General features: G+C 70.1%; 48 protein-coding genes (2 of these 48 running past the window's edge). 26 read left to right on the forward strand and 22 right to left on the reverse strand.

Annotated features, from left to right (window positions below):
* Positions 1–84: the start of a hypothetical protein gene (locus tag CW359_RS10415; protein WP_105969528.1), read on the reverse strand. It extends 1,641 nt beyond the left edge of the window; the window shows 84 of its 1,725 coding nt (coding positions 1–84); it begins with the start codon at positions 82–84; its stop codon lies off the left edge, out of view.
* Between the two features lie 110 nt (positions 85–194).
* Positions 195–818 carry a hypothetical protein gene (locus CW359_RS10420; protein ID WP_105969529.1) on the reverse strand — a complete coding sequence of 208 codons (624 nt, stop codon included), beginning with the start codon at positions 816–818 and terminating at the stop codon, positions 195–197.
* A gap of 166 nt (positions 819–984) precedes the next feature.
* Here CW359_RS10420 and CW359_RS10425 point away from each other — a divergent pair, with 166 nt between their 5' ends.
* Entirely contained in the window at positions 985–4,197 is a 3,213-nt protein-coding gene (locus tag CW359_RS10425; RefSeq protein WP_105969530.1) for a glycoside hydrolase, read from the forward strand.
* Between the two features lie 50 nt (positions 4,198–4,247).
* Here the strand turns inward: CW359_RS10425 and CW359_RS10430 are convergent, their stop codons facing one another.
* The 5 genes from CW359_RS10430 to CW359_RS10450 are packed head-to-tail and all read right to left on the reverse strand — an operon-like array spanning position 4,248 to position 11,568.
* Positions 4,248–6,398: a beta-L-arabinofuranosidase domain-containing protein gene (locus tag CW359_RS10430; protein WP_198655164.1), complete on the reverse strand. Its 2,151-nt coding sequence runs from the start codon at positions 6,396–6,398 to the stop codon at positions 4,248–4,250.
* 35 nt (positions 6,399–6,433) lie between these two features.
* Positions 6,434–8,419: a glycoside hydrolase family 127 protein gene (locus CW359_RS10435; protein WP_105969532.1), complete on the reverse strand. Its 1,986-nt coding sequence runs from the start codon at positions 8,417–8,419 to the stop codon at positions 6,434–6,436.
* A gap of 25 nt (positions 8,420–8,444) precedes the next feature.
* Positions 8,445–9,266 carry a carbohydrate ABC transporter permease gene (locus CW359_RS10440; RefSeq protein WP_105969533.1) on the reverse strand — a complete coding sequence of 274 codons (822 nt, stop codon included), beginning with the start codon at positions 9,264–9,266 and terminating at the stop codon, positions 8,445–8,447.
* 14 nt (positions 9,267–9,280) lie between these two features.
* On the reverse strand, positions 9,281–10,213 hold the full coding sequence (locus tag CW359_RS10445) for a carbohydrate ABC transporter permease (RefSeq protein ID WP_105969534.1): 933 nt from the start codon (positions 10,211–10,213) through the stop codon (positions 9,281–9,283).
* Between the two features lie 56 nt (positions 10,214–10,269).
* The gene (locus CW359_RS10450; RefSeq protein ID WP_105969535.1) at positions 10,270–11,568 is read right to left on the reverse strand and encodes an ABC transporter substrate-binding protein; all 1,299 of its coding nucleotides are present in this window, start codon (positions 11,566–11,568) and stop codon (positions 10,270–10,272) included.
* 217 nt (positions 11,569–11,785) lie between these two features.
* Between CW359_RS10450 and CW359_RS10455 the strand changes: the two genes are divergently transcribed.
* The 3 genes from CW359_RS10455 (at position 11,786) to CW359_RS10465 (ending at position 17,748) form a co-directional block, all read left to right on the forward strand.
* Complete coding sequence (locus CW359_RS10455; protein ID WP_105969536.1) at positions 11,786–12,814, forward strand: LacI family DNA-binding transcriptional regulator; 1,029 nt, start codon at positions 11,786–11,788, stop codon at positions 12,812–12,814.
* 109 nt (positions 12,815–12,923) lie between these two features.
* Entirely contained in the window at positions 12,924–16,208 is a 3,285-nt protein-coding gene (locus tag CW359_RS10460) for a discoidin domain-containing protein (protein WP_105969537.1), read from the forward strand.
* A gap of 34 nt (positions 16,209–16,242) precedes the next feature.
* The gene (locus CW359_RS10465; protein ID WP_105969538.1) at positions 16,243–17,748 is read left to right on the forward strand and encodes a family 43 glycosylhydrolase; all 1,506 of its coding nucleotides are present in this window, start codon (positions 16,243–16,245) and stop codon (positions 17,746–17,748) included.
* Here CW359_RS10465 and CW359_RS10470 read toward each other — a convergent pair.
* The 4 genes from CW359_RS10470 to CW359_RS10485 all read right to left on the reverse strand — a co-directional run bounded on the left by CW359_RS10470 (position 17,720) and on the right by CW359_RS10485 (position 22,257).
* Entirely contained in the window at positions 17,720–18,922 is a 1,203-nt protein-coding gene (locus CW359_RS10470) for a PP2C family protein-serine/threonine phosphatase (protein ID WP_198655165.1), read from the reverse strand. The two genes, CW359_RS10465 and CW359_RS10470, sit on opposite strands and share 29 nt — an antisense overlap.
* A gap of 107 nt (positions 18,923–19,029) precedes the next feature.
* On the reverse strand, positions 19,030–19,788 hold the full coding sequence (locus tag CW359_RS10475) for an IclR family transcriptional regulator (protein WP_105969539.1): 759 nt from the start codon (positions 19,786–19,788) through the stop codon (positions 19,030–19,032).
* A 134-nt stretch (positions 19,789–19,922) separates the two neighbouring features.
* Entirely contained in the window at positions 19,923–21,038 is a 1,116-nt protein-coding gene (locus CW359_RS10480; protein ID WP_105969540.1) for a hypothetical protein, read from the reverse strand.
* 139 nt (positions 21,039–21,177) lie between these two features.
* Positions 21,178–22,257: a LacI family DNA-binding transcriptional regulator gene (locus CW359_RS10485; RefSeq protein WP_408647470.1), complete on the reverse strand. Its 1,080-nt coding sequence runs from the start codon at positions 22,255–22,257 to the stop codon at positions 21,178–21,180.
* 210 nt (positions 22,258–22,467) lie between these two features.
* Here CW359_RS10485 and CW359_RS10490 point away from each other — a divergent pair, with 210 nt between their 5' ends.
* The 7 genes from CW359_RS10490 (at position 22,468) to CW359_RS10520 (ending at position 31,969) form a co-directional block, all read left to right on the forward strand.
* Positions 22,468–23,394 carry a carbohydrate ABC transporter permease gene (locus CW359_RS10490; protein WP_105969542.1) on the forward strand — a complete coding sequence of 309 codons (927 nt, stop codon included), beginning with the start codon at positions 22,468–22,470 and terminating at the stop codon, positions 23,392–23,394.
* A gap of 3 nt (positions 23,395–23,397) precedes the next feature.
* Entirely contained in the window at positions 23,398–24,345 is a 948-nt protein-coding gene (locus CW359_RS10495; protein ID WP_105969543.1) for a carbohydrate ABC transporter permease, read from the forward strand.
* Positions 24,346–24,446: 101 nt separating this feature from the next.
* Entirely contained in the window at positions 24,447–25,787 is a 1,341-nt protein-coding gene (locus CW359_RS10500) for an ABC transporter substrate-binding protein (protein ID WP_105969544.1), read from the forward strand.
* Between the two features lie 118 nt (positions 25,788–25,905).
* A complete protein-coding gene (locus CW359_RS10505) occupies positions 25,906–27,951 on the forward strand; it encodes a beta-galactosidase (RefSeq protein ID WP_105969545.1) in 2,046 nt (681 codons plus the stop codon).
* 142 nt (positions 27,952–28,093) lie between these two features.
* The gene (locus tag CW359_RS10510) at positions 28,094–30,145 is read left to right on the forward strand and encodes a glycoside hydrolase (protein WP_105969616.1); all 2,052 of its coding nucleotides are present in this window, start codon (positions 28,094–28,096) and stop codon (positions 30,143–30,145) included.
* A 122-nt stretch (positions 30,146–30,267) separates the two neighbouring features.
* A complete protein-coding gene (locus CW359_RS10515) occupies positions 30,268–30,645 on the forward strand; it encodes a DUF779 domain-containing protein (RefSeq protein ID WP_105969546.1) in 378 nt (125 codons plus the stop codon).
* 88 nt (positions 30,646–30,733) lie between these two features.
* A complete protein-coding gene (locus CW359_RS10520; RefSeq protein WP_105969547.1) occupies positions 30,734–31,969 on the forward strand; it encodes a phosphodiester glycosidase family protein in 1,236 nt (411 codons plus the stop codon).
* 21 nt (positions 31,970–31,990) lie between these two features.
* Here the strand turns inward: CW359_RS10520 and CW359_RS10525 are convergent, their stop codons facing one another.
* The 5 genes from CW359_RS10525 to CW359_RS10545 form a co-directional block, all read right to left on the reverse strand.
* A complete protein-coding gene (locus tag CW359_RS10525; RefSeq protein WP_105969548.1) occupies positions 31,991–32,854 on the reverse strand; it encodes a phosphatidylinositol-specific phospholipase C/glycerophosphodiester phosphodiesterase family protein in 864 nt (287 codons plus the stop codon).
* 238 nt (positions 32,855–33,092) lie between these two features.
* Complete coding sequence (locus CW359_RS10530) at positions 33,093–34,202, reverse strand: acyl-CoA dehydrogenase family protein (protein ID WP_105969549.1); 1,110 nt, start codon at positions 34,200–34,202, stop codon at positions 33,093–33,095.
* Positions 34,199–35,386, reverse strand: coding sequence for an acyl-CoA dehydrogenase family protein (locus CW359_RS10535; RefSeq protein ID WP_105969550.1), 1,188 nt, complete (start codon positions 35,384–35,386; stop codon positions 34,199–34,201). Before CW359_RS10535 ends, CW359_RS10530 begins: the two co-directional genes overlap by 4 nt.
* Positions 35,383–36,369, reverse strand: coding sequence for an NADPH:quinone oxidoreductase family protein (locus tag CW359_RS10540; protein WP_105969551.1), 987 nt, complete (start codon positions 36,367–36,369; stop codon positions 35,383–35,385). The genes CW359_RS10535 and CW359_RS10540 overlap by 4 nt, the downstream gene beginning before the upstream one ends.
* A gap of 118 nt (positions 36,370–36,487) precedes the next feature.
* Positions 36,488–37,090: a helix-turn-helix domain-containing protein gene (locus tag CW359_RS10545; protein ID WP_105969617.1), complete on the reverse strand. Its 603-nt coding sequence runs from the start codon at positions 37,088–37,090 to the stop codon at positions 36,488–36,490.
* Between the two features lie 314 nt (positions 37,091–37,404).
* On the opposite strand from CW359_RS10545, the gene CW359_RS10550 reads away from it, so the two are divergent.
* From CW359_RS10550 to CW359_RS10565, 4 genes are all read left to right on the forward strand, one after another.
* Positions 37,405–38,943, forward strand: coding sequence for an ATP-dependent DNA ligase (locus CW359_RS10550; RefSeq protein WP_105969552.1), 1,539 nt, complete (start codon positions 37,405–37,407; stop codon positions 38,941–38,943).
* Entirely contained in the window at positions 38,940–39,425 is a 486-nt protein-coding gene (locus tag CW359_RS10555) for an NUDIX hydrolase (RefSeq protein ID WP_105969553.1), read from the forward strand. Before CW359_RS10550 ends, CW359_RS10555 begins: the two co-directional genes overlap by 4 nt.
* Positions 39,426–39,512: 87 nt before the next feature.
* On the forward strand, positions 39,513–40,907 hold the full coding sequence (locus CW359_RS10560; protein WP_105969554.1) for an NADP-dependent succinic semialdehyde dehydrogenase: 1,395 nt from the start codon (positions 39,513–39,515) through the stop codon (positions 40,905–40,907).
* A gap of 25 nt (positions 40,908–40,932) precedes the next feature.
* Positions 40,933–41,172 carry a DUF6213 family protein gene (locus tag CW359_RS10565; RefSeq protein ID WP_105969555.1) on the forward strand — a complete coding sequence of 80 codons (240 nt, stop codon included), beginning with the start codon at positions 40,933–40,935 and terminating at the stop codon, positions 41,170–41,172.
* Positions 41,173–41,267: 95 nt separating this feature from the next.
* On the opposite strand, the gene CW359_RS10570 is transcribed toward CW359_RS10565, so the two are convergent.
* A complete protein-coding gene (locus tag CW359_RS10570; protein WP_105969556.1) occupies positions 41,268–42,494 on the reverse strand; it encodes an acyl-CoA dehydrogenase family protein in 1,227 nt (408 codons plus the stop codon).
* A gap of 172 nt (positions 42,495–42,666) precedes the next feature.
* Between CW359_RS10570 and CW359_RS10575 the strand changes: the two genes are divergently transcribed.
* Positions 42,667–43,311 (forward strand): TetR/AcrR family transcriptional regulator, encoded by a 645-nt coding sequence (locus CW359_RS10575; protein WP_105969557.1) that lies wholly within the window; start codon positions 42,667–42,669, stop codon positions 43,309–43,311.
* A 79-nt stretch (positions 43,312–43,390) separates the two neighbouring features.
* On the opposite strand, the gene def is transcribed toward CW359_RS10575, so the two are convergent.
* Complete coding sequence (def, locus tag CW359_RS10580; protein ID WP_198655166.1) at positions 43,391–43,945, reverse strand: peptide deformylase; 555 nt, start codon at positions 43,943–43,945, stop codon at positions 43,391–43,393.
* A gap of 147 nt (positions 43,946–44,092) precedes the next feature.
* On the opposite strand from def, the gene CW359_RS10585 reads away from it, so the two are divergent.
* The 7 genes from CW359_RS10585 (at position 44,093) to CW359_RS10615 (ending at position 51,906) form a co-directional block, all read left to right on the forward strand.
* Positions 44,093–45,331: a MurT ligase domain-containing protein gene (locus tag CW359_RS10585; RefSeq protein WP_105969559.1), complete on the forward strand. Its 1,239-nt coding sequence runs from the start codon at positions 44,093–44,095 to the stop codon at positions 45,329–45,331.
* A 37-nt stretch (positions 45,332–45,368) separates the two neighbouring features.
* The gene (locus CW359_RS10590) at positions 45,369–46,100 is read left to right on the forward strand and encodes a type 1 glutamine amidotransferase (RefSeq protein WP_105969560.1); all 732 of its coding nucleotides are present in this window, start codon (positions 45,369–45,371) and stop codon (positions 46,098–46,100) included.
* Positions 46,101–46,311: 211 nt separating this feature from the next.
* The gene (locus CW359_RS10595; RefSeq protein WP_105969561.1) at positions 46,312–47,337 is read left to right on the forward strand and encodes a 6-phosphofructokinase; all 1,026 of its coding nucleotides are present in this window, start codon (positions 46,312–46,314) and stop codon (positions 47,335–47,337) included.
* Between the two features lie 117 nt (positions 47,338–47,454).
* Positions 47,455–48,405, forward strand: a complete 951-nt coding sequence (locus tag CW359_RS10600) for a cytochrome c oxidase assembly protein (RefSeq protein WP_105969562.1) — start codon at positions 47,455–47,457, stop codon at positions 48,403–48,405.
* 180 nt (positions 48,406–48,585) lie between these two features.
* Positions 48,586–49,827 carry a PASTA domain-containing protein gene (locus CW359_RS10605; RefSeq protein WP_232838343.1) on the forward strand — a complete coding sequence of 414 codons (1,242 nt, stop codon included), beginning with the start codon at positions 48,586–48,588 and terminating at the stop codon, positions 49,825–49,827.
* Positions 49,828–49,901: 74 nt separating this feature from the next.
* Positions 49,902–51,722 (forward strand): serine/threonine-protein kinase, encoded by a 1,821-nt coding sequence (locus CW359_RS10610; protein ID WP_105969564.1) that lies wholly within the window; start codon positions 49,902–49,904, stop codon positions 51,720–51,722.
* Between the two features lie 13 nt (positions 51,723–51,735).
* Entirely contained in the window at positions 51,736–51,906 is a 171-nt protein-coding gene (locus CW359_RS10615) for a hypothetical protein (RefSeq protein ID WP_105969565.1), read from the forward strand.
* 39 nt (positions 51,907–51,945) lie between these two features.
* Here the strand turns inward: CW359_RS10615 and CW359_RS10620 are convergent, their stop codons facing one another.
* The 4 genes from CW359_RS10620 to CW359_RS10635 are packed head-to-tail and all read right to left on the reverse strand — an operon-like array spanning position 51,946 to position 56,092.
* A complete protein-coding gene (locus tag CW359_RS10620; RefSeq protein ID WP_105969566.1) occupies positions 51,946–53,160 on the reverse strand; it encodes a sensor histidine kinase in 1,215 nt (404 codons plus the stop codon).
* A complete protein-coding gene (locus CW359_RS10625) occupies positions 53,157–54,911 on the reverse strand; it encodes a sodium/solute symporter (protein ID WP_105969567.1) in 1,755 nt (584 codons plus the stop codon). Before CW359_RS10625 ends, CW359_RS10620 begins: the two co-directional genes overlap by 4 nt.
* A gap of 19 nt (positions 54,912–54,930) precedes the next feature.
* Positions 54,931–55,296 carry a hypothetical protein gene (locus CW359_RS10630; RefSeq protein WP_105969568.1) on the reverse strand — a complete coding sequence of 122 codons (366 nt, stop codon included), beginning with the start codon at positions 55,294–55,296 and terminating at the stop codon, positions 54,931–54,933.
* A gap of 16 nt (positions 55,297–55,312) precedes the next feature.
* Positions 55,313–56,092, reverse strand: a complete 780-nt coding sequence (locus tag CW359_RS10635) for a LytR/AlgR family response regulator transcription factor (RefSeq protein ID WP_105969569.1) — start codon at positions 56,090–56,092, stop codon at positions 55,313–55,315.
* A gap of 100 nt (positions 56,093–56,192) precedes the next feature.
* On the opposite strand from CW359_RS10635, the gene CW359_RS10640 reads away from it, so the two are divergent.
* From CW359_RS10640 to rocD, 3 genes are all read left to right on the forward strand, one after another.
* Entirely contained in the window at positions 56,193–56,687 is a 495-nt protein-coding gene (locus tag CW359_RS10640) for an Lrp/AsnC family transcriptional regulator (protein WP_105969570.1), read from the forward strand.
* A 144-nt stretch (positions 56,688–56,831) separates the two neighbouring features.
* A complete protein-coding gene (ddaH, locus tag CW359_RS10645; protein ID WP_105969571.1) occupies positions 56,832–57,644 on the forward strand; it encodes a dimethylargininase in 813 nt (270 codons plus the stop codon).
* Positions 57,641–57,671, forward strand: partial view of an ornithine--oxo-acid transaminase gene (rocD, locus tag CW359_RS10650; protein WP_105969572.1) — the 5' portion only. Its footprint extends 1,211 nt past the window's final position; 31 of the gene's 1,242 nt are visible here — the first part of the coding sequence; it begins with the start codon at positions 57,641–57,643; the stop codon falls past the right edge of the window. The genes ddaH and rocD overlap by 4 nt, the downstream gene beginning before the upstream one ends.

Genomic DNA, 57,671 nt, shown 5'->3' on the forward strand with positions numbered 1-57,671 from the left:
CACCGCGGTGAGCGTGCCAGTGGTCAGCAGCACCGCGAGCGCGGTGCCGCGCCACGAACTCCCTCTGCTGCGGCTCGTATTCATGGTCGGACCGTAGGTCGGCGGGGACCGTGCGATCAGGCGGTGCTCACAAGAACGCAGCCACCGGTGGCGCCTTTGTCACCAGGCACCAACCGTTCTCCACGACCGGCCGCCTACAGACCGTCGTTCTTCATGGCGGCGACGAGACGGACATGGCGGTCGGCCGCCGTGCCGGAGAACTCGTTCTCGTAGTTGAGGCCGTACGGCCAGAAGTGGCCGCCGCCGGTGGAGATCTTGGCGCTCGAACCGTCGAACTGCCGGACGAGGGCGGTGGCTTGGGCACCGGTCCAGGTGCCGCTGCCGCCCAGGGAGGACCAGCCCGAGCTGGTGCCCACGCCTATCGTGTGGGCGATCTCGTGCAGAGCGGTCCGCTCGGTCATGTAACTGCGGTTGCTGCCGAAGCGGATGGTGCCGTTGATGTTGCCGTCGGCGGTGGGTACGCCGGGCTCGTAGCGGACGGTGATGGTCTTGCCGAGGTCGCTGAGGTTGTTGTAGCGGTTCACGGCGGCGTTCATGGCCGTGGTGATGAGGTTGTATGCACTCTGCTGGTCCGCCGTGGGGTTGCTCGCGCGGACGAGGGTCCAGGTGATCGTGGCCGCCGCGGCCCGCTCGCCTGCCGCCGGGACGGACTGCGGGGACTGCGGTGCGGCCTGCGCGATGCCCGGACCTGCGAGCATCGCGGCTGCGAGGGCGGCCACAACCGCCGCGTTGTGCCAGGGGGTTCGCCGAGTACTCATGGGGGCTCCTGTGGGGTGGGAGTACCGAAGAGGAACGTGCACACCATCTTGACGTGTTCATTCCCGTAATCAAGCATGCCGTGAACGCGATTCTTTCTGTTGGGTTCTGTTCGTCTCCGTGGATTCACCTCTGTGGGTTCGCCTCCGTGTTGTGGAAGGGAGTGCCGTGTTCCCTCGGCATCGCCGTCGTCTGGTCCGGGCGCTGGCTCCAGCGGTTCCTCTGGTGCTCGGTGCGGGACTCGTGGTCGCACCGTCCGCGACGGGCGCGGACGCGAGCGCGGACCTGGCGGCGCAGAGCGCGGTCACGGTGCGGATCGATCCGTCCTACCAGCAGCAGGAGTTCGAGGGCTGGGGCACGAGCCTCGTCTGGTTCGCCAACGCGACGGGCGGCTATCCGGAGCCGGTGCGAAGAAAGCTCGTGGACATGCTGTTCGGCGACGACGGGCTCGCCCTCAACATCGCCCGCTACAACATCGGCGGCGGCAACGCCCCTGGCGTGCGCACCAATTACATGAAGGCCGGCGCGACCATGGACGGCTTCTGGAAGGCGCCCGCGGGCACCACCCAGAAGGACATGGACTGGTGGGACCCGGACAACCCGGACCACTGGAACTGGGACGCCGACGCGGGCCAGCGCTGGTGGGTGGACCAGATCAAGGACAAGGTCGACACCTGGGAGGCCTTCAGCAACTCGCCGCCCTGGTTCCAGACGGTCAGCGGGTACGTGTCCGGGGGCTTCGACTCGAACACGGACCAGATCCGCACGGACCGGGTCGACGACTTCGCGACCTATCTGGTGAAGGTCACCGAGGAGATGGAGCAGCGGCACGGGATCAGGTTCGACACGATCGATCCGCTGAACGAGCCCAACACCAACTACTGGGGTACCCAGTTGGGCGCCGACGGACAGCCCACGGGCGGCCGTCAGGAAGGCGCGCACGCGGGACCCGGGCTCCAGCAGAAGGTCGTCCTCGCGCTCGACAAGGCCCTCGCCGGAGCGAAGACCGACGCCACGATCTCCGCGATGGACGAGACCAACCCCGGTATCTTCACCACGAACTGGAACGCCTACAGCCCCGAGGCCAGGGCCGCCGTCGACCAGCTGAACGTGCACACCTACGGCACCGGTCAGCGCACCAGCGCCCGGGACATCGCCAAGGGCGCCGACCGGAAGCTCTGGATGAGCGAGGTCGAGGGCACCTGGGGCACGGGCACCGACTTCACGAGCATGGACTCCGGGCTCGGCATCGCCACCCGGATGGTCGACGACATGCGTGAACTGGAGCCCTCCGCCTGGGTGTTCTGGCAGCCCATCGAGGACTCGATCCCGCAGGCCGCCGCCGGCAAAAACTGGGGCAGCATCCATGTCCCGTTCAACTGCACGGCCACGGACACCCTGGAGACCTGCCCGATCAAGGCCAACACCAAGTTCCACACCATCCGCAACTTCACGCACTACATCCGCCCCGGCGACCACTTCGTGAAGACCGACGACACGTCCACCGTCGCCGCCGTGAAGGCGTCCGGCCGCGCGGCGACCGCGGTCCACGTGAACAGCGGTACGACCGCGCGTGCCGTGACCCTCGATCTCTCCCGCTTCGGCAAGGTCGGCCGCAAGGCCTCCGTCACGCCCGTGGTGACCAGCGCGGACGGCGCGCTCGTCCGGGGCACTCCGGTACGGGTGACGGACAGGTCGGCGACGCTCACGGTGCCCGCGAGGTCGGTCACGACCTTCCTGGTCGAGGGCGTCAGCGGCGTGGCGAAAGACGCGGCCCTGGTCCAGCCCGGCCACGTCTACCGCCTCCAGGGCACCCAGAGCGGCAAGTCGCTCACCCCGTCGGCCGACGGCACCGGCGTAGTCATCCGCACGACCGACGCCGACGACCCCCAACAGCTCTGGTCAGTACGGCAGTTGACGCCCGGCACCGAGAACCGTGAGCGCTACGCCCTCACCACCGCCACCACCGGCAAGCAGCTCGCCGTACGCGACAACGTGGCCGTGCTGGAGACCCCGGCGACCGCCGGCGCGACGCCCGACAGCGCGGCCCAGTGGGTCCTGTCGACCACCGGCGACGGCACGTGGACCTTCGTCAACGCCGCGACCGGCCGCCTGCTCGACGTCACCGGTCAGTCCTCGGCGGACGGCGCCAAGGTGTCGACGTACACGCCGACTTCGGCGGCGAACCAGCGCTGGTCGGTGCCCGACGAGACGGTCCTGCGCACCGAGTCCGCCAAGGTGTTCACCGTGCCGCGGCTGCGCCCCGAGCTGCCGACGACGGTGACGCCGGTGTTCCGGGACGGTGCCCGGGGCGCGCTGCCCGTCGTGTGGGACCTGCCGTCGGACCGGGCCTGGCACAAGCCCGGGACCGTAAGGGTGAAGGGTGCGGCGACCGACGCGCTCGGCCGCACGATCCCCGCGACGGCGGTCGTCACCGTCGACACGATCGCCTCGACCGTCGCCGGGCGGGCCAAGACATACGTGGGCGGGCGACCGGAGTTGCCCACCACGGTCGTCGGCATCGGCGCACACGGCGGCCGGACCGACCTCCCGGTGACCTGGGACCAGGCACCGGCCGGCGCGTACGACACGACCGGCACCGTCACTCTGCACGGCACCGCCCGGATCGTCGGCGGCGGCACGGCGGGTGCCACCGTACGCGTCCAGGTCACGGCACCGGTGACGGCCAACATCGCGCCCGACCCGGACGTCTCCGTCGCCGCGACCTTCACCGAGAGCGGCTACTCGGCGGAGCGGCTGCGCAACGGCGACCTGACGGAGAAGGCGTGGTCCAACTGGAAGCCGGGGAACACCAAGAACCCGTCCGACACCGTCACGTTCACGCTCCCGAAGGCCCGCGACCTGAGCAGGGTCGTCGCGTACTTCCACCGGGACGGGTCCAACGCGTCCTTCCCGGAGAGCCTCAAGGTGCAGGTGCGGGCGGCGGGCAGTGACACCTGGACCGACGCGAGCGGCTCCGTCCCGGTCGGCACGGAGGGCACGCCGGTGATCGACGTACCGCTGACAGCGGGGCCCGCGGCCGGGGTACGGGTGGTGATGACGGCGCGTTCGGGCGGCTACGTCACGATGAGCGAGGTCGAGGTGTACGCCAAGTCCCCTGGTGTGTCCGCCGATTCGGCCGCCGCGTCGATCGAGGTGGCGGGCGTACCGGTCACGTCCTTCGACCCCGCGCGGACCGACTACCGGGTGCCGACCCGCGATCCGGCCCGGGCCGAGGTCACCGCGACGGCCCGCGACCCGTACGCGGACGTCACGGTGGAGACGGTCCGCGAGCACGGCCGGACCCGGGCCGACGTCACGGTGACCAGTGAGGACGGGACGCGCACTACGACGTACCGGATCGCGCTCGTACGCCGCTGAGGGTGCCGGTTTAGGGGGAGCCGCCGTGGGGTGGCTCCCCCGTCCGGCCCTCAGCGCGGCAGATTCGCCCGGATCGAGGCGGCGACGACCGCGTCCCGCTCGGCCCGGGTGAACAGCCCCTGCGCCAGCCAGGTGTCGGCCAGGACCCGGACCGCGTCCAGGAAGGCCGCCTGGGTGGTGAAGGGGGCGCGGACCCAGAGCACGTCGAGGAAGGTCAGGCCGTCCGGGCGGGTGCGGTTCGGTACGCCGGAGGTGGCCGTGCCGAACACGACGACGGGTTCGGAGCGCTTGAAGTAGGCGTGGTAGCGGGCGGTGTCGGCGATGTGGAAGGGGGCCAGGGTGAGGCCGTGGGTGGTGAAGTGCAGCGGGCGGCCCTCGGGTCTGACGGTGGCGGCGAGATCGCCCTGAAGCGTGAAGTCCTTGTAGAAGGAGAAGGTGCGGAAGGTCGTGGTCTGGCTGCGGGCGACCAGCAGGACCGGTCCGTAGAACAGTGATTGGACGGTCGGGTCGTCAACTGCCCGTTCCACGCGCAGTCGGTACGGCGCGGAGACGGTGATCCGGTCGCCGGGCTGCCAGTTGCGGCTCAGGGTGAGATAGCTGCCGGGCACGGCGGTCACCGACTGCGCAACCCCGTTGACCGCGACGGCGAACCCGCCCGTGGCCCAGGAGGGCACCCGGAGCTTCACGTCAAGTGTCCCGCCGCCCTCGCGGAAGGTCAGGGTGCGCGTGCCCTCTGCCGGATAGTCGCTCGTCTGGTCGACGACGAGGCCGCGCTCCGGCCAGCGCAGGGTGGAGGCCAGGTAGAGGTTGACGTAGAGCGCGCTGCCGTTCGCGGAGCGGAAGTACACCGAGTCCTGGTACTTGGTGTGGTTCTCCATCCCGGTGCCGCCGCAGCAGGTCCCGGTGTTGTCGTACTCGCGTACTACCCCGGGCCCCATACCCACGAAGTACGTGACCTCCGGACTGGTCGTACTGCGGGCGTCCCGGCGGGAGGCCAGGATGTGGTTGGTCAGCCCCCGCTCGTAGTAGTCCATATGGACGGGGTCGGGGGCGTGGAAGAACAACTGCCTGCTGAGCTTCAGCATGTTGTACGTCGCACAGGTCTCGGCGTTGTTGGCGGCGAGGGTCGCCGCGATGGCGTTCCGCGCCCGGAAGATCTCACCCTGGCCCGTGCCGCCGAGGCTGTAGGTGCGTGGCCCCGCGACCATGCCCCAGAAGTTGCGCGCGGCGGTCGCGTACTTCGCGTCACCGGTGTGGTCGAACAGCCTCATGTAGCCGGTGAATTGGGGGATGTGCTGGTTGGCGTGCCGACCGTCGAGGATGTCGCTGTTCGCGGCGCAGGCGTCCAGCAGCGCGGTGTTGTCGAAGCAGCGGGCGGCGGCGAGGTGTTCCGCCCGGCCGGTGAGGGCGTACAGGTCGGCCAGCACCTCGTTCATGCCGCCGTACTCTCCGGCGATGTAGATCGACCACATGCGGTCCAGCTGCGCCTTGGGCAGCCGGCTCAGCCTGCTGTGCACCCAGTCGCCCATCTTCGAGGCGATGGTGAGGGCCTGCTGGTTCCCGCCCAGGGTGTGGGCGTCGAGGAGGCCGCGCAGGATCTTGTGGCAGGTGTAGTAGGGCGCCCAGATGGTGGGGTAGGTCGTGTAGCTCTCCAGCAGGATGAACTGGGTCTCCGGGTACGCGGCCAGGTAACCGGGGTGGCTGGGCCTGGGCGTTCCGTGGTCCGCCAGGGCCAGTTGGCATTCGCCGAGCGCGGTGACCAGGTAGTCGAGCTTGGTCTTCAGCGCGGCCTCGCGGGTGTCGGCGTACGCCTGCGCCACGAGGGTGAGGAAGTGGCCGCCGAAGTGGCCGCGCAGATTGCCGTCGGCGGTCTCCCAGCCGCCGGGCGGCTGTGCGCCCCGGGTGTCGAGCCCGGCGTTGGCACGGAAGACGGCCAGGATGCGGTCGGCCGGGTAGGCCCTGGCGTACTCCAGCATCAGGTCGCGCTTGCTGCGGAACACGCCCGCGCCAAGGGTGACTTGGTCGAGCGGGAAGGGGTGTACGACCCAGGCGGCGGGCGGGGCGGCGACGGCTGACGCGGGTAAGGCCTGGGACACGGGGGCTGCCGCGTGCGCCGCCGGTATCGCGTAGGTGAGCGGCGCGGCGGCCACGCTTCCGGCGGCGATCCCCAACAGGCGTCTGCGGCTGGGAGGTTGACTCATCTCGGGCTCCGATCGTGGGGTTCGGGGGGCCTGTTCTACGGTTCGCCGAGCTGTTCGCGGGCTTGTTCGCTGATCTGTGTCTCCGTCGTGGGCAGCCACACACGCATCGTCGAAGGGCCGCGGTTCGCCCAGGAGTTGTAGGGGACGAGGACGATTCCCGTGGGCTCGGCGGCGGAAACGGCGGCCCGGTCCAGTGGCCGGTACGGCCATCCGGCGTCGCGATCGGCAGCGGGCTGCTCGACGAGTTCGCCCGGCGCGATCACCGTGCCGTCCGGCCCGTCCTCGGGCTCGGCGGACGGATCCACCCGTACGACGTCCACGTCCCGCCCGTCGGAGAGGTCCACGGACTCGGCGCAGTAGACCAGCGGGCCGCGCTGGACGGCGACCGTGCCGCGTACGGCGTCGATGCGCGGGTCCGGTGCGATCCACCGTGGGGTCACGGGGAGTTCGAGCCGGATCTCGTCGCCGGGGACGAAGACCCGGGTGACCTCGGCGGTGCCCGGGGCGACCGTGCGGGCGGTGCCGTCCGGGTCGACCAGGTGGGCCGGGGCGCCCTCGGTCCACGCGGGGACGCGCAGGGACAGGGTCCAGGGGCGGTCCGGGGGCGAACGGTCGATCCGTACCGTCACGTTGCCGCCGGACGGGAAGTCGGTGCGGACGGTGAAGGCGATGCCGTGCCCGCCGGTGAGGCTGGTGGTGATCTCCGCGTCGGCGTACTGGTGGAGTTGGATGCCCTGGTCGTCGGCGGTGGCGAGGTGGGCGGGGAGCTGGGCCAGGGTGCGGGCCACGTTGGTCGGGCAGCAGGAGACCGCGAACCAGGGTGCGCGCAGGCTGGATTCGGCGCGTGGGCTGACCGCGTCGGGGGCGGGGACGGCGCCTCGGTGGCGCCGGTGGAGGGTGTTGGCGTAGAAGAAGGACCGGCCGTCCTCGGCGGGGGAGGTCGCGACCACGTTGAAGAGGGTCCGCTCGGCGAGGTCGGCGTAGCGCGGGTCGCCGGTGGCCAGGAGCAGCCGCCAGCTCAGCTGGACGGAGGCGACGCCGGCGCAGGTCTCCGAGTAGGCGCGGTCGGGCGGGAGGACGAAGTCGTCGCCGAAGGCCTCGTCGCGGTGGTGCGAGCCCATGCCGCCGGTGAGGTAGGTGCGCCGGGCGACTCCGGCCGCCCACTGCCGGATCACCGCCGCGAGGAGTTCCTCGTCGCCGGTCTCGACGGCCACGTCGACGGCGCCGGACGCGAGGTAGAGGGCGCGGACGGCGTGGCCGCGCAGTGTCGTGGCGTCGCGGACGGGAATGTCGTCCTGGTGGTAGACGCGGCCGAACTCGCCGTCGGCGAGGGTGCCTTGGCCTCGGCGGTCGATGAACAGGGCGGCCTGGTCGAGGTAGCGCTGTTCGCCGGTCAGCCGGGCCAGTTCCACGAGGGCCGGTTCGATCTCGGCGTGGCCGCAGACGCGCTCGATGCCGCCCCGGCCGAAGGTGGCGCAGATGTGGTCGGCGGCCCGGCGGGCGACCTTCGTCAGCTCGCCCTCGCAGCCCTTGGCGCGGGCCTGGGCGACGCCCGCCTGGATCAAGTGCCCGTAGCAGTACAGCTCGTGGCCCCATTCAAGGTCGCTGTAGCGGGGCTGCTGTCCGGGGTGGCCGAAGGCGGTGTTGAGATAGCCGTCCGGTTCCTGGGCGGAGGCGACGGCCTCGGTGAGGGCGGCGATGTCGTGGTCGAGCGTGCCGCTCGGGTCCGTACCGGACTGCCAGGACATCGCTTCGAGGAGCTTGTAGACCTCGGAGTCCGCGAACTCCCGTCCCCGCCGGTCGTGTTGGATACGGCCCTCGGCGACGGCCCGGAAGTTGCCGGTCCAGCCGACGCGTTCCATCCAGTCCCGGCAGTGGGCGAGGGTGGCGTTGGCGTTGGTCTCGCGGCGCCCGGCCCAGAACCCTCCGGTGATCCTGACCTCGTCGAGACCCAGGGGACGCAGTCGCCCCCGGCTCGGTGCCACCGGCAGCACGGTCGACAACTCTCGGTTATCGCTCACCAATTGATGCCTCTCATTCGGATCGTCAGCCTTTGAGCGCGCCCGACATGAAGCCCCGTACGTAGTGCCGTTGCAGCAGCAGGAAGAGCAGCAGACAGGGCACTGCGAGCACCACCACACCGGCCTCGGTGGCGCCGTAGTCGACGGCGCCCATGCTCTGCTGACGGAGGTTGGCGACGGCCAGCGGCAGGGGTGCCTTCTCGCTGTCGGAGATGAGGATCAGGGGCGCGATGAAGTCGTTCCAGGCGGCGAGGAACGCGAAGAGCCCCACGGTGATCAGCCCCGGCCGCACCGCCGGGAGCAGCACCCGGCGCAGGGCGCCCGCCGTTCCGCATCCGTCGACGAGCGCCGACTCCTCCAGTTCGCGGGGCACCGCCTCGAAGGAGATCCGCATCATGAAGGTGGCGAACGGCAGTTGGAACATGGTCAGGACGAGGCTCAGCCCGACGAGCGAGTTCTGCAGCTGCAGCCTGCCGAGCAGGACGTAGAGGGGGATGAGGAGGGTGGCGTAAGGGACCATGAGGATGGCCAGGGTCAGCAGGAACAGCAGGTTCTTTCCGGGGAAGTCGAAGCGGGCGAAGGCGTAGCCGCCCAGCAGGGACACCCCGAGGGTCAGGGCGACGGTGAGCACGGAGACGACGGTGCTGTTGAGGAAGTACTGCCACAGGCCCGCGTCGTAGTCGAGGAGAGTGCGGTAGTTGCCGAGGCCGTAGCCCGACTCCTGCGCGGTGCCGGGCTGTTCACTGACCGAGGCCCAGGCGTTCCACACCAGGGGGAAGAGGAAGATGACGGCCAGCCCTCCGGCGACGACGTAGTAGGGCGTACGGCCGAGGGCTCGGGTCAGCACGGGCGGGTCCCCTCTCATGACTCGTCGGCGCGGCGCAGACCGCGGAACTGGAGGGCGTTCAGCAGGAGCAGCACGGCGAGGACGAGCACCGAAAGGGCCGCCGCCGTACCGAGGTTCATCCGCTGGAAAGCCTCCCGGTAGATCAACTGGACGACGGTGACGGTGCTGTTGTCCGGTCCGCCCTTGGTGAGGACGAAGAACTGGTCGAAGGCGAGCAGCGATCCGGTGACGCAGAGCAGGAGCGTCAGCGCGAGGGACGGCCGCAGCAGCGGCAGGGTGATCGAGCGGAAGATCTGGCCCCGGCTCGCGCCGTCCATCCGGGCCGCCTCGAACACCTCGTGCGGGATGCGCTGGAGGCCCACGAGAAGGATCAGCATGTAGAACCCGGCGAACTTCCAGACGATCAGGAAGACGGTGGAGAGGAGGGCGGAGGTGGGGGTGCCGAGGAAGGAGACTGGGTCGTCGACAAGGCCCAGGTTTTCGAGGATGCGGCTGAGGGGTCCGGTGGTCGGGCTGTACAGCCCCCAGAAGAGCAGCGACGCGGAGGCGAGCCCGAGAGCGCTGGGCAGGAAGTAGACGGTACGGAAGAAGCCTGCCGCCGGCCGCGACTCCTGCACCAACAGGGCGAGGAGGAGGGCGAGTCCGAGGAGAACGGCCGTCACGATCACGGTGTAGAGGAGCGTGAACCGGACGGCCGGCCAGAAGAGGGTGGTGTCGATGGCGTCCGTGAAGTTCTCGGGGGCGTTGAGGCCGCGATCGCCCGCGAGAAGTGGCCAGTCACTGAGGGACATCTGCCCGACGAGGAGGAGGGGCAGCAGGAAGAAGACGGTGACGAAGACGGCGGTAGGGGCGGCATAGGCGAGGCCCTGGGCCTTGCGGCTGCGCATGGGGCTCCTTAACAGAGTCGGCCAACTGTGCCGCTGAAGGGCAGGGGCGCGGGGCTGCATCGATGTGCGGCTCCGCCGCGTGGGCGCGACCAGCCCCCACGCACCCGCAGACAACCTCACTCCGCCAGCGAAGCACTCACCGCGTCGTTGTCCTTGTCCACATTCGTCCCCTCGCCGAACACCGCATCCCGCATCAGACTCAGCCACGGCCCGTTCGGATCATTGAAGGTCTGCCCGAACTTCAACGCGTACGGCGTACGGCCGTCAGCCACAAGTTGGTTGATGGTGACCAGCCGAGGATCCGCATCCGAGTACTTGTTGGACGCAAGATCGGCCCGCGCCACCACATCCTTGTGCGCGGCGACAACATCGACCTGCGCCTTGTCCCCCAGAGTCCACGCGAGGAAGTTCCACGCCTGGTCGGCCGACTTACTGGTGGCGGAGATACCGATCGCGTCACCACCGACGAACGTCGACTTGCCGCCGTCGGGCCCGGGGATGGGCGCGATGCCGAGATCCAGGTCCTTCGGCATCAGCCCCAGCGTGGTCGACGGCATCGGCATGACCCCGACCTGCCCCTTCGGGAAGACTCCGGTCCAGGTCGCGCCGGTCTCGTCGCGAGCGCCGGGCGCGACGATGTCGTCGTCGACCCAGCCCCGGTAGGTGTCGTACACCTTCTTCGCGGTGGCGGAGGCGAGCAGGGACTCGGTGCCGTCCGCGTTCAGTACGTCGTCCCCGGCGGCCCAGATCGACGGCCACCAGGTGAAGACCCCGCAGCCGCCGCAATTCCCGCCGAAGAACGTGCCGTTGACACCGCCGCCGAGCGCGTCGACCGCGCGGGCCTGCTCGTCCCACTCGCCGAGGGTGGTGGGCGGCTTCTCGGGGTCGAGTTTGGCCTTGCGGTACAGGTCCTTGTTGTAGAAGAGGACCGAGAGGTCGAGGGTGTGCGGGACGACGTACTTGCGGTCCTCGTACGTGCCCGCCTTGATGTGCGACTGGGCGAGGCTGTCGGCGAAGGGAAGGGCGTCGATGCGTTCGGTGAGGTCGGCGAAGAGGCCGCTGGAGGTGTAGTTCGGGACGAACACCACGTCGGAGGCGAACAGGTCGGGCAGGTCCTTGGAGCCGGCCGCCGCGCCGACCTTGGCCTGGTAGTCGTCGGTGGGGACCACGGTCAGCTCGACCTTGTTCTTGTGGCTCGCGTTGTACGCCTTGACCAGGGCCTCGCTCTGCGGCCGGGTCGCCGCCCGCGTCCACATCGTCAGCGTGGCGCCGTCGTCGGTGCCCGTGGCACCGGCCGCTCCACCGCCGCCCCCTCCGCCGCCGCCGTCCGAGCCGCTGTCGCCGGATCCGCAGGCGGTGACCAGGCTGACGGCGGCGAGCAGCGCGACGGCGCCGGTGGCAACTCTGTGCCCCATAACGATCCCCCTCGTGTGGGTTCTGCGCCGGAAACAAACCGAAAAGGCTTTCTGAAAGCTAGGACTAGGCTGATGCCCCGTCAATCCCCTTGCACGGAAGGGAAGTCGGCGGCCGACGTGTCAGGTCCGCCGAAACCTGTGAAAGTGCGCGATGGACACCCGGGCCGAAACAACTCGCGTACGGTTTACGCACGCAAGGCGAGAGAAGGAGTTCCCCATGGCACAGGCGACCGGCCCCTCTCGTTCGCAGCCCGCCACGCTCAGCGATGTCGCCAGGCTGGCGGGCGTGTCCGTCGCCACCGCGTCCAAGGCGCTCAACGGCCGCAGCCAGGTGCGCGCCGAGACCCGGCAGCGGGTGGTCGACGCGGCCGAGCGGCTGTCGTTCCGCCCCAACCAGCTGGCCCGGGGTCTGCTCGCCGGGCGCACGGGCACGGTCGGGCTGCTCACCAGCGACCTGGAGGGCCGGTTCAGCATCCCGATCCTGATGGGCGCCGAGGACGCCTTCGGCGCGGGCGAGGTCGCGGTGTTCCTGTGCGACGCGCGCGGTGACGCGATCCGTGAACAGCACCATGTACGGGCGCTGTTGGGCCGTCGGGTCGACGGTCTGATCGTGGTGGGCAGCCGGACCGATCCGCGTCCGTCCCTGGGCCGTGAGCTGCCGGTCCCGGTGGTCTACGCGTACGCCCCGTCGGACGATCCGGAAGACCTCTCCATCGTCCCCGACAGCGTGGACGCCGGCCGGATCGCCGTGACGCACCTGCTGGCGTGCGGCCGGACCAGGATCGCGCACATCACCGGCGACCCCGGGTATCTCGCGGCGCGCGAGCGGTCCGAGGGCGCCCTGGCCGCGCTGGCCGACGCCGGTCTCACCCCGGTCGAGGAGCCCAGGTTCGGTGCCTGGTCGGAGGGTTGGGGGCGGGCGGCCACCGCGCTGCTGCTGGACCGGCACGCGGATGTCGACGCGGTGCTGTGCGGCAACGACCAGATCGCGCGCGGCGTCATGGACGTACTGCGCGAGCGCGGCCGACGGGTCCCGGAGGACGTGTCGGTCATGGGCTTCGACGACTGGAACGTCCTGACCTCCGGCTCCCGTCCGCCGCTCACCAGCGTCGACCTGAACCTGGAGCAGGTCGGCCGGGCCGCCGCGCACGCCCTGTTCTCGGCGATCGGCGGCGGTCGGCGCTCAGGTATCGAGGCGCTGCCCTGCCGGGTGGTGATCCGGGGCTCGACGGCTCCCCTGTCCTGAATCCCGCTGTCGCCGAACAGGGCTCTCTACGGCCACTCTTGACACTCCATCAGCCCGCTCCTACGTTGCGAAAACCTTTTAGGTCGTTTCAGCAAAGGGGAGCCAACCGATGCGAAGACGAATCGAAACCGCCTTACAGCGCCTCCTGATCGTCCTGGCGCTCGTGGCCTGTCCCGCCCTCACCGCGACCCCCGCCAGCGCCGCGCAGACCATCGGGTTCCCCACCTTCAGCGGACCCGCGATCCCGGCCCCGCCCGTCGCCCACACCACCGGCGACATGATGAAGTCCATCTACGACGCGGAGAGTTCGGGCACCGACTTCTGGATGGACCGGCTGCTCGCCCGCACCGGCGACGACCCGGCCGGACCCTGGCTGATGAGCCGGGGCCGCGCCCTGTTCATGAAGACCCACAACCCGGCGGTCCTCGGTTTCGGCGGCAACGTCGCCTACTGGGAGGGCGTCAACAACCAGAACGCCTACGCCGTCGCGATCACCCCGGGCACCTTCACCGAACAGGTCGCCCAGCGCCGCCAGACGCCCAGCCACTGGAACAGCGTCCACACCAGCGGCTCGGTCCAGGTCAGCCAGACCAAGTTCATCACCGAGAACAACGTGGCCGTCACCAACCTGTCGATCAAGAACAACGGCAGCAGCTCAACCACCCTGCAACTACGGGCGACTTCGCCGTACGCCACGACAGGCACCGGCAGTGAGCTGACCGGCCAGGTGAACGCGTACAACAACCTCACGACCCTCCGCCCCCGCCTCACCGGCGACGGTTTCGCGGTCTCCAGCGGCGGTCTCAACCGCTCGGTGACGGTCGCGGCCGGGGCCACGGTGACCGCGAAGGTCGTGATGGGCTTCGTCACCGACGAGATCCCGCAGTCGCTCACCGAGTACAACGCCTACGCGGGCTACTCGAACGCGACCGCCTTCGCGACCCACGTCAGGGCCTACAACCTGTGGTGGGCGCAGAACGTGCCCTACATCGACGTACCGGAACCGGCGATCAAGAAGAACATCTACTACCGCTGGTGGCTGATGCGCTTCAACAACCTGGACGCCGACATCCCCGGCCAGACCTTCCAGTTCCCGACGTCGACCGAGGGCGTCCTCGGCTACAACAACGCGATCGCGCTCACCCAGCCGATGCACATCGACGACCTGAAGTACCTGCGCAACCCGGCCTACGCGTACGGGGACTGGCTGAGCGTCGGCCAGACCTCGAAGGGCGGGCGGTTCCTCGACAACCCGGGTGACCCGGAGAACTGGTCCAACAGCTACACCCAGTACATCGCCGAGGCGGCCTGGAAGAGCTACCAGATCCACGGCGGCCAGCCGGGCATCGCCGCCAACCTGGCGCGCTACGCCGAGGGCGACGTCAAGGGCCAACTCTCCTACTACGACCACGACAACAACAAGCTCATCGAGTACGACTGGGGCGCGCTGACCGGCAACGACGCCGACGCGGTCTCCTTCCACTGGAAGCCCGGCAACATGGACCGCGCCGAGTCCGCCTACCAGTACAGCGGCGCGCTGGCCGCGGCCCAGGCCTACGACGCGATCGGCAACACGGCCAAGGCGACCGAGATGCGCACGCTCGCGACGCAGATCAAGGACGCCATCGTCAACGTCCTGTGGAACCCCAACCGGCAGTTGTTCGAGCACCGGTTGAAGTCGACGAACGAGTGGGTGCCCTGGAAGGAGATCAACAACTACTACCCGTTCGCGGTCGGCGCGATCCCCAACACCACTGCCTACAAGCAGGCGTTGAGGCTCTACGACGACCCGGCGCAATACCCGGTCTTCCCCTTCTACACGGCCAACCAGGTCGACAAGCAGGCGGCGGCCGACGCCGGTGAACCGGGTTCCAACAACTTCTCGACGATCAACTCGACGGTCCAGTTCCGGCTGTACTCCTCGGTGTTGCGCAACTATCCCAACTCGTGGATGAACGCGACCGACTACAAGAAGCTCCTGTACTGGAACACCTGGGCGCAGTACGTCGGCGGCAACACCCAGTGGCCGGACGCGAACGAGTTCTGGGCGGACTGGAACGGCAGCTCCATCAACTACCGGTCCTGGATCCACCACAACATCCTGGGCAGCAGCAACTGGACGGTGATCGAGGACGTAGCCGGACTCCGGCCGCGCAGTGACGCCAAGGTGGAGGTCTCCCCGATCGACATCGGCTGGAGCCACTTCACCGTCAACAACCTCCGCTACCGCAACGCCGATCTGTCGATCGTCTGGGACGACCCGGCCGACGGCGTGGTCCGCTACCCGGGTGTCCCGGAGGGCTACTCGATCTACGTCAACGGCAACCGGGCCGCCACCGTCAGCTCCCTGGTCCCCTTCACCTGGGACCCGGCGACCGGCGCTGTCACCACCAACGGCACGGTCACCTTCAACACGGCGGTCGCCGGACTGCAGGCACCCAACCAGGTCGTCCAGAGCAGCCCCCGGATGGTCGACATGCTGGCCAAGGCGGGCGTCGACCTCACGGCCGACCTGACCAACATCGCCTCCGGGGCGACGACTTCGGCCTCGTTCACCGGCTCAGGCAGTTCGGTCTCGGGCGCGGTCGACGGCTTCCCGACCAACGAGCCCTTCTGGGGCGCCGGCGGCTCCGCCAACAGCCAGGACTGGTACGAGCTGAACTTCGGCGCGGCCCGCACGCTGAACGAGGTGCGCCTGTACTTCAAGGACAGCCGCCCGGCGAGTACGACCTACCGGGCGCCGTCGGCGTACAACATCCAGTACTACGACGGCAGTTCATGGGTGAACGCGCCGAGCCAGACCAAGACCCCGACCGCTCCACGCGCCAACTACAACCTCGTGCAGTTCCCGGCGATCACCGCCCAGCGCATCCGCGTCCTGGCCACCAACGCCTCCGGCGCGAAAACGGGCCTCACCGAGGTCAAGGTGTTCAACCGGGGCGGGGTCCAGCCGCCGCAGCCACCGGCCAACCAGGCGACTTCGGCGACACCGTCCGCGTCCTACACCTCCGCCTGGGAGAGCGTCGCCGCGCTCAACGACGGCATCGAACCGCCCTCCTCCAACGACACGGTGAACCCGCGCTGGGGCACCTGGCCGGAGACGGGCCAGCAGTGGGCCGAGCTGACCTGGCCGACCGCGAAGACCCTCAACAAGGCCGACGTGTACTTCTTCGACGACGACCAGGGCATCGACATGCCGTCCGCCTGGAAACTCCAGTACTGGAACGGCAGCGCGTACGTGGACGTGCCGGGCGCGGGCGCGTACGGACTGGCCAAGAACCAGTACAACTCCGTGTCGTTCACGGCCACCAGCACCACCCGCCTACGGGTGCTCCTGACCAGCACCGGCAGCAGCTCCCTCGGACTTCTCGAAGTCAAGGCGTACAGCCCCTGAGGGACGAGATGGGATGAGAAGGGATGTGCCTGAAGTGACCCGTTCCAGATGTACGGCCGTACTGGTCTCCGTCCTAGCCATGGTGGTCGCCCTCCTGGTGGCATCGCCGCCCGCGTCCGCCGCCGTCTCGTTCGGTTCGACGGGCGTGAACCAGAACGGCGGCAACTGCCTGGACCTGCCAGGGAGTTCGACGACCAACGCCACTCAACTCCGCGCCTTCACATGCAGTTCGGGCGCCGCCAACCAGAACTTCGCCTACACCCCGGTCGCGGGGACCTCCGACACGTACACGATCACCACGCAGTCCGGTCAGTGCGTGGACGTCTTCGGGGCGTCCACGGCGGACAACGCCACGATCATCCAGTGGCCCTGCCACAGCGGGACGAACCAGCAGTGGCGGCTCGTCCCCGTCACGGTCTCCGGCACCGACAAGACCTTCAACCTGATCTCGGTCAGTTCCGGCAAGTGCGTGACGCCCAGCGGTGGTTCGTCGGCCTCGAACACCAACCTCGTACAACTCCCGTGCGCCACAGCCAACGGCAGGGTGTGGCGGCTGCCCGGATTCACCAGCGGAGGCGGCACAGGCACGCACACGTTCACCAACCCGCTGTCCCAGCACGGGCCCGACCCCTGGCTGACGTACTACAGCGGCTACTACTACCTCGCCACGACCACCTGGAACTCGACGGTCACCATGCGCAAGGCGAGCACCCTCGCCGGGCTCGCGACCGCCACCGACCAGGTGATCTTCAACCTCACCCGGCCCAACGGCGCGGGCACGATGTGGGCGCCGGAGTTCCACCTGCTCGACGGCCCCAACGGCAAGCGCTGGTACTTCTACTACACGGCCGGGCAGGAGCCGTACAACCTGGGAACGCAGCGCATCCATGTGCTGGAGAGCGCCGGCCTGGACCCGATGGGCCCCTACTCATTCAAGGCCGACCTGCTCGACCCGACCCAGGACAACACCTGGGAACTCGACCCGGGAATCCTCCAGTTGAACGGCCAGCTGTATCTCCTGGGCACGTTCTACAACGGCTCGCAGCCGATGTTCATCCGGCCGCTGTCCAATCCGTGGACGGCGAGCGGGACTCGGCGGATTCTGTCGACCCCGACCTACAGTTGGGAGACGGTCGGCGGTGCGGTCAACGAGGGTGCCGAGGTGCTTCAGCGCGGCGGCAAGACGTTCATCGTGTACTCGGCGAGCCACTGCTCCACGCCCGACTACAAGTTGGGGATGCTGACGTACAACGGGACCGGCGACCCGCTCAACTCCGCCTCCTGGGTCAAGTCACCGAACCCGGTGTTCCAGCGGTCCAACGCCAATGGTGTGTACGGGCCGGGCCACAACGGGTTCTTCAAGTCCCCCGACGGGACGGAGGACTGGATCGTCTACCACGCCAACAACTCCACCTCGGGCGGCTGCGACATGAACCGCACCACCAGGGCGCAGAAGTTCACCTGGAACGCCGACGGCACACCGAACTTCGGTACGCCGGTGGCGCTCGGCGTCACGCTGACCTCGCCGTCGGGCGAGTGACGGCCGACTCGTAGGCCGTCGTTCCACAGACCGGCGGTTCGGGGACCACCACTTCCCGGACCGTCGGTTTGCGGATGAGGAGCAGGGCCGCGTCGTCGTGGAGCCGTCCGCCCACGTGGTCCAGCAGTTCCTCGTGGAGCGCGTCGAGGGTGGCGGCGGGCTCGTCGGAGGCGTGGCGGGCCAGACCTTCGTCCAGGGGGTAGAAGGCGCGGCCCCGGTCGCGGGCCTCGGTGACGCCGTCGGTGTAGAGGAGGAGCTGGTCGCCGTCGCCGAAGGGCAGTACGTGCAGGTCGGGGGTGTGGCCGGTGAGGGCGCGCAGGCCGAGGGGCGGGGCCGGGTGCGTGGGCTCGACGGCCGTGACCTCGCCGGAGGCATGGACGAGCAGCGGAGGCGCGTGGCCGCAGTTGACCACCTCCAGCTGTCCCGTCCTCGGGTATCCGGCGACGACGGCGGTCACGAAGTCGTCCGGGCCGAGGTTGCGGGCGAGGCTCCGCTCGATGCGGTCGACGACGGCGAGGAGGTCGGGCTCGTCGTAGGCGGCCTCCCGGAACACACCGAGGACCAGGGCGGCGGTCCCGACGGCCGGGAGCCCCTTGCCGCGCACATCGCCGACGATCAGTCTCACCCCGTACGGCGTGGGTATCAGCGCGTACAGATCACCCCCTATCCGGGCCTCGGCCGCCGCCGCGCTGTAGCGGACGGCCACCTGGAAGGGTCCGACCGTCGCCGGGACGGGACTGAGCAGGGCGTGCTGGGCGGTCTCGGCGACCGAGCGGACCGCGTCGAGGACCCGCTCCCGGCGTCCGCGCAGGACGCTGGCCAGGCCGCTCGCCAGGGTGACGGCGGCCAGGGCGGAGAGTCCGGCGGCCAGCTCGCGGCCCGGTACGCCGTCCCAGGCGGCGAGGCTCGCGCCGAGCGCCCCGGCGAGGAGGCCGACGCAGAGGACACCGCGCGGCCCGTTGGTGGTGGCGGCCAGCGCGGGCCCGGCGGCGAGCAGCGGCAGCCAGTTGGTACCGGATCCGCCGACGAGATCGCCCAGGACGACACCCGCGACGATCAGCACGGGCAGGGCGGGCAGGATCGGCAGTGCGAACAGGATCGGCGGGGCGGCCGTGCGGTGCCTGAACGCCCGCTTCGGCCAGTGGTCGCCACTGTGGTGTCGGGCCTGACTCATGTTCCGTCCACAGTCCTCACCTGTGTACGGGGTGAGCCCCCGATATGCCTGTTTCATCCAGTAATCAGGAAACGCGATCAACCGGGTCGGCGGCAAGGATCGGATTTTCAGATAGTGAGCGAGAGGCTCCTGGTCACCCGGTCCGCGATCGGGATCAGCCGGGCCCGGACCTCCGGGACCCGGGAGAGCCGGTCCACCGGCATGGACACGCCGAGCGAGCCGAGCGTGTCGCCCCGGTAGACGGGGACGGCGACACAGACCGTCCCGAGTGCGTACTCCTCCAGGTCCGTGACGGCCGGGGCCACGGGTGAGGAGTCGATACGCCGGAGCAGTTCGGGCCGGCTGGTGATGGTCCTGGGGGTGAGGTCGGCGAGGTGGTGCCGGGAGAGGTACTCCTTCCGCGCCTCCTCGTCCATCTCCCGCAGGACGGACTTGCCGAGCGCGGTGGCGTGTCCGGCGTCCTCGAACCCCACCCACAGGTCGACGCGGGGCGCCCGGGGACCGTCGACGATCTCGGCGACCCGGATCTCGCCCTCCTCGTAGAAGGTGAGGTAGGCGGCGGTCGCCAGTTCGTCGCGCAGCGCGGCCAGCGTGGGCCGGACCCGGCTGAGCAGCGCCTGGCCCCGGCCGGTCGTCCGCAGGGTCTGGAACTTGTCGCCGAGGATGAACCCGCCGTCGTCGAGTTTCCGCAGGTAGCCGTCGTGGACGAGGGTCCGCAGCAAGTGGTAGGCGGTGGCCAGGGGCAGCCCGGTCTCCCGCGCCAGCTGCTTGGCCGGCGCCCCGTTCGCGTGCGCGCTCACCGCCTCCAGCAGCCGGAAGGCCCGCTGGACGGAGGTGATGAGCGTGGGGCCTTCGTGCGCTCCCATGGGACAAGGGTGCGCCCGGCGGGGAGGACGGGCAAGGCGTGCAGGGTTCGGGGGCGACAGCCCCCGGTGGGGGTCCTCCGGGGACCCCCTCCGAGGGAGGGCCGGGCAAGGACTGCGGGCGCGAAAGAGCGGTCTCAGCGAGTCGAACGCTGGATCAGCTCGTACAGGGCGGAGGTGTGCTCTCCGGTGATCAGGTTGTAGCTGCCGACGGACCAGAACTGTCCGGCGCGGCCGGTGGGCGCGAGAGCCTCGATGTCGTACGCCTGGGTCTGGCCGCCGGGGACGGCGTCACCCTGCACGGACGTCCAGACTCCGTGCCGCAGGCGCCAGTAGAGGGCGGTGCCCTCGTAGCCGTAGGGGTCGCCCGAGACCCAGACGGTGCCCTTGCCGTCGCCGGTGATGGCAGTGCCCCACAGCCCGTCGACCGGCCCCGTCACATCGCGCCAGGTGCGGCCGTTCCAGTGCAGCACCTTGGTCTGCTGCGGTTCGTCCTCGGAGTACGGGCCGAGGGCGGTGATCCAGACGCTGCGGGCGGACTCCTGGTACACCGCCGCGGCCGTGAAGTTGCTGCCGGCCGGCGCGGTGTCGGTCCACGAACGGCCGTCCCAGTGCAGGAGCACGGACCGGCTCGGCTGGCCGACGAGCGCGAACTGCCCGACCGCCCAGGCGTCATGGGCGGTCCGCGCGTCAATGGCGTTGATGCGGACACCGCTTGGAAGGGGTGTGCTCTGCCAGACGCCGTGGGCATAGGAGTTGATCGCGGTGTCGCTCACCAGCCAGGTCCTGCCGGGGGCGGTGGCGAGCTTCGCGAAGCCGTAGCCCTGCTCCGCGGGCAGAGGCTTCTCCGTCCACCGCTTGCCGTCGTAGTGGGCCAGGGTCTCGCCCTGCTGGTCCCAGCCGTACGCCCAGACGTCGTGCGCGGACTCCGCGTCCACGGCGTGCCACGTGCCGGTCTCCGGCACGTCGGGGGTGACCTGCTGCTGCCAGGTTCTGCCGTTCCAGCGCAGGATGACGCCCTGGCCGACGCCGTCGACGTACTGGGTTCCGACCGCCCAGGCGGCGTTCGGACCGACCGACGCGATGTCGGAGAGCCCGGAGTTGTCCGAGAGCGTCCCCGCCAGCGAGGTCCGCCAGGCCGGGGCGCCGGAAGTCCGGCCGTCCGCCGCCGAGACCGCGGCGGGGGCGACGGTCACGGTGGTCGCCGTGAGCGCCGCGACGAACGCGATCTTGAGGTACGTACCTGTCTTCATGAGTGCTCCCCCTCTGCCACGGGGGTGCCGCGCGGGTCCTGCAAGATCGCCCCCCGTAATCGTGTGGTCACTCATGAGACGGCTCACCCCACGGGATGGTTGTACCGGCCACACCGCCCGTTCCGAGCCACCGGCCCCCTCACCCCGAGCGCGGCGGAGCCGTACTCTCCCGTACCACCAACCGCGTCGGCACCAGCGTCGTCCCGTGCTCCGTCGCGTCCTGCCGCATCTGCCGCAGGACGCCCTCCACGCACAGCCGCCCCACCTCGGCGAAGTCCTGGTGCACTGTCGTCAGCGGGGGCAGGAACGAACCCGCCTCCGGGATGTCGTCGAAGCCGATCACGCTGACGTCCTCGGGGACCCTGCGTCCGCTCTCGTGCAGCGCTCGCAGCAGGCCCAGGGCCATCTGGTCGTTGGCCACGAACACCGCCGTGCAGTCGGGTAGCCGGGCGATGCGCAGGCCCGCGTGGTAGCCGGACTCCGCCGACCAGTCGCCGCGTACCAGCGCGGGCGCGGTCCGTCCCGACGCGTGGAGTTCCGCGCGCCAGGCGTCCGTGCGGCGCTGGGCCGCGTACGAGCCCTCGGGGCCCGCCAGGTGCCAGACCGTGCGGTGCCCGAGGTCCAGCAGGTGCCGTACGGCGGTGCGGGTGCCGCCCGCCTGGTCGGTGTCGACGACCGTGTAGCGGTCGCCCGCGTCGGAGTCGGCGACGACCACCTGGACGTGCGGCGGCATGGAGAGGGTCGACGCGTCGAGGAGGTGGACTTCGAGGATGACGATCACCGCGTCGACGGCCAGCTCGCCGAGCCGCGAGAAGGCGCCGCGCACCTCGTCCTGTGTCGGGACGGCGACCGGCAGCAGTGTGACCGAGTAGCCTTCGTGTGCCGCCGAGGTCGCGATGGCCTCCAGTGTGCGGACGTTTCCGGTGGTGGACAGGCCGAAGGTGATCACGCCGATCGTGCGGAACTCACCGCGCTTCAGCGCCCTGGCGGCGCTGTTGGGCCGGTAGCCAAGCTCCTTCATGGCCGCCAGGACCTGCTGCCGGGTCTCCTCGTTGACGCCCGGGAAGCCGTTCGACACCCGGGAGACGGTCTGCGAGGACACACCCGCGACCCGGGCGACGTCCGCCATGGAGGCGCTCTGTGTACGGCGGGCCGTCCGCTTCCTGGTGCGTGCGCGTGCCCGCGCCGGATCCGCCGAGGTGCCGTCAGCTGTGTCCACCCGTCAACCCTCGCCTTCCCGTCCACAGTTGCTCCGACGACCCTTGACCAGCGTCGGGGGAGCGGTGTAGACATGCCGCCATCAGATGTTTACGTAAACATAACAGCCGGTGCGCCTTTTGTGGGGTTCTCGCGGCAAGGGATGTTTACGTAAACATCGGGGCGGCGGCGGACCAGCGCCGGTTCCGAGACGGACGAGCGAGGCACGACAATGACGACCCTAGAACCGCCGGTGGCCGCTGAGCGCGCCCCGGCCCGAGCGGTGGCGAAGAGGGACCACCGCTCATGGACGGGATGGGGGTTCATAGGCCCGTTCGTGGCGGTGTTCGCCCTCGTCTTCCTGGCACCCATCGGATACTCGATCTACCTCAGCCTCTTCAGGGACCAGCTGATCGGCGGCAACAGCTTCGTCGGCCTGGACAACTACACGCAGGCGCTGAAGGACGACCAGTTCTGGGACTCCCTGACCCGGGTGTCGCTGTTCCTGGCGATACAGGTGCCGATCATGCTCGGCATCGCCCTGCTGATCGCCCTCGCGCTGGACAGCGGCCGGCTCTACGGCAAGGACTTCTTCCGGATCGCGATCTTCCTGCCGTACGCGGTGCCCGCCGTGGTCGCCACCCTGATGTGGGGCTTCATGTACGGCACCAAGTACGGGCTGGTGGGTGACATCAACAGCGCGTTCGGCGTCACGCTGCCGGACCCGCTCTCCAGCGACCTGGTGCTGGCCTCCATCGGCAACATCGTGACCTGGGAGTTCATCGGCTACAACATGCTGATCTTCTACTCCGCGCTCCGGGTCATCCCGCTCTCCCTCTACGAGGCCGCGGAGATCGACGGCGCCGGGCAGTTCCGGGTCGTCACCGCGATCAAGCTCCCGGCGATCCGCGGTGCCCTCGTCATCGCGACGATCTTCTCGATCATCGGCAGCTTCCAGCTCTTCAACGAGCCGGCCATCCTGCGGCCCCTGGCGCGCAACGCCATCACCACCGACTTCACCCCGAACTTCTACACGTACTCGCTGTCCTTCAACGGCCAGCAGCACAACTACTCCGCGGCGGTCGCCATCATCATGGGGCTGATCACCATGGTCATCGCCTACGTCGTGCAGCTCCGCGGCATGCGCAAGGGAGCCTGAACCATGAGCAGCTCCGTCACCACCACCTCCCCGGACGCAGCCGCGCCGGCCACCGGCGGCTCGAAGGGCGCGGCCCGGCTGCGCACCCGCAAGCAGCACACGCCGGGCCGTCCCAAGCGCAGCATCCTGCTCACCGCGCTGACCAGCCTGGTCCTGATCTACACGGTCGTGCCGCTGATCTGGCTGGTCATCAGCGCCACCAAGACCCAGACCGGGCTGGCCAATTCCTCCGGCGTCTGGTTCAGCAGCGACTTCGCCCTCTGGCAGAACATCCACGACACGTTCACGTACCACGACGGCATCTTCGTCCGCTGGCTCCTGAACACCCTGCTGTACGTCGTGCTGGGCGCCGGCGGTGCCACGCTGCTGGCGATCCTCGGCGGCTACGCGCTGGCGAAGTTCACCTTCCCCGGCAAGCGCGCGGTGTTCGCCGTGGTCATCGGCGCCGTCGCGGTGCCGGGTACGGCCCTGGCGGTGCCCACCTTCCTGATGTTCAGCAAGATGGGCCTGACCGACACCCCGTGGGCGGTGATCATCCCCTCGCTGGTGTCGCCGTTCGGTCTGTATCTGATGTGGGTCTTCGCGACCGAGGCCATCCCCACCGAACTGATGGAGGCGGCCCGCATCGACGGCGCGGGCGAGATCCGCACCTTCTTCCAGGTGGCCCTGCCGCTGCTGGCCCCCGGCACCGTGACCGTCCTGCTGTTCACCACGGTCGCGACCTGGAACAACTACTTCCTGCCGCTGATCATGCTCAAGGACCCGAACTGGTACCCGCTGACCCTGGGCCTGGACGCCTGGAACTCCCAGGCCCAGACGATCGGCGGCGATGTCGTCACCAACCTGGTGATCACCGGTTCGCTGCTCACCATCATTCCGCTGATCGCCGCGTTCCTGCTGCTGCAGAAGTACTGGCAGTCCGGCCTCGCCGCCGGAAGCGTCAAGGAATGACCCTCCCCAGACCCCACACCCCCCTCGGCTCCACCGCTTTTCACCCTCACACAGCAGTCACCCTCACCCTGTCCCACCCACGAAGAAGTGGAAGCATCGCAATGCGTAGAACCACTGGCCGCCTGGTGCGCGGCATAACCCTGCTCTCCGTCCTCGCCCTGGGCGCCACCGCCTGTGGTTCCAGCGACGACAGCTCCGACGACAGCAAGCCGGTCTCCGCCGGGGACATCACGGCCGCTCTGGAGAAGGGCGGCACGGTCAACGTCTGGGCCTGGGAGCCCACGCTCAAGTCGGTCGCCGCCAACTTCGAGAAGAAGTACCCCAAGGTCAAGATCAACCTGGTGGCCGAGCGCTCCGGCGACAAGCACTACACCGCCCTCTCGAACGCCATCGCGGCCAAGAAGGGCGTCCCGGACGTCGCTCAGGTCGAGTACTTCGCGCTGAGCCAGTACTCGCTCACCAAGGGCCTGTCCGACCTGGCCCCCTACGGTGCCGACAAGCTCAAGGCGCAGTACACGCCCGGCCCGTGGAACGCCGTGAGCGACGGCGACAAGGTCTACGGCCTGCCGATGGACTCGGGCCCGATGGCGATGTTCTACAACAAGAAGATCTTCGACAAGTACAAGATCGCCGTCCCGACCACGTGGGACGAGTACGTCACGGCGGCCGAGAAGCTGCACAAGGCCGACCCCAAGGTCTACATCGCCAACGACGCCGGTGACGCGGGCTTCACCACCAGCATGCTGTGGCAGGCCGGTTCGCGCCCCTACAAGGTCGACGGCACCAAGGTGTCGGTCAACTTCGAGGACGCGGGCGCCAAGAAGTACACGGACACCTGGCAGAAGCTCCTCGACAAGAAGCTCGTCTCGCCGATCAACGGCTGGACCGACGACTGGTACAAGGGCCTGGGCGACGGCACCATCGCCACCCTGACCACCGGCGCCTGGATGCCCGCCAACTTCGTCTCCGGTGTCCCGCAGGCCTCCGGCGACTGGCGCGCGGCCCCCATGCCGGCCTGGACGAAGGGCGACAAGGCGAGCGCGGAGAACGGCGGCAGCTCGCTGGCCCTGCCCGAGCTGGGCAAGAACAAGGAACTGGCCTACGCGTTCGTCGAGTACGCCAACTCCGGTGACGGCGTGCAGACCCGTGTCGACGAGGGTGCCTTCCCGGCGACCGTCAAGCAGCTGCAGGACCCGGCGTTCCTGAGCAAGAAGTTCGACTACTTCGGTGGCCAGGAGGCCAACTCGATCTTCGCCGACTCCGCCGCCAACGTCGCGAGCGACTGGTCGTACCTGCCCTTCCAGCAGTACGCCAACTCGATCTTCAACGACACCGTCGGCAAGGCCTACGTCTCCAGCGAGAAGCTGACCGCGGGTCTGAAGAGCTGGCAGGACGCCTCCATCAAGTACGGCAACGAGCAGGGCTTCACCGTCGAGCAGTAGCAGCCGAGCAGTGACAGCTGGGCAGTGACAGCCGAGGAGCGGCCGGAAGAGCGTCAACGCCGGCCGCTCCTCGTACCCCCCGAGTCGAACCGCTTCGCAGCGTCCCGGAAGGACCACCATGACCTCCGCCTCCCCGTCCCGTCTGCCGTACGGGCCGGACGGTGATTCCACGCCCCGTCTCGCGTACGGCGCCGACTACAACCCCGAGCAGTGGCCCCGGGAGGTGTGGGAGGAGGACGTACGGCTGATGCGCGAGGCCGGCGTCAACATCGTCTCGGTGGGGATCTTCTCCTGGGCCCGGATCCAGCCGGACGCGGACACCTGGGACTTCGGCTGGCTCGACGAGGTCATGGACCTGCTGCACGCGGGCGGGATCGGCGTCGACCTCGCCACCGCGACCGCGTCCCCGCCGCCGTGGCTGACCACCGCGCACCCGGAGATCCTCCCGGTGACCGCCACCGGTGAGACGGTCTGGCCGGGCGCCCGCCAGCACTGGCGTCCCACCTCCCCGGTCTTCCGCAGCCACGCCCTGGGCCTGGTACGGAAGATGGCGGAACGATACGCCGACCACCCGGCCCTGGTGGCCTGGCACATCTCCAACGAGCTGGGCTGCCACAACATCTACGACTTCTCGGACGACGCGGCCCGCGCCTTCCGCGACTGGCTGCGCGCCCGCTACACCACCCTGGACGCCCTCAACCACGCCTGGGGCACGGCCTTCTGGTCGCAGCGCTACAGCGACTGGGCGCAGATCCTGCCGCCCCGCCTGGCCGGCTCGCACCCGAACCCGACCCAGCAGCTGGACTTCAAGCGCTTCTCCTCGGACGCGCTGAAGGACTACCTGGTCGCCGAGCGGGAGGTGCTCCGCGAGTTCACCCCCGAGGTCCCCATCACCACCAACTTCATGGTGATGGGCGGCACGAAGGGTATGAACTACGCCGACTGGGCAAGTGAGATCGACTTCGTCTCGAACGACCACTACGTCCACCCGGGCCCGCAGTCCCGCGACGAGCTGTCCTTCTCCGCCAACCTGACCAGCGGTATCGCGGCAGGACGGCCGTGGTTCCTGATGGAGCACTCCACCAGCGCGGTCAACTGGCAGCACGTCAACGTGGCCAAGCGGCCGGGCGAGTTGGCCCGCGACTCGCTCCTGCACGTGGCGCACGGCGCCGACGCCGTCTGCTACTTCCAGTGGCGTCAGTCGGCGGCCGGCGCCGAGAAGTACCACTCCGCGATGGTGCCGCACGCCGGCGCCGACAGCGAGGTCTTCCGCGCGGTGACCGCCCTCGGCCAGACCCTCAAGGACCTGGCGCCGATCGCGGGCTCCGAGCGCGAACCGGCCCGCGTCGGCATCGTGTTCGACTGGGACTCCTGGTGGGCGAGCGAGCAGGACTCGCACCCGACGGCCCTGCTCGACTACCGCCAGGAGGGCCTCAACTGGTACTCGGCGCTCCTCTCCCTGGGCATCCGCGCGGACGTCGTCACCACCCGCACCGAGTTCAGCCGCTACGACGTGCTGATCACCCCGGTGCTGCACATGGTCCCGGCGACCCTCGCCAAGGAGCTGACGCGGTACGCGGAGACGGGCGGCCACCTGGTCACCACATATTTCTCCGGTGTCGTCGACGAGAACGACCACATCTGGCTCGGCGGCTACCCGGGCGCCCTGCGCGAACTGCTCGGCATCCGCGTCGAGGAGTTCGGCCCGCTGCTCGACGGTGAGTCGGTCGAGGTCGACGGCGGCGGTACGGGCACGGTGTGGACCGACCGCGTCGACGTGACCGACCCCGAGGTGGAGGTCCTCGCCCACTACCGCTCGGGCGCCTACACGGGCCGCCCGGCCGTCACCCGCCGTACGACGGGCGGCGGTTCGGCGTCGTACGTCTCCACGCGCCTCGGCACCGACGGGCTCGCGGCGCTGCTGCCGACGCTGCTCGCACCGGCGGGCGTGGACAGCGAGCTGCCCGAACCGGCCCGTGGGCGCGTCGAGTTGACCGTACGGCAGGGCGGCGGAAGCCGGTTCCTGTTCCTGGTCAACCGCAGCGAGGAGGAGGTACCGCTGCCCGGCCTCGACGGCGGGCGGCTGACCGGCGGCACGGAAGCCGACGGTGTCCTCGTCCTCGCGCCGAGGGAGGTCGCCGTACTCCGGCAGCCGGCCCGCTGAGCGTCACCCCGCAGTATCCCTACCCCTGAACTCCCCTGATCCAAGGGGCACACCGTCGTGCCCCGTGTCCGTACGCGTCCTCGCGTGCGGTGCGGGCACGGCGGTCCACCGCAGCTACCACCTACGAAGCTGGGAGCACACGTTGGCACGCCGTACCCGCACACGACACCTGCTGGGAGTCGTCGGCATCACCGCTCTGGCCACCTCGGCCGCCCTGATCACCCCGGCCGTGCCGGACGCTCAGGCGGCGGCCGAGGCCGCGGTCCCGTCCGTCACCGTCACCCCCGATCCCTCCTACAGCCAGGAGAAGTTCGAGGGCTGGGGCACCAGTCTGGTCTGGTTCGCGAACGCGACCGGCGACTATCCCCCGGCGATCCGCGAGAAGCTCGCGAAGCTGCTGTTCGGTGACGACGGGCTGGCGCTGAACATCGCCCGCTACAACATCGGCGGCGGCAACGCCCCCGACGTGAAGGACTACCTGCGGGCCGGCGGGGCCGTCGAGGGCTGGTGGAAGGCGCCCGCGGGCACCACCCGCACGGACACCGACTGGTGGAGCGCCGACGACGCGGCCGACTGGAACCCCAAGGCGGACAAGACCCAGCGCTGGTGGGTCGACCGCATCAAGAAGGACATCACCCACTGGGAGACGTTCAGCAACTCGCCGCCCTGGTTCATGACCGAGAGCGGCTATGTCTCCGGCGGATTCAACGCCAACACCGACCAGCTGAAGGCCAGTTCGGTCGACGACTTCGCCGCCTACATGGCCGGGGCGACCAAGCGGCTTGAGAAGGCCGAGGGCATCAAGGTCGACACCGTCGACCCGTTCAACGAGCCCAACACCGGCTACTGGTCGACCAGGTTGGGCGCGGACGGCCAGCCCGTCGGCGGCCGTCAGGAGGGCGCCCACATCGGCCCCGCGCTCCAGGAGAAGGTGCTGGCCGCGCTGGCCCCGGCGCTGGAGAAGGCCAAGGTCAAGGCCGAGATCTCGGCGATGGACGAGACCAACCCGTCGATCTTCGCGACGAACTGGAACTCCTACTCGCAGGCGTCCAAGGACCTCGTCGACCAGATGAACGTCCACACCTACGGCACCGGGCAGCGCACCACCGTGCGCGACCTCGCCAAGGCGGCCGACAAGCCGCTGTGGATGAGCGAGGTCGAAGGCGACTGGGGCGACGGGCAGAGCTTCACGGACATGCGTCCGGGTCTCGGGCTCGCCCAGCAGATCGTGAACGACCTGCGTGAACTGGAGCCGTCCGCCTGGGTGTTCTGGCAGCCGGTCGAGGACTACGACAACATGAAGCCGGGCGGCGAGTCCGCCAAGGGCGGCAACTGGGGCAGCATCCAGCTGTCGTTCAGCTGCAAGTCCACGGACACCCTCGCCTCGTGCCCGATCTACACGAACACCAAGTTCGACACCGCCCGCAACTTCACGCACTTCATCAAGCCGGGCGACAAGCTGATCAAGGTGGACGACACCTCCAGCGCCGCCGCCGTGACCAAGGACGGCAAGGGCGCCTCGCTCGTCCACGTCAACAGCACCACCGCGGCCCGTGAAGTCACCATCGACCTGGCCAAGTTCCGCTCGATCAAGGGCTACGCGACCGTCACGCCGACCGTGACCAGCGCCGACGGCAAGCTCAAGCAGCAGGCCCCGGTCAAGGTCGTCGACGGCAAGGCGACGTACACCGTCCCGGCGCAGTCCGTGACCTCCTTCGCCATCAAGGGCGTCTCGGGTGTCGCGAAGAACGCGGGCCTGTTCAGCAAGGGCCACTCCTACACGCTGACCGGCGTGCAGAGCGGCAAGGCCGTGACCGTCGCCGCCAACGGCAAGAGCCTGGTCATCGGCTCGGCCAACGGCTCGGTCGCCCAGCAGTGGCAGCTCGACGCCCGCCAGGGCGACAAGGGCGCCCGCCAGCGGTACGTGTTCGCCAACCCGGCCGAGGGCAAGCGCCTCGCCGTCCGCGACAACGTCCCGGTGGTCGAGCCCGACACGGGCAAGCGCGACCCGGCCACCGAATGGGTCATGTCGACCACCGGTGACGGCACCTGGACCCTGGTCAACTGGGCCACCGGGCGTCTCCTTGAGGTCGGCGGCCAGGCCACCAACGAGGGTGCCGCCGTCACCACCTGGCAGGCCAACTCCGGCTCGAACCAGCGCTGGCGCGTCACGGACGTGACCGTCAAGGACTGATCCGGCGGTACGCCCACGAGGGCCGCCTCTCCGCTCGGGGAGGCGGCCTTCCGCGTACCCGGGGCATCGAAGCCGTCCGGGGCGCAACCCTCTCGCAACGTCCCACGGCGTTCACTGACCCCGTGGACACGCCCGAGAGAGACCCGCACGCCGACCCGCGCGTCGAACTGACCCCGGCCGCCGAGGACCTGCTGCGCAAGCTGCACGACATGCACGGCCCGCTGATGTTCCACCAGTCCGGCGGCTGCTGCGACGGCAGCGCGCCCATGTGCTACCCCGAGGGCGAGTTCCGGACCGGCGGCTCGGACATCCTGCTGGCCGAACTGACGGTCGAGGGCGTCACCCGACCGGTCACATTCTGGATGTCGCGCAGCCAGCACGAGGTGTGGAGCCACACCCGCCTCATAGTCGATGTCGTACCCGGCCGGGGCAGCGGTTTCTCCCTGGAAGCACCCGAGGGAGTGCGTTTCCTGATCCGTTCCCGCGTAGTCGACGGATAGCTTCCGCGAGCCCCCCGCACGGCTCATCGTCGTCTGGTGCACTTCCCTGGCGTCCTGGGAAAGTTGACGAGACATCAGGGGGGTCTGAATGCGTGGCAGCGGACGGTTCAGAACAGGCAGAGCGGCACTCTCGACAGTCGCGGTACTGGGAACACTGGCCGGCGCGGCCCTGACAGGGGCGGCACCGGCCAGTGGCGCGACGAGCGCCGTCCAGATCGCACCGGGAGTGCGGTACACACAGTTCGACATCTCGGCGGCCAGGGGGCTCACCCACGCCCATCTGCTGAGCGTCGACCTCGGAAACGCACGGGTCCGGCTCAACCTCCTCCACCCGGGCGCGGTGGCGGCACGGTCCGCCGTGTCCAGACTGGCCGACGCCAAGGGCGCCGTAGCGGGCGTCAACGGCGACTTCTTCAACATCAGCGAGGTCCAGCATCCCGAGGTCGCGGCCACCGGCGCCGCCGTGGGCCCGGCCGTGGCGAGCGGTGTGGTCCTCAAGTCGGCGGTGCCGAACGGCCAGCGCTTCGGTCCTGCGATGCCGCCCGGCGTCACCACCAGGGCCATCCTCGGGGTAGGCACCGACCGGAGGGCCCGGCTCGACAACCTCGCCCTGTCGGGCAGCGTCGCCACGCCGACGGGACGGTACACCCTCGGCGGGCTCAACCAGTACGCGCTGCCGGTGGGCTCCATCGGCGCGTTCACCCCGGCGTGGGGCAGCGTCTCCCGGGCCCGGGCGGTGTGCGGGACGGACACGAACCGGGCGGCGCCGTGCAGTACGGACACATACGAGGTGATAGTCCGGCGCGGCAAGGTGGTTCGGATGACGAACTCCCCCGGCAAGGGCGTCATCCCCGCGGGCGCCACGGTCCTGGTGGGCCGTGAGACGGGTGCGCAGCAGCTGCGGAAGCTGTTCATCGGCGCGAAGGTCACCGTCAAGAGCCGAATGGTGGCGGCCACGAGCCGTATCCCGTACCGCTTCGCCCTCGGCGGCTACCCGGTGCTCAAGGGCGGCCGACCGCTGGCCGGCCTCGACACCGGCACCTCCGCCGTGCGCACCGCGGCGGGCATCGCGAACGGCGGACGCAAGCTGCTGCTGCTCGCGGTGGACGGCGCACCCCGGTACCGCAGCGGCCTGACGGTCGCCGAAGTCGCCGCCACCATGCGCCAGTTGGGCTCGGTGGACGCCTTCAACCTGGACGGCGGCGGCTCGACGACCCTGGTCGCCAGACCACCGGGGACGAGTAGGGCGACGGTACGCAACCATCCGACCGGTGGCGCCGAACGGCCGGTCCCGAACGCGATCGGAGTCTTCACGACGGGGTGAGGACTCCGCCTCCCGCAGGCGTTACGGCGTCCCGTGGGCATCGAGGAACGCTTCGAGCCCCGCCAGGTCGTCGGTGTTGAAGTAGTCGACACCGGCGGCCAGGAGTTCGCCCCACAGCGCGTCCCGGGCGGGCCCTGCGACATCCGGGGTGGCCCAGAATCGCACCTGCTGCCCGCGCCTGTGGGCGGCCGAGACGATGCCGTTGAGCTTGGCGCGCTCGGCGTCGGGGAACGAACCGACGCCGAGCCAGGTGAAGTTGAGCGTCCAGTTGTCGGAGATCAGCGGCACGAAGGAGGCCGGCGCCGAGGTGCCGAGGTCGGCGAGCCGCCCGTCGTAGAAGGCCCGCCGTACGCTCTGCGCCTCCATGGGCACCCGGGCGGCCCGGTCCCCGGAGATCACGGCGGTGACCGGCCCTGGGTGGACCCGGCCGTGGGCGTACGTCGTGAACAGGCCCCGGTAGCGGCGGAGATGGCGGTCGAGTTCCAGATAGGTCGACGAGCCCTCGGTCTTGATGTCGATGAGCAGCTGGAGCGGCCGGTGGTAACCCCGGTACACGGAACCGTGGTTGGCGCGGACGCGCGCGGCGAGGGTGTCGAGGTAGAGGGATTCGAGGGTGCGGGCCGGGTCGAGGTCCGCGGGGTCGTGGGCGACGAGGAGCTGGTCGCCGACGAGGTAGATGTCGGCCTCGACGCTGCCGAAGCGGTGGTCCAGGGCGTCGAGGAGGGGACGGGGGTGCTCGTAGTCGTTGTGGGCGTGGGCTCGCCACAACGGCCGCGGACCGTACGTCGGTTCGCCCGCGAGGGCCCGCGCGGCGGGCAGGGCGACGGTGCCCAGGACGGCGGCACCGAAGGCGGTGAGGGCTCTGCGACGGGTGGTGAGGGCCATGCGCTGCCTCCCTGGCTGGAGTTCATGTGGGGCTGACTCTGGAGCTGGGGTCGAGGTATGAAGCCTCCGCGAGTATGCGGGGAGGGCAAGGCCCAGCAGCAGGGCCTGGCGCGGGAGTTGGCCGGACTGCCGCTGGGTGTTCACCGCTGACTCTGCGTGTTCATTTCATCGGCGCCGGGCACACGAAAAGGCCCGCCCCGGTCGGGGGCGGGCCTTCGCGGCCTTGCGGCGGTGTACGTCAGGGAGCGCGCAGGTCGACCAGTTCGCCGAGGGCGGAGCGGTGGCCGCCCGCCGTCCCGTAGGCGATCGAGTCGGCCTTGGCGCGCTTCAGGCATAGGTGCACCGGGTGCTCCCACGTCATGCCGATGCCGGCGTGCAGCTGGAGCGCCTCCTCGGCGGCACGCACGGCGACGGGGGCGGCGTAGGACTGGGCGACGGCCACCGCGACATCGGTGTCCGCGCTGCCGGTGGCGAGGGCGTCGGCGGCGCCCCGGGCGGCGGCGCGCAGGCTGACGACCTCCAGCCAGAGCTGGGCGAGCCGGTGCTTGACGGCCTGGAAGCCGCCGACGGGCCGGTTGAACTGCTTGCGGTCCTTGAGATAGCGCACGGTCTCCGTCAACGCCCATTCGGCGAGCCCGAGTTGCTCGGAGGCGAGCAGCCCGGCCCCGGCCCGCAGCGCACGCCGTACGGCGGGTTCGGCGTCGCCCAGCAGCCGCGCCGACGCCCCGTCGAGGGTGACGGTGGCGACCGGCCGGGTGAGGTCGAAGGAGACCTGCGGGGTGACGGTGACGGCAGCCGCGCCGGTGTCGACCGCGTACAGCCCGCCGTCGTCGGCCGGTACCAGCAGCACATCGGCGACGGCCGCGTCCGCGATGCCGGTCAACTCGCCGTGCAGCAGGCCGCCTTCGTGGACGACGACCTTGTAGGCGCCGCCGGGAGCCACGTTCAGCGCGACGGCGAGGGCACCGACCGTGCGGCCGGAGGCGAGCGCGGTGAGCAGCTCACCGGCGGCGTCACCCGTACCGGCGAGCAGCGCCTCGGTGGCGACGACGGCACTCGTGAGGTAGGGCACGGGTGCGACGAAGCGCCCCAACTCCTCCAGCACGACGGCCACTTCACGATGCGAGGCACCTTGGCCGCCCTGTGCCTCGGGCACCAGCAGACCGGCGAGCCCCATGCCCTCGCCGAGGGACTTCCACAGGGAGAGGTCGTGCGGGGCGTCCGTCTCCATGCGGGTGATCACACCGGCCGGGTCGCAGTGGTCGGTGAGCAGATCCCGGACGGCGGCGCGCAGCGCCTCTTCGTCCTCCGAGTACAGCAGGTCGGGCTCGGTGCTCGTCGTGCTCATCGGGCGAGGTCCTTCCAGGCGACGTCCTTGTCGGTGCGCGGCTCGCTGGGCAGGCCCAGGACGCGTTCGGCGACGATGTTCAGCAGGACCTCGCTGGTCCCGCCCTCGATGCTGTTGCCCTTGGAGCGGAGGTAGCGGTAGCCGGCGTCCCGGCCGACGAAGTCCACCAGTTCGGGCCGGCGCATGGTCCAGTCCTCGTACAACAGGCCTTCCTCGCCGAGGAGTTCGACCTCCAGGCCGCTGATCTCCTGGTTGAGCCGGGCGAACGAGAGCTTCATCCCGGCGCCCTCGGGACCGGGCTGGCCCGCGACGAGCTGCTGCCGCAGCCGCTCCCCGGCGAGCCGGGCGACCTCGGCCTCGACCCACAGCTTGAGCAACCGCTGATGCAGATCATGAGTCCGCAGCTCCGGCCGCTCACGCCAGGTCTTGACGACCGGCCCGATCATGCCGCCCTCGCGGGGCAGCCGCATTCCGCCGATGGCGACGCGCTCGTTGTTGAGCGTGGTCTGCGCGACCCGCCAGCCGTCGCCGACCTCGCCGAGGCGGTGGGCGTCCGGGATGCGGACGTCGGTCAGGAACACCTCGTTGAACTCGGCCTCACCGGTGACCTGGCGCAACGGGCGTACGTCGACACCGGGGTCGGTCATGTCGCAGACGAAGTAGGTGATGCCCTTGTGCTTGGGCACGTCCGGGTCGGTGCGGGCGATGAGGATGGCCCAGCGGGCGAGATGGGCGCTGGAGGTCCACACCTTCTGCCCGTTGACGATCCAGTCGTCCCCCGACCGGACGGCTCGCGTACCCAGCGCGGCGAGGTCGGACCCGGCCCCCGGCTCGCTGAACAGCTGACACCAGACCTCCTCCCCCACCCACAACGGCCGCAGGAACCGCCGCTTCTGCTCCTCGGTGCCGAAGCCGAGGATGGTCGGGGCGGCCATGCCCAGCCCGATGCCGATGCGCCGGGGGTCGTTGTCGGGCGCCCCAGCAGCGGCCAACTCGGCGTCCACGACGGCCTGGAGAGAACGCGGCGCACCGACCCCGCCCAGCCCCTCCGGATAGTGCACCCAGGCGAGCCCGGCGTCGAACCGGGCCCGCAGGAAGTCGAGCCGATCGGTGCTGGCAGGAGGATGGGCGGCCAGCAACTCCTTGGTGAGCCGGACGAGTTCGGTGGCGTCGACGGCGGTCATGCGGCGGCTCCGTTCTCCGAGGACGACAGCGAGGGCAGTACGGCGACCCGGCCGGTGGTGACCCCGTCGGCGACGCGCTGCACGGCGGCGGCGGCCCCGCCCAGCGGTACGCGCTCGCTCACGAGGGGCTTGATCGCGCCCCGGGCGGCCAGTTCGGTGAGCTGCTCGTGGCAGTGCTGGACCAGCTTGGGGTTCTTGGTGTTGTACAGCCCCCAGTGCAGCCCGAGGATCGAGTAGTTCTTCACGAGGGCGTGGTTGAGCGCGGGACTGGGAATGGCCCCACTGGCGAACCCGACGACCACGATCCGCCCCTCGAAGGCGACGACCTTGGTGGACTGGGTGTAGGCGGCCCCGCCGACGGGGTCGTAGACGACGTCGACGCCACGCCCGCCGGTGGCCTCCTTGACGGCGGAGACGACATCCTCCGTACGCCGGTCGACGACGACGTCACAGCCCAACTCCCGCGCGACGCCCACCTTGTCGGCCCCGCCGACGACGCCGATGACGGTGGCTCCGGCGGCCTTGCCGAGCTGTACGGCGGCGCTGCCGACCCCGCCCGCGGCGGCGTGCACGAGTAGCGTCTCACCGGCCTCCAGGGCGGCCCGCCGATGCAGCCCGAACCACCCCGTCTGGTACCCGATGAGCAGGGAGGCGGCCTCGGCGTCGTCGAGCGACTCGGGAGCGCTGAACAACCCCCGCTCGTCCGCCACGACGTACTCGGCGAACCCGCCGTACGGCAGGGCGGGATTCCCGATGACCCGGCGCCCGTCCTCGGTCTCACCGCAGATCTCGACGCCCGGGGTGAACGGCAGCGGCGGCTTGATCTGGTACTCCCCACGGCACATCAGGACGTCCGGGAAGTTGATGGTGGCGGCCCGCACCTTCAGCAGCACCTGGCCGTCGCCGGGCACCGGCCGCTCCACCTCGCCGAGGACCATCACCTCGCTCGGCTCACCGTTCTGGTGCACTTGCCATGCCTGCATGGGGGCCTCCACGGAACTGCGCGCTTGTCTTGTCCAGCTGACCGGGCTCGACCGCATACTAAGCGGTCGCTTGCAGATCAGGGAACCGTCGAGAACCGGTCCACGGCAGTCGCGTACGTCACGACCGCGCACCCTTCGAACGGGTCGGCCGCGCCCGTACGTGCATCCGCTCCCCCTGCGGCCCGAACAGGCTGAGGAACTCCACGGGCCCCTCCCCCACCGCCCCGAACCAGTGCGGCACCCGCGTGTCGAACTCGGCGGCCTCCCCCGACCCGAGCACGACGTCATGCTCCCCGAGCACCAGCCGCAGCCGCCCCGACAGCACGTACACCCACTCGTACCCCTCGTGCGTACGCGGCTCGGGTTCCTCGCCGAGCACCGGCAGGATCACCTTGAACGCCTGGAGCCCGCCCGGCTGCCGGGTCAGCGGCAGATACGTCCGCCCGTGCCGCACGATCGGCTTGGCCCGCACCCGGGGGTCGTCCACGGCCGGCGCCCCGACCAGCTCGTCGAGCGCGACGCGATGGGCACGCGCGATGGGCAGGAGCAGTTCGAGACTGGGCTTCCGCAGCCCGGACTCCAGCCGGGACAAGGTACTGACGGAGATCCCGGTGGTGGCGGACAGCCCCGCGAGCGTCGCCCCCCGCTCCTTACGGATCCGCCGCAGCCGGGGCCCGACCTCGGCGAGGACATGACCGGTGTCGTCGCTCGTCTCACTCATGCGTGCCATTGCAGTTTCGGCAACGAGGTTTGTCAATGCGGCAGCGGACGGGCGACGGCGGAGACGGTTTCTTCGCCCCCGCCGCCCCTACCCGTTCCCATCCTTCGGGGGCTGCCGCCCCCGAACCCCCGTTGTCGCGCTGAACGCGCTCGTCCTCAATCGCCGGACGGGCTGGGTATGTCAGCCTGTCCGGCGTTTGAGGACGAAGGGGGGTCTGGGGGCGCAGCCCCCAGGGATGGGAACGGGTAGGGGCGGCGGGGGCGAAAGCGGGCTGTCCAGGTGTGAAGCGCGCAGCCCCGTTGCACCATGACGGCATGCTCCTCACCCGTCTCGCCCACGTCTCCCAGGAGGTGGCCGCCACCTCCGCCCGTACCCGCAAGATCGCCCTCCTCGCCGAACTCTTCCGCGACGCCGCCCCCGAAGACGTCCCCGTCGTCATCCCCTACCTCGCGGGCCACCTCCCGCAGGGCCGCCTCGGCATCGGGTGGAAAGTGCTGGACCAGCAGATCCCCGGCGCCCCCGAACCCACCCTCACCGTCCTCGACGTACACGCCCGCCTCACCACCGTCGGCGCCGCCACCGGCACCGGCTCCCAGGCCGAACGCAAGCGCCTGGTAGGCGAGTTGCTCGCCGCCGCCACACCTGACGAGCAGCGGTTCCTGGTCGGGCTCATCACCGGAGAGGTACGCCAGGGTGCCCTCGACGCGGTCGCCGTCGAAGGGCTCGCGCTCGCCACCGAGGCACCGCCCGCCGACGTACGGCGGGCCGTGATGCTCGCGGGCGCCGTCCAACCCGTCGCGCAGGCCCTGCTCGCCGAAGGGCCACCCGCCCTCGCCCGTTTCCGCCTCACCGTCGGCCGCCCCGTCCAGCCCATGCTCGCCCACACCGCCACCTCGGTCGCCGAAGCCGTCGACAAGCTCGGCGCCTGTGCCGTCGAGGAGAAGCTGGACGGCATCCGCGTCCAGGTCCACCGCGACGGCGACGACGTACGCCTCTACACCCGAACCCTCGACGACATCACCGACCGCCTCCCCGAAGTCACCTCCGCCGCAAGGGAGTTGACCGGCGAACGGTTCATCCTCGACGGCGAGGTGATCGCCCTCGACGCCGCCGGACGGCCACGTTCCTTCCAGGAGACCGCCGGCCGCGTCGGCTCACGCGCGGACGTCGCCACGGCGGCCCGGGAGACCCCCGTCTCCCCCGTCTTCTTCGATGCCCTCTCCATCGACGGCCACGACCTCCTCGACCTCCCCTACGTCGAACGGCACGCGGCCCTGGCCCGCCTGGTCCCCGAGCCGATGCGCGTACGACGGCTGCTCGCAGACAGCCCGACCGGCATCCCCGGCGCCGAACGGTTCCTCGCCGACACCCTCGCGCGCGGTCACGAAGGGGTCGTGGTCAAGGGCCTCGACGCCCCGTACAGCGCGGGGCGGCGCGGTGCGGCCTGGCTCAAGGTCAAGCCCGTACACACGCTCGACCTCGTCGTCCTGGCCGCCGAGTGGGGCCATGGGCGCCGTACCGGCAAGCTCTCCAACCTCCACCTCGGCGCCCGCAACCCCGACGGCACCTTCGCCATGCTCGGCAAGACCTTCAAGGGCATGACCGACGTGATGCTCGCCTGGCAGACCGAGCGGCTGCAGGCGCTGGCCGTCTCGGACGACGGGTGGGTCGTGACCGTACGCCCGGAGTTGGTCGTCGAGATCGCCTACGACGGTCTGCAGCGCTCCACCCGCTACCCGGCCGGCGTCACCCTCCGCTTCGCCCGCGTCGTCCGCTACCGGGAGGACAAGACGCCGGCCGAGGCCGATACCGTACAGACCCTGCTGGCCGCCCATCCGGAGGCGACGAAATGACCGTCAAGCCCAACGGGAAGCGCAGTGCCGGGTTGTTGCTGTTCCGGCGGGCCTCGCCCGATGCCGCGCCGGAGGTGCTGCTCGGGCACATGGGCGGGCCCTTCTTCGCCCGGCGCGATGCCGGGGCCTGGACGATTCCCAAGGGCGAGTACGTGGACGGCGAGACCGCCTGGGACGCCGCGCGCCGCGAGTTCGAGGAGGAGCTGGGACTGGCGCCGCCGGACGGCGAGCCGGTGCCGCTGGGGGACGTACTGCAGGCGGGCGGCAAGCTGGTCACCGCCTGGGCTGTCGAGGCCGATCTCGATCCCGCCGCCGTCGTGCCGGGCACCTTTCGGATGGAGTGGCCCCGGGGGTCCGGGCAGGAGCGGGAGTTCCCCGAGCTGGACCGGGTGCGATGGTTCACGCTGGACGAGGCACGGGCCGTGATCGTGACCGCGCAGACCGGGTTTCTGGACCGGCTGGCTGAGCACTCGGGGCACTGAGAGACCTCGCCGGTGGCCCGCGTACGCGTTGCGTGGGCCCTCGGCGCGCGGGAAGGTCGAAGGACAGCCCTCAAGCAGGAGGCCAGCATGCCCATCGCGACGGTGAATCCGGCGAACGGCGAGACGATTCTGACGTACGAGGCCATGGGCGGCGAGGAGATCGAGCGCAGGCTCGCCACCGCCGAGGCCACCTTCCGTACGTATCGCACGACCGCCTTCGCCGAACGCGCCCGGCTGCTGCACCGGGCCGCCGACCTGCTCGACGAGGACCGGGACGACATCGCCAGGACCATGACGGTCGAGATGGGCAAGCCGGTGACGCAGGCCCGTGCGGAGGCCGCGAAGTGTGCGAAGGCGATGCGCTGGTACGCCGAGCACGCCGAGGGGCTGCTCGCCGACGAGGAGCCCGCCGCCGCCGATGTGAAGGACTCCGGTGCCTCCCGGGTCCTGGTCCGTTACCGTCCGCTGGGGCCGGTGCTCGCGGTGATGCCGTGGAACTTCCCGCTCTGGCAGGTGATCCGCTTCGCGGCGCCGGCCCTGATGGCGGGCAACGTGGGTCTGCTCAAGCACGCCTCGAACGTGCCGCAGACCGCCCTGTACCTGGAGGATCTCTTCCGCCGGGCAGGCTTCCCCGAGGGCTGCTTCCAGACCCTGCTGATCGGCTCGGGCGCCGTCGAGGACGTGCTGCGCGACCCCCGCGTACGTGCGGCCACTCTCACCGGGAGCGAGCCCGCCGGGCGTGCGGTGGCGGCCGTCGCCGGGGACGAGGTCAAGAAGACGGTGCTGGAGCTGGGCGGCAGCGACCCCTTCGTCGTGCTGGCGTCCGCCGATGTCGAGCGGGCGGCGCAGGTCGCGGTGACTGCGCGTGTGCAGAACAACGGGCAGTCGTGCATCGCAGCCAAGCGGTTCATCGTCCACACGGACGTCTTCGACGCGTTCGCGGAACGCTTCGCGAACGCCATGGCCGAGCTGAGGGTCGGCGATCCGCTGGCCGAGGACACCCAGGTCGGCCCGATCGCGACCGAACAGGGCCGGACCGAGCTGGAGGAGCTGGTCGATGAGGCCGTGGAGAGCGGCGCCACGGTGCTGTGCGGTGGCGAACGCCCCGAGGGGCTCACGGACCACGGCTGGTACTACGCGCCGACCGTCCTCACCGACATCACACCCGAGATGCGCATCCACCAGGAGGAGACCTTCGGCCCGGTCGCGACCCTGTACCGGGCGGCCGACCTGGAGGATGCGTTGGCAATCGCCAACGACACCCCCTTCGGGCTCAGCTCGAACGTATGGACCCAGGACGAGGCCGAGGTGGACCGGTTCGTACGGGATCTCGACGCGGGCGGTGTCTTCGTCAACGGCATGACCGCGTCCCACCCGGCGTTCCCGTTCGGCGGGGTCAAGCGGTCCGGGTACGGGCGGGAGCTGTCGGGGCACGGAATCCGCGAGTTCTGCAACATCACGACGGTATGGCACGGAGCGTGAGCGTTCCGCGGCTACGATCCCCCCTGTGAACCGCGAAGTGACTCTGCCTCTGATCGTCGACGACCGCGGCACGTTGCAGGTGGCCGCCTCCGACGTCAGCAAACTGCTGCGCACGGTCGGAGGCCGCTGGCTGCACCTGGTGGAGGCGGGCCAGGACGGCCTCGACGAGGACACCGTGGCCGCCCTCACCATCGAACTGGCCAAATTGGCCGACCGAATCGACGTGGCCTGCATCGCCCACAGCAGTGGCGGCGCGTCCGGGTAGGGGGCGAGCGGACCGGCCTGCTTTAGGGGCGCGGGGAACTGCGCGACAAGCCACGACGCACCCGCAGCCCGAGACGCACCGCACCCCCAACGGCGCTACCGGATCGGCATCCCCGACAAGGTCCGAGCAATCACCAACCGCTGGATCTCACTCGTACCCTCAAAAATCGTGTAGATGGCCGCATCCCTGTGCATGCGCTCCACCGGGTACTCGCGCGTGTAGCCATTACCGCCGAGTATCTGAATCGCCTGCCCAGTGACCTTCTTCGCCGTCTCGCTGGCGAACAGCTTCGACATCGACCCCTCCGCCGCCGTGAACGGCTTCCCGTTGATCGCCATCCACGACGCCCGCCACGTCAGCAGCCGCGCCGCGTCGATGGACGTACGCATGTCGGCGAGCTGGAAGGCGATCCCCTGGTTGTCGATGATCGGGCGCCCGAACTGCTCCCGGGTCTTGGCGTAGTCGAGGGCGACCTCGTACGCGGCACGGGCGGTGCCGACCGCCATCGCGGCCACGGCGGGCCGACTCGCCTCGAACGTCGCCATCGCCGCGTTCTTCACGCGCTCGCCGCCGGACTTCGCCCGCTCGCGGGCCCGGGCGAGGCGCTCGTCGAGCTTCTGCTTGCCGCCGAGGAGGCAGGAGCCGGGGATGCGGACGTTCTCCAGGACGACCTCGGCGGTGTGCGAGGCGCGGATGCCGTGCTTCTTGAACTTCTGGCCCTGGGACAGGCCGGGCGTGTTCGGCGGGACGATGAAGGAGGCGTGGCCCTTGGAGCCGAGGTCGGCGTCGACGACGGCCACGACGACGTGGACGTTGGCTATGCCGCCGTTGGTCGCCCAGGTCTTCGTGCCGTTGAGGACCCACTCGTCCTTGGCCTCGTCGTACACGGCACGGGTGCGCATGGAGGCGACGTCGGAGCCGGCGTCGGGCTCGGAGGAGCAGAAGGCGGCGACCTTGACGTCGTTCGCGTCGCCGTACATCTGGGGGATCCAGGTGCCGATCTGCTCCTCGGTGCCGTTGGCGAGGACGCCCACGGCGGCGAGGCCAGTGCCGACGATGGAGAGGGCTATGCCCGCGTCGCCCCAGAACAGTTCCTCCATGGCCATCGGGATGCCGAGGCCGGTGGGGTCGAAGTACTGCTGGGCGTAGAAGTCCAGGGAGTAGATGCCGACCTTCGCGGCCTCCTGGATGACCGGCCAGGGGGTCTCCTCGCGCTCGTCCCATTCGGCGGCGGCGGGCCGGATCACATCGGCGGCGAACCCGTGGAGCCAGTCGCGAACCTCCTTCTGTTCGTCGTTGAGCTCCATGGTGAATTCGGCCATGACCCCTCCAGTGCTGCACTAGCATGTTACCTACGGTAACTGGAGTCTGTTACCCGTCGGTAGGAAAAGTCAACTCCCGGACCACGGTCGGCAGCCCGTTCGATGGGCATGCACCGATGAGTGTTAGTTTGCGCAGGCGTCACCGATATCAGCACGGGGTGGGGAGAAAACCATGGAATCCACGCAGCAGAACGATCAGCAGCGGTCCGCCGACCGCCGCCGGCGCGAGCTGCTGGAGGCCGCGGACCGGGTGGTACTGCGTGACGGGCCCGGCGCCTCGATGAACGCCATCGCCGCCGAGGCGGGCATCACCAAGCCGATCCTCTACCGGCACTTCGGCGACAAGGGCGGACTCTACGCCGCCCTGGCCAAGCGGCACACCGACGCCCTGCTCAACTCCCTGCGGGCCGCGCTGGACGCGCCCGCGGAGCGGCGTGAGCGGGTGGAGGCCACGCTGGACGCCTACCTCGCGGCGATCGAGGCGCGGCCTCAGGTGTACCGGTTCCTGATGCATCCCGCCGACGCGGGGTCGCCCGGGGATCCCGGGTTCGATGTGGGGAAGCACTCGTTGCCGTTGCTGCGGCTGATGGGCGAGGAGTTGGCTCAGGTGATCGAGGACCGGCTTGATCTTGGGCCGGGGAGTCAGCAGTTGGCTCGGGTGTGGGGGCACGGGATCGTCGGGATGATGCATGCGGCGGGGGATTGGTGGCTTGGGGAACGGCCTTGTTCTCGGGCTGAGTTGGTGCGGAGTTTGGCTGATTTGCTGTGGGGACGGTTGGCTGCCGCCGGGGATCGCATCGGTGGGCCGGGGTTCTGAGGGGTTGTGTTTTGACTGCGGGTGCGTGGGGGCTTGTCGCGCCCCGCGGCGGAGCCGCAAATGTCACAGCCCCGCGCCCCTAGGTAAGCTCCCCGGCCCGGTACCAATTTGCTCGGGTTGCTTTCCGCATCAGCCTGCTGTGGCGCCAGCCGCTCAGCCTGTCCGCGTAGACGCCGCCCTCAAGATGATCCATCTCGTGCTGGAGGCATCTTGCGAAGAAGCCCGTGCCCGTCACCCGTACCGGGTCGCCCGTCGTCGTGAAGCCCTCGACCGTCGCCTCGTCGTACCGTTCCGTGCCCGCCTCCAGGCCCGGGAGGGACAGGCAGCCCTCGGGGCCGCGCAGGAGCAGGCCTTCCGCCGTCACCAGGCGGGGGTTGACCACGTGGCCGACGTGGCGGGTCTCCTCGTCGTCGGGGCAGTCGTATACGAAGACCCGCAGGGAGCGGCCGATCTGGTTCGCGGCGAGGCCCGCTCCCTGGGCCGCGTACATCGTCGCGAACATGTCCTCGACCAGCGCGGCGAGTTCGGCGTCGAAGTGTGTGACTTCCGCGCAGGGGGTGTGCAGAACGGGGTCGCCGAGCAGTGTCAGAGGGCGGACGCGCCCCCGCGTACCCGGGATGGAGCCTTGTCGCATGGCCGCAAGGGTACGGTCACCCATGTCGCGCGGGCGCCGTGGTGGTGCCGCGATGCGGGTCCGGTGTACGGATCTCGATAGGCTGAGGCCCACACCACGTGGCCGGAGGCACAGGCGCGGCGCGTACGCAAGGAGGATCGAGATCTGATGGCAGGCAACTCGGACCCGCTCACTCCGCGGGCCAAGCTGGCCGTGACGGCCGGCAAGGCCGTTGCGGCGGCATCGCGTGCGGCAGGGCGCGGCAGCGGATCGGTGATCGGCGGCAAGGTAGCCCTCAAACTCGACCCCGACCTCCTCGCCCGGCTCGCCCAGCACCTGGACGTCATCCTGGTCTCGGCCACCAACGGCAAGACCACGACCACGCGGCTCATCGCGGAGGCCCTGCGCGCCGCCGGGCCGGTCGTGTCGAACGCCCTGGGCGCCAACATGCCCGCCGGTATCACCTCGGCGCTCGCGGGCGGCTCGGACGCGAAGTTCGGGGTCATCGAGGTCGACGAGAAGTACCTCGCCGGTGTCGCCCGCGACACCGACCCCAAGTGCATCGCGCTGCTGAACCTCTCCCGCGACCAGCTCGACCGCGCCGCCGAGACGCGCATGCTCGCCGAGAACTGGCGTGAGGGGCTGGCCGGCAGCAAGGCCGTCGTCGTCGCCAACGCGGACGACCCGCTCGTCGTGTGGGCCGCGTCCTCCTCCCCCAACGTGATCTGGGTCGCCGCCGGGCAGATGTGGAAGGACGACGCCTGGTCCTGCCCGTCCTGCGGTGGCGTGATGCAGCGCCCCGGCGACGACTGGTTCTGCGGTCAGTGCGGTTTCCGCCGCCCGACGCCGAGTTGGGCGCTCTCCGGCGACCACGTCATCGACCCGCACGGGTCGGCCTGGCCGATCCACCTCCAGCTGCCGGGTCGGGCCAACAAGTCCAACGCCGCCGCCTCCGCAGCCGTGGCCGCCGTGTTCGGCGTACCGCCGCAGGTCGGTCTGGAGCGCATGTACCAGGTCCAGGCGGTGGCCGGGCGGTACGACGTCGTGCAGTTCATGCAGCGCGATCTACGACTGCTGCTGGCCAAGAACCCGGCCGGCTGGCTGGAGACGTTCTCGCTGATCGACCCGCCGCCGACCCCGGTCATCCTCTCGGTGAACGCGCGGGGCGCCGACGGCACCGACACCTCCTGGCTATGGGACGTCGACTACACGCAGCTCACCGGGCACCCGATCTTCGTCATCGGCGACCGCAAGCTCGACCTCGCGGTCCGGCTCGAAGTGGCCAACCAGCACTTCCAGGTCTGCGAGAACGCCGACCAGGCCGTGCAGCTGGCGCCGCCCGGCCGGATCGAGGTCATCGCGAACTACACCGCCTTCCAGGATCTGCGCCGCCGCGTCGGCAACTGACGACTGCCGCCAACCGACCACTGAGGACGATCACTTCATGAGCGACAACCAGCTGCGTCTGGTGTGGATCTACCCGGACCTGCTCAGCACGTACGGCGACCAGGGCAACGCGCTCGTCGTGGAGCGCCGGGCCCGGCAGCGCGGCCTCGACGTGGCACGGCTCGACGTGCGCAGCGACCAGCCGATCCCCACCTCCGGCGACATCTATCTGATCGGCGGCGGCGAGGACCGGCCGCAGCGGCTCGCGGCGGAACGTTTGCGCCGCGACGGCGGACTGCACCGGGCCGTGGGCAACGGCGCGATCGTGTTCTCCGTGTGCGCCGGGTACCAGATCCTCGGCCACGAGTTCATCAACGACCTCGGTCAGCGCGAGCCCGGCCTCGGGCTGCTCGACGTGGTCTCGGTGCGCGGCGAGGGCGAGCGGTGCGTGGGCGACGTGCTCGGGGACATCGACGCGCGGCTCGGCCTGCCGCCGCTGACCGGCTTCGAGAACCACCAGGGCGTCACCCACCTCGGTCCCACCGCCCGCCCCTTCGCCAAGGTGCGGCTCGGCAAGGGCAACGGCACGGGGGACGGCACGGAGGGCGCGTACAACGACACGGTCTTCGGTACGTACATGCACGGGCCCGTACTGGCCCGTAACCCGTTGATCGCGGACCTGCTGCTGAAGCTGGCCCTCGACGTCAACGCGCTGCCGCCGACCGACGACCGCTGGTACGAGGCGCTGCGCAACGAGCGGATCAGCGCGGCCCAGCAGCAGCCCGCCTGACCCCTGCCGGCCCTCGGGCGCCCACTGTCCGTACACCTGCCGTGCGGGTGCGCTTCACCAGCCCGTCTGACGGGGCATCCGCACAGGTGAGCGCGGTTGTCCAGCACGCGGACGGGTGCTACGGCCCGGGACCCCGCCGCCGGTATGGTGGCGGGGATCGAGCCGGACAGCGTGGTCCGGTCCCGGCCCACGTGGAGAAGGTTTTCGGGCGATGCGCATTGGTGTCCTGACGTCCGGCGGCGACTGCCCCGGCCTGAACGCCGTCATCCGGTCCGTCGTGCACCGTGCCGTCGTGGACCACGGTGACGAGGTCATCGGCTTCCGGGACGGCTGGAAGGGCCTCCTGGAGTGCGACTACCTCAAGCTCGACCTCGACGCGGTGAGCGGCATCCTCGCTCGCGGCGGCACCATCCTCGGCTCCTCCCGGGTCCGCCCCGAGCATTTGCGGGACGGCGTCGAGCGGGCCAAGGGGCACGTCGCCGAGCTGGGGCTCGACGCGATCATCCCGATCGGCGGTGAGGGCACCCTCAAGGCGGCCCGGCTGCTGTCCGACAACGGCCTGCCGATAGTCGGTGTCCCCAAGACCATCGACAACGACATCGCGGTCACGGACGTGACCTTCGGCTTCGACACGGCCGTCGGGGTCGCCACGGAGGCCCTGGACCGGCTGAAGACCACCGCCGAGTCCCACCAGCGCGTCCTGATCGTCGAGGTCATGGGCCGCCACACCGGCTGGATCGCCCTGCACTCCGGCATGGCCGCCGGCGCCCACGCCATCGTCGTCCCCGAACGCCCCTTCGACATCGAGGAGTTGGCCGCACGCGTCGGCGAACGCTTCGAGGCGGGCAAGCGGTTCGCGATCGTCGTCGCGGCCGAGGGCGCGAAGCCTCGCGCGGGGTCGATGGACTTCGACGAGGGCGGCAAGGACGTGTACGGGCACGAGCGCTTCGCCGGGATCGCGCGGCAGCTCTCCCTTGAGCTGGAGGAGCGACTCGGGAAGGAGGCGCGGCCGGTGATTCTGGGGCATGTGCAGCGGGGTGGGACGCCTACGGCTTACGACCGGGTGCTGGCCACTCGGTTCGGGTGGCATGCGGTGGAGGCGGTTCATCGGGGGGAGTTCGGGCGGATGACGGCGCTTCGGGGGACGGACATCGTGATGGTGTCGTTGGCCGAGGCTGTCGAGACGTTGAAGACGGTTCCTGAGGCTCGGTATGCGGAAGCTGAGTGTGTGCTTTAGCCGTTGACCGTTGTTCTTCGGGTGCGGGTTCGCTGTGGCTGGTCGCGCAGTTCCCCGCGCCCCTAAAAACCTTCCCCCGGTCGGAGCCGTCATCGGGGGCGGTTCTACTCTGGGGGGATGGAGCACAACGGGCACGGTATGACCATGGATCTTCCCCCCTTCACCTTGGGGCGGGGGCTCGGGTGGTCCGCCGATCCGTTCTTTCTGGTTGCCTGTCTTGTCGGGCTCGGGCTGTACGCCTGGGGGGTTGTGCGGCTGACCCGGCGTGGGGACAAGTGGTCCGTCGGGCGGACCGTCTCCTTCGTGCTCGGGGTGCTGACCGTCATGCTCGTCATGTGCACCCGGCTCAACGACTACGGCATGGTCATGTTCAGCGTGCACATGGTGCAGCACATGGTGATCAGCATGGTCTCGCCGATCCTCATCCTGCTCGGAGCGCCGATCACCCTCGCGCTGCGGGCGCTGCCGGTCGCGCGCCGGGGGCGGAAGGGGCCGCGCGGGCTGCTGCTCTCGCTGCTGCACAGCCGGTACATGCGGATCGTGACGCACGCGGCGTTCACCATCCCGCTGTTCATCGCGAGCCTCTACGCCCTGTACTTCACGCCGCTCTTCGACTTCCTGATGGAGTCCAAGACCGGGCACATCGCGATGATGTGTCACTTCCTCGCTGTCGGGCTGATCTTCTTCTGGCCGATCATGGGCGTCGACCCCGGCCCGAACCGGCCCGGCTACCTGATGCGGATGCTGGAGCTGTTCGCGGGCATGCCGTTCCACGCGTTCTTCGGGATCGCGCTGATGATGGCGTCGGAACCGATGGTGCAGGCCTACAAGAACCCGCCCGCCTCGCTCGGCATCGACGCGCTCTCCGACCAGAACGCGGCCGGTGGGATCGCATGGGCGTTCAGTGAGATCCCGACCGTGCTTGTGCTGCTGGTACTGCTGTTCCAGTGGTACGGCTCCGAGCAGCGGCAGGCCAAGCGGCAGGACCGGGCCGCCGACCTGGACGGCGACAAGGAACTCGAGGCGTACAACGCCTATTTGGCCTCGCTGAACGCACGTACGCGCTGAATCAACTTTAATTACCGTTCCCTGAAACACTTTCTCATTCAGTAGCATGGACTGACGTAACCGCCGGGGGGAGCGGGTATGACGCTTCATGCTTTCAGGAAACATGGGCTTCACCGACTGACAGTCGCACTGCTGTGCGTTCTATTAGTGGGCAGTTGTGACAGACAACCGCCACCGGCGGTGGTGAAGGCGGTCGCCTCGGGGGTGCCCTCCCTCGCGCCGTTCTTCGACGAGAGCAGCGGCCTGGGGCAGGACGCCCAGGTGCGTTCGCAGCCCGCGCACGGCAGCAGCCTGCAGCAGGGCAGCACGCCCGGGCTGTACGGGGGCACGAGGAAGCCGACGGTCTGTGACGTCGACAAGCTGACGCAATTCCTCACCGACCCCAAGAACAACAGGAAGGCCCAGGAATGGGCACGTGTGGTCGATATTCCACAGGCCCGGATTCCCGCCTATCTCGACCGGCTCACACCCGTCCTCCTGCGCCACGACACCCTCGTGAAGAACCACGACTACAAGAAGGAAAAAGCGGTCCCCTACGACGCACTGCTCCAGGCCGGAATCGCGGTGCTCGTCGACGAGGCGGGAGTTCCCGCCGTGAAGTGTTCATGCGGAAATCCGCTGAAGCCGTTCAAGGGGGACACGGACCGTATTTCCGTGGAGTTCGAGGGCGACAACAAGAAGTGGAGCGACTACGACGTCGACGAGGTCGTCCTCGTCCGTCCCGCACCCGGCAAGGTGGACCGCTTCGCCCTGGTCGACGTCGACGAACCGGAACGGGGCATCTACCGCCAGACCGGCACAAAGGGTGAGGCCGACAAGGTCTTCGACACGCGCGAGCGACACCGGGTCCCGTCCCTCGCCGGCACGACCTTCGGCAACGCGAGCGGCCAGTTGACCGACCTGGGCCTGGCGACCGCCTACGACACCGACGGCCTGCCCCCGTCGAACGCGACGGTCACCGGCTCGAACCCGCCTCCGGGGACCTCTCTCCCCTTCGGCTCCTACGTCACGCTCACCGTCCACATCGAGTCCGGCACCCCGGACAACGGCACGGGCGGCAGCGACGGAAACGACGTGACCACTCCCCCGGGGACGACGGTTCCGGGTTCTCCGGGGACGACGAGTCCGGCGCCCCCGTCGACATCGGCTCCGGGCTCCCCGTCGACTTCGGCTCCGGGCCCGGACACCCCGGCTCCCAGCAGCTCCGATCCACCGCCCCCATCAGATCCTCCGGATCCTTCGGATTCTCCAGATCCTTCACCGCCATCGTCCGAGCCCCCGCCTCCGGTAACGGACACCCCCAACAGCGACCCCACGAGCGACCCACCCAGCACACCCCCAGAAATAACCAGCGCACCCCCGGACCCACCCCCTCCAGAGCCGACCCCATCCCCCACACCCACGCCCACACCCCCTCCCTAGGGGCGCGGGGAACTGCGCGACAAGCCCCCACCGGCCCGCAGCCAAAAACCCGCCCATCCCCCCGGAGCCACCGGATGCCACCAGGACCGCCCACCTCAGGAGTGGGCCGAGTAATCGCCGGCCGCTACCTTCTGCTCAACCAACTCGGCAGCGGCGGCATGGGCCACGTCTGGCTCGCCCACGACCAGAGACTCGCCTGCGAGGTCGCCCTCAAGGAGATCGTGTTCCGGGACCCGGCCGAGGCCGCCGACGACCGCGCCGCGAGAGTCGCCCGCGCCCGCGCCGAGGCCCGCCACGCGGCCGTGCTGCGCGGCAACCCGAACGTCGTCACCGTGCACGACGTACTGGAGCACGAGGGCCTGCCCTGGATCGTCATGGAGTACGTCACCGGCGCCCTCGACCTGCGCGACCTCGTCGACACGCGCGGCCCGCTCGCCCCGGCGGAGTGCGCCCGGATCGGCCTCGCCGTCCTCGACGCGCTGACCGCGGGACACGAGCAGGGCATCATGCACCGGGACGTGAAGCCGGCGAACATCCTGCTGGCGCCGGACCGCACGGGGACGCCGTACGCCCGGGTCCTGCTCACCGACTACGGCATCTCGGTGCAGCCGGACGCGGGCGAGACGCGGTACACGCTGTCGACAGCCCTCGTGGGCACGGCGGGCTATCTGGCGCCCGAGCGGGCCACCGGCGGGCCGCCGACCGCCGCCGCCGACCTGTTCTCGCTGGGCTGCACGCTCTACTACGCCGTCGAGGGCATCGGACCCTTCGAACGGGACACGCATCTCGCGGAGATCACCGCTGTGGTGATGGAGGAGCCCCGGCCGCCGGAGCAGGCGGGCGCGCTGGGCCCGCTGCTGGAGGCGATGCTCACCAAGGACCCGGCGCGGCGGATCACGGCGGCCGGTACGGAGGCCGCGCTGGACCGTATCGTCTCGCCCCAGGTCGACCCGTACGAGCGTACGAGGACGGACCCGGGCTCGATGCCGCCGTGGGGCGGGCCGGAGCTGATGTACAGCTCCCAGCAAGCGCCGCCCGCACCACCGAGTCCACCCCGTCGCCACCGTGCCCTCCCCGCCGCCCTCGGCGCCCTCCTCGGGGTCGTCCTGGCCGGGGTCGGGGTCTGGCTGACCCTCGGCGATCCGCCGGGCGGCGGCGAGCAGGGCGGGGACGGGCAGAGTGTGCAGAGGCCGTACGGCGATCCCGTCGGGCTGGCCGCGCCGCTCGCCGAGGGCGACTGTGTGATCGCCGACTGGCCCGGCGGTACGCGGTTCCGGGGGACGCCCCGGCTGACCGTGGACCCGACCTGCCGGGACGCGCCGCCGGACGGGCAGGTGCTGGCGGTCGTGGACGCCGGGTCCGCCGAGGAGGCGCGGGCGCAGGGGCCCGCCCAGTGCGAGGAGCGGACCCGGGAGGTGCGGGAGCGGCTGGCGGACGTGCGCGGGTACGCCGTCGTGCCCGCCGAGAGCGGGTTCGAGGCCGCCGAGGGGCGTACCGCCTGTCTGGTGCTCGGTGCGCGCGGGCCCGTGTACGGGCCGCTCGGGCCCTTCCGCGAGCCGGGGCAGGCCTTCCGGGACACCGCCACCATGCAGAAGCGGGACTGTCTGCGGGCACCCTCCCGGCGCGACGCCCGGTTGGTCGCCTGTACCGAGCCGCACGACGAACAGGTGCTCGGATTCACGCAGTTGGACGCCGGTGTCGCCTTCGAGAAGGCGCGGGACGTGTCGGACGCGGCCTGCGCGCGGGAGGTGCCGCCGACCGACTACGGCTTCGATCCGTCGGTCTACGAGGCGGGGTCCTGGACGAGTCGCGGAGCGTGGGAGTCCGAAACCCATTTCGTCGTGTGCACCGTCAGGAGGCAGAACGGGGGCACCATGGAGGGAGAAGAGCCATGAGGAGGGTGTTGCGATGCCCGGTTCCACGAACGGTTCAACGAAGACCATGGGAGTGCTCACCGTAGGGGGGCTCGTCGTGGTGACGGCCTACACGGTGGCGCTCGGCAGCAACGGCTGGCTGTGGTTCGGCTGGGTGGTGCTGGGTCTGATCACCCTGGGGATGGTGGTCAGCCGGCCCACCTGAGCCCGTTCACCCGAATGGGCTAGCGCACGGTCGGCCGGGTCAGTCCTCGAAGAGGCGGCCCGCCGAGTGGACGCCCGGCTGGTACTTGGGCAGCCGGGCGGTGATCTTCATTCCCGCGCCCAGGGCGGTCTCGATGACGAGCCCGTGGTCGTCGCCGTAGACCTGGCGGAGCCGGTCGTCGACGTTGGAGAGGCCGATGCCTCCTGACGGGCTGACCTCGCCCGAGAGGATACGGCGGAGGAGTACCGGGTCCATTCCGGCGCCGTCGTCCTCGATGACGACCAGGGCCTCGGCACCCGTGTCCTGCGCGGTGATGCTGATGTGGCTCTTGCCCGCGAACGCCGCCCTGCCCTCCAGGCCGTGCTTGACGGCGTTCTCCACGAGGGGCTGGAGGCAGAGGAAGGGCAGGGCGACCGGGAGCACCTCGGGGGCGATCTGGAGGGTCACGGAGAGCCGGTCGCCGAAGCGGGCGCGGACCAGGGCCAAGTAGTGGTCGATGGCATGGAGTTCCTCGGCGAGGGTGGTGAAGTCGCCGTGCCTGCGGAACGAGTAGCGGGTGAAGTCGGCGAATTCCAGGAGCAGTTCGCGGGCGCGTTCGGGGTCGGTGCGGACGAACGAGGCGATCACCGCGAGCGAGTTGAAGATGAAGTGCGGGGATATCTGGGCCCGAAGTGCCTTGATCTCGGCCTCGATCAGGCGGGTGCGGGACTGGTCGAGATCCGCCAACTCCAGTTGGACCGACACCCACCTCGCGACCTCCCCGGCGGCTCGGACCAGGACCGCCGACTCGCGGGGCGCGCAGGCCACCAGGGCGCCGTGGACGCGGTCGTCGACGGTCAGCGGGGCCACGACGGCCCAGCGCAGGGGGCAGTCGGGGGCGTCGCAGGTGAGACGGAAGGCTTCGCCCCGGCCGGTCTCCAGTGGGCCCGCGAGGCGTTCCAGGATCTCGGCTCGGTGGTGTGCGCCGACGCCGTCCCAGACGAGGACCGACTTCTGGTCGGTGAGGCAGAGGGCGTCCGTGCCCAGCAGCGTGCGCAGTCGGCGGGCCGAGCGGCGGGCGGTCTCCTCGGTGAGGCCTGCCCGGAGTGGAGGCGCGGCGAGGGACGCCGTGTGCAGGGTTTCGAAGGTGGCGTGCTCGACCGGGGTGCCGAGGCCGCCGAGGCGTTCGGGGCGGGCGGTGCGCCGGCCCAGCCAGAAGCCGGCGGCGAGCAGCGGGAGGATGGCCACGCAGAGCCCGGCCAGGAATCCGCTCATGTCCGCGTCACCTCCGTACGGGCCCCTCCGGTGAGACCGTGTCCGCCGTGCGCCCCGGACAGCTCCTCCGGCAGGTGGAAGCGGGCCAGGATGGCCGCCGTACCGGCCGGGACGCGGCCCGGGGTGGCCAGGGACACCAGGACCATGGTGAGGAATCCCAGCGGTACGGACCAGAGGGCGGGCCAGGCGAGCAGTGCGTGCAGGGCGCCGGTGCCGGGGAATCCGGCCATGGTCGCGGCGACGGCGAGGAGCGCCGCGCCGCCGCCCGCGAGCATCCCGGCGGCGGCGCCGGGCGGGGTGAGGCGGTGCCACCAGATGCCGAGGACGAGCAGCGGGCAGAAGGAGGACGCGGACACGGCGAAGGCGAGCCCGACGGCGTCCGCGACCGGGAGCCCGCCGACGATGGCGCTCGCGGCGAGCGGAACGGCCATCGACATGACGGTGCCGAGCCGGAAGTGCCGTACTCCGCGCGAGGGCAGGACGTCCTGGGTGAGGACGCCCGCGACGGCCATGGTGAGCCCCGACGCGGTGGACAGGAACGCGGCGAAGGCGCCCCCGGCCACCAGCGCGCCCAGCAGGTCGCCGCCGAGGCCGCCGATCATACGGTCGGGCAGCAGGAGGACGGAGGCGTCGGCGTCGGAGGTGAGGGCCAGTTCGGGGGCGTAGAGGCGGCCCAGGGCGCCGTAGACGGGCGGGAGGAAGTAGAAGAAGCCGATCAGGGCGAGGACGGTGACCGTGGTGCGGCGGGCGGCGACGCCGTGCGGGCTGGTGTAGAAGCGGACGACGACGTGCGGCAGGCCCATGGTGCCGAGGAAGGTGGCGAGGATCAGGCCGTACGTGGCGTACAGCGGGCGTTCCTCGCGGCCTTCGGCGAGGGAGGTCGACATGCCGCCGTTGGTGCCCCGGTCGGCCTGCGGGACGGCGGCGCCCTTGGCGAAGGTGAGGCGGGTGCCGGCGTCGATGTGGTGGGTGCCCGCGGGGAGGTGGAGGATCTGGTCCTTGTGCGGGCGGCCGTCGACCCGGCCGGTCACGGTGACCGTGAGGGGGGTCTTCAGCTTGAGGTCGAGGGCGTCCTGGACGCGGACCACGCGCTGTTCGCGGAAGGTGGCCGGTTCGTCGAAGGCGTGCCGTGGGGCGCCGTCGCCCTGCCAGGCGAGGACGAGGAAGAGGGCGGGGACGAGCAGCGCGGTGAGCTTCAGCCAGTACTGGAAGGCCTGCACGAAGGTGATGCTGCGCATGCCCCCGGCGGCGACGGTGGCGACCACGACGACGGCGACGATGACCCCGCCGGCCCAGTCGGGCGCGTCGGTCAGCACCGCCAACGTCAGTCCCGCGCCCTGGAGTTGGGGCAGGAGGTAGAGCCAGCCGACGCCGACGACGAAGGCCCCCGCGAGCCGTCGTACGGCCTGGGAGGCGAGGCGGGCCTCGGCGAAGTCGGGGAGGGTGTAGGCGCCGGAGCGGCGCAGCGGGGCGGCGACGAAGAGGAGCAGGAGGAGGTAGCCGGCGGTGTAGCCGACCGGGTACCAGAGCATGTCGGGGCCCTGGACGAGGACGAGTCCGGCGATGCCGAGGAAGGAGGCGGCGGAGAGGTATTCGCCGCTGATCGCGGCGGCGTTGAGGCGGGGGCCGACGGTGCGGGAGGCGACGTAGAAGTCGGAGGTGGTGCGGGAGATGCGCAGGCCGAACGCGCCGACGAAGACCGTCGCCACGACGACCAGGGCGACGGCCGGCACGGCGTAGTTCTCGTTCACAGACCCTGGTTCCCGTTCATCAGCGGTCCCGGTCCTCGACCAGTCGGACGAAGTCCCGCTCGTTGCGTTCCGCGCGCCGCACGTACCAGAGGGCGAGCAGCACGAGCGGGGCGTAGAGGCCGAAGCCGAGGATCAGCCACTCCAGATGGTGGGCGTCGGGCATCGCCGCGAAGAGCAGCGGGAGCGGGGCGATGAGCAGCGCGAGGACCGCGAACACGGCGAAGGCGGCGCGGAGTTGGGAGCGCATCAGGGAGCGGACGTAGGTGTGGCCGAGGGTGGTCTGTTCGTCGATCTCGGTGCGCGGCCGGTAGTAGCCGGAGGTGCGGCGGCCCCGGCGGGGCGGTCCGGTGACGACGACCCGGCGTTCGGAGGGGTCCTGGGGCATGGCTGGAAGGTGCCCCTCAGCTCGCGGGCCGACGCATCAGCAGGTCCCGCAGTTCGCGGGCGTGCCGTCGGCTGACCTGGAGTTCCTCGGCGCCGACCAGGACGCTCACGCTGCCCGCGTCCAGGCGGAGTTCGCCGATGTGGCGCAGGGCGACGAGATGGCGGCGGTGGATGCGGACGAAGCCGCGGGCGCGCCAGCGCTCCTCCAGGGTGGAGAGCGGGATGCGTACGAGGTGGCTGCCCCGGTCGGTGTGGAGGCGGGCGTAGTCGCCCTGGGCCTCGACGTGGGTGATGTCGTCGACGGCGACGAAGCGGGTCACGCCGCCGAGTTCGACGGGTATGTGGTCGGGGTCGGGTTCGTGCACGGGTATGGCCGCGGGGACGAGGGCCGGGGCGGGCGCGGCCTGGTCGCGGAGTTCGGCGGCGCGGCGGATGGCCTCGGCGAGGCGTTCCTTGCGTACGGGCTTGAGGACGTAGTCCACGGCCTTGAGGTCGAAGGCCTGGACGGCGAAGTCCTCGTGGGCGGTGACGAAGACGACGAGGGGCGGGCTGGCGAAGCCGGTGAGGAGGCGGGCCAGGTCGAGGCCGTCGAGGCCGGGCATGTGGATGTCGAGGAAGACGACGTCGACGGCCTCGGCGCCGCCGGGCCCGGACTGCAGGGCCCGGTTGATGCGGCGCAGGGCCTCGGTGGCGTCACCGGCGCCCTCGGCGGTGCCGATGCGTGGATCCGCGCGCAGCAGATAGAGCAGCTCCTCCAGCGAGGGGCGTTCGTCGTCGACGGCGAGGGCGCGCAGCATGAACGTGGAGTGTAGGTGGAATTCGTACGCGTGCACATGTGCCGGACGTGCAAGCCGTCAGTGGGGGCGGTGCCCGGCGGTCGCTGGATACAGTGCCCGGATGAACAGCAGGCCGGCGCCATTCGACGAGCTGGACCGGAAGATCATCACCGCCCTGATGGCGAACTCCCGTACGAGTTTCGCGGAGATCGGCGCGACGATCGGGCTGTCGTCCACGGCGGTGAAGCGGCGGGTGGACCGGCTGCGCGAGTCGGGGGTGATCACCGGGTTCACGGCGACGGTGGAGCCGTCGGCGCTGGGCTGGCGCACGGAGGCGTACGTGGAGGTGTACTGCGAGGGCGCGGCGCCGCCGAGGCGGCTCGCGGAGGTGGTGCGCAACCATCCGGAGATCACGGCGGCGATGACGGTGACGGGTGGCGCGGACGCGCTGCTGCATGTGCGGGCGACGGATGTGGGGCACTTCGAGAACGTCCTTGAGCGCATCCGCAGGGAGCCGTTCATCCGGAAGACGATCAGTTACATGGTGCTGTCCCACCTCCTCCCGGAAAGCCCGGAGGCGGGCGCTACCCACCCCGCGCCGAACAACACCTCGTGAGACGCAGCGGATCTGCGTCGATGCCGTCAAAGACGCAGGATTCCTGCGCGGACACGCAGTGGTTGTCGCTTGTCGCTCGTCGGGCCGAGTTCCTACCGTGGTGGTATCCCAACCCGACACCGCAGGAAGCGGAGGAACCCCTCTGTGCCCGACAGCCGTGTGCCGCGCCCCCGGCGCTTTCTCGTCTGTGAACCCAGACATTTCGCCGTGCAGTACGCGATCAACCCCTGGATGAACCCCGACACCAGGGTCGATGTGGATCTGGCCCAGGAGCAGTGGCGCTCGCTGATCAGCGCCTATCGCGCCCATGGCCACACCGTGGACACCGTGGAGCCGGTCGCCGGTCTGCCCGACATGGTGTTCGCGGCGAACTCGGCGGTCGTCGTCGACGGCCGGGTCTTCGGCTCCTCCTTCCACGCCCCGGAGCGGCGCCCCGAGTCGACCGCGTACGAGACGTGGTTCAAGGCGGCGGGCTTCGACGTGTACCGCCCCGAGTCGGTGTGCGAGGGCGAGGGCGACCTGGTCCCGGCCGGCCGCTGGATCCTGGCGGGCACGGGCTTCCGTACGAGCCGGGAGGCCCATCACGAGGTGCAGGAGTACTTCGGGATGCCGGTGATCGGCCTCAAGCTGACGGACCCGTACTTCTACCACCTGGACACGGCGCTGTTCGTCCTCGACGAGACCAACATCGCGTACTACCCGGAGGCGTTCTCGCCGGGCAGCCGTGAGGTGCTGGCGCGGCTGTACCCGCACGCGGTCGTGGCTTCCCGCGAGGACGCGATGACGTTCGGGCTGAACTCGGTCTCGGACGGCCGGCACGTCTTCATCGACCCGGGCGCCACCGACCTCGCCGCCGAGCTGACGCGCCACGGCTACCTTCCCGTCCCCGTCGACCTGTCGGAGTTCCGCAAGGCCGGCGGCGGCATCAAGTGCTGCACCCAGGAGATCCGCTCATGACCGCACTGACGAGCACTGGCGCCGACA

The sequence above is a fragment of the Streptomyces geranii genome (assembly GCF_002954775.1).
GTDB lineage: Bacteria > Actinomycetota > Actinomycetes > Streptomycetales > Streptomycetaceae > Streptomyces > Streptomyces geranii.

Bases quoted from the DNA above. Each gene is read 5' to 3' on its own strand.
- CW359_RS10585 (WP_105969559.1), top strand. From the start codon at position 44,093: ATGGCAGGCAACTCGGACCCGCTCACTCCGCGGGCCAAGCTGGCCGTG.
- CW359_RS10555 (WP_105969553.1), top strand. From the start codon at position 38,940: ATGACCGTCAAGCCCAACGGGAAGCGCAGTGCCGGGTTGTTGCTGTTC.
- CW359_RS10495 (WP_105969543.1), top strand. From the start codon at position 23,398: ATGAGCAGCTCCGTCACCACCACCTCCCCGGACGCAGCCGCGCCGGCC.
- CW359_RS10560 (WP_105969554.1), top strand. From the start codon at position 39,513: ATGCCCATCGCGACGGTGAATCCGGCGAACGGCGAGACGATTCTGACG.
- CW359_RS10460 (WP_105969537.1), top strand. From the start codon at position 12,924: ATGCGAAGACGAATCGAAACCGCCTTACAGCGCCTCCTGATCGTCCTG.
- CW359_RS10535 (WP_105969550.1), bottom strand. From the start codon at position 35,386: ATGACCGCCGTCGACGCCACCGAACTCGTCCGGCTCACCAAGGAGTTG.
- CW359_RS10520 (WP_105969547.1), top strand. From the start codon at position 30,734: ATGCGTGGCAGCGGACGGTTCAGAACAGGCAGAGCGGCACTCTCGACA.
- CW359_RS10530 (WP_105969549.1), bottom strand. From the start codon at position 34,202: ATGAGCACGACGAGCACCGAGCCCGACCTGCTGTACTCGGAGGACGAA.
- CW359_RS10545 (WP_105969617.1), bottom strand. From the start codon at position 37,090: ATGAGTGAGACGAGCGACGACACCGGTCATGTCCTCGCCGAGGTCGGG.
- CW359_RS10635 (WP_105969569.1), bottom strand. From the start codon at position 56,092: ATGCTGCGCGCCCTCGCCGTCGACGACGAACGCCCCTCGCTGGAGGAG.
- CW359_RS10595 (WP_105969561.1), top strand. From the start codon at position 46,312: ATGCGCATTGGTGTCCTGACGTCCGGCGGCGACTGCCCCGGCCTGAAC.
- CW359_RS10500 (WP_105969544.1), top strand. From the start codon at position 24,447: ATGCGTAGAACCACTGGCCGCCTGGTGCGCGGCATAACCCTGCTCTCC.
- CW359_RS10550 (WP_105969552.1), top strand. From the start codon at position 37,405: ATGCTCCTCACCCGTCTCGCCCACGTCTCCCAGGAGGTGGCCGCCACC.
- CW359_RS10470 (WP_198655165.1), bottom strand. From the start codon at position 18,922: ATGAGTCAGGCCCGACACCACAGTGGCGACCACTGGCCGAAGCGGGCG.
- CW359_RS10590 (WP_105969560.1), top strand. From the start codon at position 45,369: ATGAGCGACAACCAGCTGCGTCTGGTGTGGATCTACCCGGACCTGCTC.
- CW359_RS10420 (WP_105969529.1), bottom strand. From the start codon at position 818: ATGAGTACTCGGCGAACCCCCTGGCACAACGCGGCGGTTGTGGCCGCC.
- CW359_RS10615 (WP_105969565.1), top strand. From the start codon at position 51,736: ATGCCCGGTTCCACGAACGGTTCAACGAAGACCATGGGAGTGCTCACC.
- CW359_RS10445 (WP_105969534.1), bottom strand. From the start codon at position 10,213: ATGCAGCCCCGCGCCCCTGCCCTTCAGCGGCACAGTTGGCCGACTCTG.
- def (WP_198655166.1), bottom strand. From the start codon at position 43,945: ATGCGACAAGGCTCCATCCCGGGTACGCGGGGGCGCGTCCGCCCTCTG.
- CW359_RS10505 (WP_105969545.1), top strand. From the start codon at position 25,906: ATGACCTCCGCCTCCCCGTCCCGTCTGCCGTACGGGCCGGACGGTGAT.
- CW359_RS10430 (WP_198655164.1), bottom strand. From the start codon at position 6,398: ATGAGTCAACCTCCCAGCCGCAGACGCCTGTTGGGGATCGCCGCCGGA.
- CW359_RS10540 (WP_105969551.1), bottom strand. From the start codon at position 36,369: ATGCAGGCATGGCAAGTGCACCAGAACGGTGAGCCGAGCGAGGTGATG.
- CW359_RS10480 (WP_105969540.1), bottom strand. From the start codon at position 21,038: ATGAAGACAGGTACGTACCTCAAGATCGCGTTCGTCGCGGCGCTCACG.
- CW359_RS10450 (WP_105969535.1), bottom strand. From the start codon at position 11,568: ATGGGGCACAGAGTTGCCACCGGCGCCGTCGCGCTGCTCGCCGCCGTC.
- CW359_RS10575 (WP_105969557.1), top strand. From the start codon at position 42,667: ATGGAATCCACGCAGCAGAACGATCAGCAGCGGTCCGCCGACCGCCGC.
- CW359_RS10490 (WP_105969542.1), top strand. From the start codon at position 22,468: ATGACGACCCTAGAACCGCCGGTGGCCGCTGAGCGCGCCCCGGCCCGA.
- CW359_RS10570 (WP_105969556.1), bottom strand. From the start codon at position 42,494: ATGGCCGAATTCACCATGGAGCTCAACGACGAACAGAAGGAGGTTCGC.
- CW359_RS10600 (WP_105969562.1), top strand. From the start codon at position 47,455: ATGGAGCACAACGGGCACGGTATGACCATGGATCTTCCCCCCTTCACC.
- CW359_RS10475 (WP_105969539.1), bottom strand. From the start codon at position 19,788: ATGGGAGCGCACGAAGGCCCCACGCTCATCACCTCCGTCCAGCGGGCC.
- CW359_RS10640 (WP_105969570.1), top strand. From the start codon at position 56,193: ATGAACAGCAGGCCGGCGCCATTCGACGAGCTGGACCGGAAGATCATC.
- CW359_RS10455 (WP_105969536.1), top strand. From the start codon at position 11,786: ATGGCACAGGCGACCGGCCCCTCTCGTTCGCAGCCCGCCACGCTCAGC.
- CW359_RS10610 (WP_105969564.1), top strand. From the start codon at position 49,902: ATGCCACCAGGACCGCCCACCTCAGGAGTGGGCCGAGTAATCGCCGGC.
- CW359_RS10620 (WP_105969566.1), bottom strand. From the start codon at position 53,160: ATGAGCGGATTCCTGGCCGGGCTCTGCGTGGCCATCCTCCCGCTGCTC.
- CW359_RS10630 (WP_105969568.1), bottom strand. From the start codon at position 55,296: ATGCCCCAGGACCCCTCCGAACGCCGGGTCGTCGTCACCGGACCGCCC.
- CW359_RS10525 (WP_105969548.1), bottom strand. From the start codon at position 32,854: ATGGCCCTCACCACCCGTCGCAGAGCCCTCACCGCCTTCGGTGCCGCC.